Below are 57,671 nucleotides of genomic sequence, written 5' to 3' on the forward strand. Positions count from 1 at the left end.
GCCAATATTGCAACGGCACACACCATATTAATAACAGCTGATAAAGAAAAAAACGAAAGCTTAGCGGATACACAGTCCATTTTAAATATTTTAACTGCAAAAGGGCTCAACCCAAACATTCACTGCATCGCTGAACTTCTTACTTCTGAACAAATACAAAATGCAACGAGAGCTGGCGTGTCAGAAATTATAGAAGGAAATAAATTAACGAGCTATGTATTTACCGCTTCTCTTTTATTCCCTTCCATTTCAGGTGTACTATTTTCACTTTACGACGAAATCTCTGATAATAAATTACAACTGATGGAGCTTCCATCGTCCTGCACCGGACAAACTTTTGCCAATTGTAGCTATACTCTTTTAAAGCAAAACATTCTCTTACTAGGTATAAAGCGCGACGAACAATATATGATTAATCCAGTTCATTCCTTTGTTCTCATTGAAAGCGACATACTCATTGTTATTCACCATTAGTAAAATGACGCTCTAATTCTTGCATGAGCACTTTCCCAATATTGATATATTTTCTTTTCACATCTCCATCTGGATCTTTCGGCTCAGCAAATTGATCCATTCCACTCGTTCCAGCTGTTAAAGTATTCACATTATCATCTAGTTCGTCTTGATATACGTGCGAAAGAATATACGGCGTTCCAAGACGAACTATTACGCCTGGTACATCTAGTTCTCCATCAATGGCTGTAAATGGAACTCGTAAAAATTGATACCCATCTTCTTCATCAATTTTGTAATCGAAGCATCCTTTATCATAATCCCAATTACCACCAATGCTATATCCAAGTGGTTTCATAATCTCTTCTAACTTATATAACGCATATGTACGTCCTTCTAAATTTGATTGAATCGGAATCAAGCCCATCCCTCCTAAACTTTTCCTTTAGCATACCCACTTTAGTTTGAATATACTGATGGACTTTTCGATAAAATAATAAAAAGCGACCGGAATCCGGTCGCTTTTTATTATTTTAAACGCTCTTCTAATTCTGCTTTTAATTCTTCAAATCCTGGTTTACCAAGTAAAGCAAACATGTTTTTCTTGTATGCTTCTACTCCAGGTTGGTCAAATGGATTCACGCCTAATAAGTAGCCGCTCATCGCACATGCTTTTTCGAAGAAGTATACAAGGTAACCGAATGTGTACTCATTTAATTCAGGAATATTTACGATTAAGTTTGGTACTCCCCCGTCGCTATGTGCAAGTAATGTACCTTCGTATGCTTTTGTGTTTACGAAGTCTACAGTTTCACCAGCAAGGTAGTTTAATCCGTCTAAATCGTTTTCTTCTGATTCGATTGTTAGTTCATGTGTAGATTTTCCTACTTTAAGAACTGTTTCAAATAAGTCACGACGCCCTTCTTGAACGTATTGACCTAATGAGTGTAAATCAGTTGAGAAGTTTGCTGAAGATGGGAAAATACCTTTTTGATCTTTTCCTTCACTTTCACCAAATAACTGTTTCCACCACTCAGCGAAGTATTGAAGTGCTGGCTCATAGTTAACAAGCATTTCAATTGTTTTTCCTTTATTGTATAAAGCGTTACGAACTACTGCGTATTGGTAAGCTGGATTTTCTTCTAGTTCTGATGTTCCGAAGTCATCATGACCAGCAGCTGCACCTTTCATCATCTCTTCAATATTTAAGCCACTTACTGCGATTGGTAATAAACCAACTGGCGTTAATACAGAGAAACGACCTCCAACATCATCTGGAATAACAAATGTTTCATAACCTTCGTTATCAGCTAATGTTTTTAATGCACCACGCGCTTTATCTGTAGTTGCATAAATACGTTTGCGCGCTTCTTCTTTTCCATACTTTTCTTCTAATAACTTACGGAAGATACGGAATGCTAGTGCTGGCTCTGTTGTTGTACCTGATTTGGAAATAACGTTAATAGAGAAGTCTTTACCTTCTAATACGTCCATTAAATCTTTCATATAAGTGGAGCTAATGTTTTGTCCAACAAATAGCACTTGTGGAGTTTTACGTTGTTCTTTAGAAAGCGTGTTGTAGAAAGAATGGTTTAACATTTCGATTGCTGCGCGTGCTCCTAGGTAAGAACCACCAATACCTACAACAAGTAAAATGTCAGAGTCATTTTTAATTTTTTCTGCGCATTTTTGAATGCGAGCGAATTCTTCTTTGTCATATTGAAGCGGAAGGTCTACCCACCCAAGGAAATCGTTCCCAGCTCCAGTTTTTTCGTGGATTGCGTGATGTGTTACTTTCACTGCATCACGTAAATAAGTGATTTCATGTTCACCGATGAAGGATAACGCTTTAGAATAGTCGAACGTTACATGTGTACTCATCTTTTTCCCTCCAATTATGGATATGTATTTCTGTATTCACTTTAGCGAAACTGAAGTTGTAAATCAAGCGATTAGGCAATTGTAAACGTAACCAATATATATTTTTTAGAAAAAGTTCATTTTTTGCATAAAAATTCGCGTTTTTCGGTATAGATGTATATACATCCTCTTTCGAACATTTTTTATGTATAAAAACAACATAACTACCCCATTCTATAAAAGAGTTAATTAACTCATCGCTTGCTCATGCTTCACAATTAAGGGGGGCTTTTTCATGAGTACTTTGCAACGTATCGCATTAGTCTTTACTGTAATTGGCGCTGTGAACTGGGGACTAATCGGGTTTTTCCAGTTTGACTTAGTAGCAGCCATTTTCGGTGGACAAAATTCAGCTCTTGCACGTATTATTTACGGCATCGTTGGTATATCTGGGCTTATCAACCTTGGTTTACTGTTTAAACCATCTGAAAATCTTGGTACGCACCCAGAAACAAACGAAATTCGATAATCAGTATGTCCTTTCACCTCCGACATACGAATATGATTGCATGCAATCATATTTGCAAATATATATCATAAGATAAAGTAAAAGAGGAACGCTCATATGCGTTCCTCTTTTACTTTGTTAACTCGGACTCTTCAATCCATTCTGCCAACTTTTCTCGCAGCGTATTAAATCCGTTTTCAGATGGGTTTGGTATAAGAATCCTTCCTTGTTTTCTTTTCGCAGCTTTTAACGATAAACTCATTTTTCTGTGCTCTTCATCAATTGAAAGTACCTTTACTTCTACTGTATCGCCGACCTTTAAAAAGTCATGAATATCCTTTACATATCCATTTGTAATTTCAGATATATGCACAAGTCCTTGTGTTTCTGCATCTAACGCTACAAACGCACCGTAATCTTGAATTCCAGTCACTTTCCCCGTTACAACCACTCCTGTTGTATATTGTTCTGACATATGAAACACTCCCATACGTTTACCATTCTCTCTACAATTATAGAGAGCAAAGCAGATATATTTATTTTAAATATCCGATTGGTTAGTACGCATTCTAGATAACAATATCTAGAATGCGCATACCTTATATTAGTAAATTATACCACTATGACAGAACTCATTCAAAATTCATGAAAAATTTCCCTTAAAGAAGTATAATTCTCCAATATTGGGATAGACTACTAACACATGGCTTTCTAGTATTCCCCCCCTTTTATGGACAAAACGTATTACGTTTTGTCCTTTTTTTATTTTCAACAAACCGTTCCATTCTCTTCATTGCTTCCATAAGTTGTTCAAGCGACGTCGCATAAGAACAACGAATAAACCCTTCACCACTTTCGCCAAATACGCTACCAGGGACAACAGCTACTTTTTCTTCCAGCAATAACTGTTCTGCAAATTCCGCTGAAGATAATCCTGTTGAAGATATAGAAGGGAAAACATAAAATGCTCCGCCCGGCACATGACACGTTAAGCCCATTTCATTGAAAGATGTCGTCATAAAATTACGACGCTTCTTATAACTATCTCTCATCCGAATTACTTCATCATTCCCCGCACGTAACGCTTCAAGTGCTGCGAACTGAGACATCGTCGGTGCACACATCATGGAATATTGGTGAATTTTGAGCATTAATTCTGAAAAATGAACAGGAGCTGCAATCATACCAAGACGCCATCCTGTCATCGCAAATCCTTTTGAAAATCCTGAAATTAAAATCGTATGCTCGCGCATATTTTTAATACTCGCGAAACTTGTATATACTTCGTCGTATACAAGCTCTGCATAAATTTCATCAGATAATACGATTAAATTGTATTTCTCAACAATCACTGCTATTTCTTCAAGCTCGGACTTATTCAACATTGCACCTGTTGGGTTATTTGGTGAACAAAGTAAAATTGCCTTTGTTTTCGCTGTAATAGCTGCTTCAATTTGTTCTGGTTGTACTTTAAACTCGTTTTCTAGCTTAGTCTCCACAGGAACCGGAACTCCTCCAGCTAATGTCACAAGTGGTGCATAAGAAACGAAGCTTGGTTCAACAATGAGCACTTCATCATCAGGATTTATAATGGCACGCATCGCTACATCTAACGCCTGGCTCGCTCCAACTGTAACAATGATTTCATCACTTGGATCATAAGATACTGCAAATTGTTTTTTTAGATACTTTGCTATTTCTTGACGGAGCTCCAATAATCCTGCATTTGCTGTATATGACGTATACCCTTGTTCCAAAGAACGAATACATGCTTGCCTTACATTCCAAGGGGTAACAAAATCCGGCTCTCCTACCCCGAGGGAAATAACACCTTTCATATTTGCTGCTAAATCAAAAAATTTTCGAATACCAGATGGTTTTAAAGATTCTGCTGATCTAGATAGTTCAAATTGCTTCATGGTGTCACCACAATTCGCTTATCATCATCGTCTTTTTCATAAATAACGCCCTCATGTTTATACTTCTTCAAAATGAAATGAGTAGTTGTAGAAACGACAGATTCAATTGTTGCTAATTTCTCAGAAACAAACATCGCTACTTCCCCCATCGTTTTACCTTCTAATGTAATAGAAAGATCATATGTCCCTGACATTAAATAAACGGATTTCACTTCTGAATAACGATAAATTTGCTCAGCAACCGCATCAAACCCAACGCCGTGCTTTGGCGTAACTTTCACATCGATCATTGCCGTTAAACCTGTATGTTCTTTCACTTTCGTCCAATCGATATGTGTTACATAATCCACAATAATCTTTTCATTTTCTAATCTCGCAACCATCTTCTTTACTTCTTCTACTTCTATATTTAACAGCTTCGCTAATGTATCTACAGATAATCGACTACTCTTTTCAAGACAAGCTAATAATTCTAATTCTTTTTCTGTCACCATATAAATCATCCTTCCTTTTCGTTTGTGTCTAAATTATACAAATACCCTTTCCAGTTTGAAAAGAAGATTTTTCTATTGAATTATGTCAAAATAAAGTGAAACTTTAATCAGCGGAAAAATGCGTGATAAAGCGAAAGGGGATGGAACCGTGAAACCAAAAATTTATATTGCTGAACCAGTTCCGACATTTGTAGAAAACTATTTATCAGAACACTGTGATTATGAAAAATGGGATCAAAATGAGAAAGTACCTCGTGATGTTCTATTAGAGAAAATACAAGATAAAGATGGGTTATTAAATTTCGGATCTGCTATTAATGAAGAATTACTGACAGTGGCTCCTAACTTAAAAGTAGTGAGCAACATTTCTGTTGGTTACGATAATTTTGATTTACAAGCGATGAAAAATCGAAAGGTTATCGGAACGAATACACCATACGTATTAGATGATACAGTAGCTGATCTCGTTTTCGCCCTTATGCTATCAGCTGGGCGCCGCGTTTGCGAACTCGATTCTTACGTAAAAAATGGTGAATGGAACGCTGAAATCGGAAAAGAACACTTCGGACTAGATGTACACCATAGCACAATTGGTATTATCGGTATGGGCCGAATTGGAGAAGCCGTTGCAAAACGAGCAAAATTCGGATTTGATATGAATGTTCTTTACTATAACCGCCGTCGTAAAGAAGAAGCTGAACAAAAATTCGATGCTACATATTGTGATTTACAGACGCTACTGAAGCAGTCTGACTTTATTGTTCTTCTTACTCCATTAACAGATGAAACATATCACCTTATCGGAGAAAAGGAATTTTCATTAATGAAAGAAACAGCAATCTTCATTAATGCTTCTCGGGGGAAAACAGTAGATGAAGAAGCGTTAATCCATGCTTTAACAGAAAAGAAAATCTTTGCAGCAGGCATCGATACTTTTACACAAGAGCCAATTCAAAAAGATAATCCACTCTTATCATTACAAAATGTTGTGACTTTACCGCACATCGGATCTGCAACATTAAAAACTCGTCAGCAAATGGCCATGACCGCCGCTGAAAATTTAGTTGCAGGATTACAAGGAAAAACACCGCCTAATATTGTGCGCGGGTAATACTGAATAAACGAAAGGCAAGATGACATCGTCATCTTGCCTTTTTTTGTTAACATATTTTCTTCTTCCTTGGAGATGATATGAACAAAAATCAATGGAGTGACAAAAAATGAATCATAAATATACTTGTCCTTATTTCACTTTTTCCACTCGCGGCACTACTGTTCATTACGAATTGTATGAACATGATAATAAAACAGAACGCCCTACTTTCGTACTCGTTCACGGCTTTTTATCTTCCTCATTCAGTTACCGCCGTCTCATTCCTTTACTAGCGAAGGAAGGAACAGTCATTGCTCTTGATTTACCACCGTTCGGAAAAAGTGATAAGTCTCATCTGTTTAAGTATTCTTATCACAATTTAGCAACGATTATTATTGATTTAATTGAACATTTATCTCTCTCAAACATTGTATTAGTTGGGCATTCTATGGGTGGGCAAATTTCTCTCTATGTAAACCGTATACGTCCTGAACTCATTTCAAAGACGATTTTACTATGTAGCTCGAGCTATTTAGCGCGCGCAACCTTACCTTTACTATACTCTTCTTATTTACCGTTCTTTCATTTATACGTAAAGAACTGGATTATACGGCGCGGCATTGTTCATAACTTAATGAATGTCGTTCATGATCACTCATTAATTGACGATGAAATGAAAAAAGGTTACTCCGCTCCTTTTTATGACAACCGTATATTTCCCGCTTTAACTCGCATGATACGAGACCGTGAAGGTGACTTATCTTCAACTGAATTACAAAAAATCGAAACACCTATCCTACTCATTTGGGGTGAAAAAGACCGCGTCGTCCCTGTACATGTAGGTCATCGTCTACACAAAGATTTACCGAATTCAAAATTTATTTCTTATGAAAATACAGGACATTTACTACCTGAAGAAAAGCCTGAACATGTTTATGAAGAAATTATCGCTTTTTCCGCGCAATAAAATGAAACTTTAATCAGTCCCCACCTAACTTCTTTGCTTCCGCTGAATTTTGAGGTCGGGGTCTTACTGCCCGGAAAATAGCGGGATAATATAAAAAAGGCTGTCGGAAATTCCGACAGCCTATAATGAACAGCTTCCACCTTCTTTTATTACAAGTAATTCCATAGCTAATTTCTCACATTTTTCAAGCGCAGGTACTTCCTCAAAAGACATAAAGTATATATGTTGAATCTTCTTTGCGATGTATTTTGGATCGTCAAACACACTTATGACGTTCACGACATCGCTCGCTTCTGTTTCATAAAACTCCGGTCCCATTTGAAACGGATCCCAATTCTTCACAACCTCTATCATCTTTTCATATGTACCCATTCGCTTCCCGCCTTTTCACTTTTTAATACTTTTCTTTATCCTATCACATCCGCTATTCTATAAGAAGAGAGAGAACTTTCATAACTTATTGGTTTTACAGAAGAAGGGAGCAAACTTATGCAACTATTTCATAAAGCAATCAATCGACGTGGAACGCATAGTATAAAATGGGATACATATAAAAACGAAGAACTTATCCATGCTTGGATTGCTGATATGGATTTTGAAGTACCAAAACCAATTCAAACTGCCTTAAAACAACGAATCGAACATCCGATTTTTGGCTATACACTTCCTCCCGAAAATATTGGGAATATTATTTGTAACTGGACAAAACAACAATACGACTGGGATATTCAAAAAGAATGGATTGTCTTTAGCGCCGGAATCGTTCCAGCTCTTAGTACGAGCATACAGGCTTTCACAAAAGAAAACGAATCCGTTCTCGTACAACCACCTATTTATCCTCCATTTTTCGAAATGGTCACAACAAACAACAGACAGTTATACGTGAGTCCATTACAGAAACAAAATGATACATATGTGATAGACTTCAAGCATTTAGAAAAGCAGTTTCAGCAAGGAATCAAACTCATGCTTCTTTGTAGCCCTCATAACCCAATCGGGCGCGTTTGGACGAAAGAGGAACTTTTGCAGCTCGGATCGTTATGTACTAAATATAACGTAATCGTTGTGGCGGATGAAATTCATTCCGATATTATTTACGCAGATCATAGACATACACCGTTCGCTTCTTTATCTGAAGAATTAGCAGCTCGCACGATTACTTGTATGGCTCCAAGTAAAACATTTAATATCGCTGGATTACAAGCATCGATTATTATCATTCCAAATGAAAAACTCCGTCAAGCCTTTACATCTATCCAATATAGACAAGGCTTCCACGGATTAAATATCTTCGCTTATACAGCGATGCAAAGTGCCTATACAGAATGTAATGATTGGCTAAACGAAATTCGATTATATATAGAAGATAATGCTCAATTTGCTTGTGAATATATTAAAACTCACATACCTGCTCTTTCCGTAACGAAGCCAGAAGGTAGCTTTTTATTATGGATTGATTGTTCTCGTCTAAAGCTTTCTCAAAACGAGCGTACTGTATTACTTGAGGAAAAAGGAAAAATCATTGTTGAACCTGGTGAGAAATACGGGTTAGGTGGCGAAGAACATATTCGAATTAATATCGGCTGTCCACGATCTGTTTTAGAAGAAATTTTAAACAGACTGCGTCATACGTTTTCATAATAAGAAAGGAGTCTGTCCCCCTAATCATTCTTGGACAGACTCCTTTGTAATATTTTGTCGGTAAGTCGATATATTTCAAGTTACGGTCGATATATTCCAATAATCGCCGATATAATTTGAGTTACAGTCGATATATTCCAATAATCGCTGATATATTTTCAATTACATTTCATAAAGAAAGCTACCATTCACGGTAGCTTTTACTTTTTCTTCATATCCGATGCTTTTTTTACAATTACGCCACAAGCAATTCGATCCCCTGATTTACCTGTCGGTTGAGTCATACCATCATCAGGGTTTTCTGTAATAATAATAGACGCTCCATCTTTTCTATGAATCGTCGTTTTTCCTTCTTCAAGTGTGATGTGAGGTGCATCGATTTCCGCTTTAATCTTTCCAGAACCATCTGCAACTACGTTCGGTAAATCACCGTTTTCTGCACCCTTCGGATTAAGAAGACCATGTTTTTTATCATCAGGATTAAAATGATTCCCGGATGATTCAAAACGAGGTGCCTTACACTCTCCGATTTCATGTACATGTAGTCCGTGTGGTCCTGGCGTGAAACCTTCTCCTTTAATCGTAATTTTCACGCCACTTGTTTGCTGCACTACTTTCGCAGTCCCTACTTCATCTCCTGAAGCATTATGTAATTTCACTTCAATTTCTTTCGGCTTTCCTTGGTCACAACCTGCCATCAGAAATAATAAACAACAACTGAAAAAAAGCCGTTTCTTCATTTTATTCCCTCCAAAATATATTCTGCCCTTAGATTGTCCGAGCATAGAGGGAAACATACAAAAATGCATTACTGTTTCTTTTCAGCTAATAGTTTTTCTTCAACTTTCTGCAATCGCTCTGCTTCTCTTTTTGATACACGAATAAACATACGCCACGTGGCAATAGCACCGATAATAAATAGAACGCAAACAATCCCTGGAATAATATATTCTGTTTTATCTTCCGGAAAATATAAAGGCATCATATAGAACACTCCTTATTATAGGATTTATAAAACATCAGAATTTTCTGTTATATCATTTTAAATTATAGTGGAACCTATCCATATTCTCAAGGGGCGTTCTGAAAGCAAATGATTTCTTTGACTCCTTCTCCTACTTTCCTTACTATAAACTTGAGGTGAAAAATATGAGAGAAACATTTGAAATTGGCGAAATCGTTACTGGTATTTATAAAACAGGAAAATACATCGGCGAAGTTACAAATAGCCGCCCTGGCAGTTACGTCGTAAAAGTATTAGCTGTTTTAAAACATCCGGTGCAAGGTGACTTACATAACGTAAAACAAGCTGACGTACCATTTTTCCATGAAAGACGCGCTTTAGCTTTCCGTGAACAGACGAACATTCCAGAGCAAATGGTGAAAAAATATGAAGGAGAAATTCCGGATTATACCGAGTCACTAAAATTAGCATTAGAAACTCAAATGAATTCATTTTCTGAAGATGATTCACCTTTTGCAGAGCGTAGTCTAGAAACATTACAACAGTTAAAGAAAGACTACAAACTCTAAAAAACAAAACGACCAAATTACATAATGTGCAATTTGGTCGTTACTGTGTGCTCACTTTCTTTAACACTTTTGAAAAATCAACAAGTTCTCCTAATGTTGGAGGTGCTGGCTTTACTAAATACTCTTTATCTTTTTCTACTAGTTTAAAAATATTGTACGTCGTCATCGCATCATCAAGCGCACAATGATGCTTCCCTGTCCCTACTTTTCCATACGCCTCAATTGCTTTCCATAATCCTGTTTGATTTCTTTCTCCAAAAAACTTCTTATACTCAAGCGATAAATCACGACACTGTCCGAAGAATGGAAAAGCTATCCCTGCCATTTCACAATTATGTTTCAGCACTTTCATATCCATATTTCCCCACGTTACAATTGTCGGTTTACATTTCGTTTCGTATTCTGCAAGCTTCTTAACGAGTTCAGGAAATGAAATCCCTTTATCCACGACTTCTTGTTTTATTCCTAAAAACTTCTTACATCGATCCGTTAAAGAAGGAAATGTTTTCGGCCTGACATGTGATGAATACGTATCTTCTACCTTACAGCCAGCAACTGAAACGAGTCCTACCTCAATAATCTCTGGAAAAAATCCTTTCGGTTTCTTTCTATGCTGGGGCATCGTAAACTCAAAGTCTAAAAATAAAAATCGTTGTTCATCCATACGATCCCTTCCTTATCATTTTTGTCATTCCTTTCTATTTGACACTCCTACACGAACAAGCTCGAATGCTAATTCCATTTTAAATATTCAGATTGGATGTATCTTATATATATGTCAAATGCCCACAAATATTTTAAAAAATAAGAAAAAATGACCTATGCAGAAAATATGACAAAATCTCTCCTTTCATTTACATCCGCAGTTTTTCTACTTTATAATGACGTTATGTGTGTTTCATCTAGTTAATATTTGACACACTAAGAAAAATGAATGAAAGGAGATGAGATTTTTGCACGAAACAACGCAAGAACTCGCTAACTGGCAGTATTATTTTGCTATCGCAGTCTTTTTAATTACATATGCCATTATTATTTCTGAAAAAATTAATCGCGCTGTCATCGCACTTCTCGGTGCAGCATTCATGGTAATTGTGGGGGTCGTCGATTTACATAACGCCTTTACGAAACATATTGAATGGGGAACGATTACGCTACTCATCGGTATGATGATTTTGGTGAACATTACGAGTAAATCAGGTGTTTTCCAATACGTTGCCATTAAAGCAGCAAAAGGGGCACAAGGAAATCCAATTAAAATTTTAATTTCCCTTTCCCTACTTACCGCGCTTGGCTCCGCATTTTTAGATAACGTTACAACTGTACTTCTTGTTGTTCCAGTTACTTTATCTATTACGCGCATACTGCAAGTAAATCCTGTTCCTTATTTACTTTCTGAAATTATTTTTTCAAATATTGGAGGAACAGCAACATTAATTGGTGATCCACCTAACATTATGATTGGTTCTGCAAATAAGCATTTAGACTTCAATGCTTTCCTATTGAATCTAGCACCAATCGTAATTATTATTATTGCAGTTACAGCAACAATACTTTACTTTATGTACCGTAAACAATTAATTGCCGATCCTGTACAAGTTAAAAAATTAATGAGCTTAGATGAAAAACAATACATTAAAGATCCAGTATTAATGAAAAAATCTTTAACGGTACTTGGACTTACAATTGTAGGTTTCATGACTCATTCTATTTTCCATATTGATGCCGCTATTATCGCCTTAACTGGTGCTACTGTACTTATGTTAATTGGTGTGAAAGAACATGAAATTGAAGAGGTATTCGCAAGTGTAGAATGGGTAACAATCTTCTTCTTCGCAGGGCTATTCGTACTTGTTGGAGGACTTATCGATATCGGTCTTATCAAAATGTTAGCTCAAAAAGTAATTGGTATAACAGGCGGAGATATTTCTTACGCATCCATCCTTATTTTATGGGTATCTGGTATCGCCTCTGCAACAATTGATAACATCCCATTCGTTGCAACAATGATTCCACTTATTAACGATATGGCAGTTGGGCTAGGCTTATCACCATCTGACGCACAAATCGATGTATTATGGTGGGCATTAGCACTAGGTGCTTGTCTGGGCGGAAACGGAACATTAATCGGAGCTTCTGCTAACGTAATCGTTGCAGGTATCGCGAGCCGCGAAGGACATAAATTTAGTTACATGGACTTCCTAAAAGTCGGTTTCCCAATTATGATCGTTTCATTAATCATTTCTCACATTTATATTTATTTACGCTACCTTATGTAGTAAAAAAAGCGCTCTGATAATCAGGGCGCTTTTTTACTTATATCTAAAATATATCGACTTATCAACAAAAAAGAAAAATCTACTCTTTATATCTCACCGGTTCATTTCGAATGATAAATAAATGAATCGGTAAGAACACTGAAAATGTGATTACATGAATAATCGTAAATAATATAGAGTTCGTTCCGTATCTGTCTAAAATAGCGTAGATAAGATAAATGGACAATACAATCGATACAGCTGTTGCTAGTAAACTTATAATTGGTACGAAATTAAAAATAAAACATGCAACGTATATACCGAATACTTTCCACCCTGCTTCTTCTTTCAAAAAATCTGGTAATTTATCTTTCGCTAAGTCACCCCATGTCTTACTATTCAAAAACGGAATAAACGCAAGCACCCCGTCCGTTGCACCATCATTTTTCGCCATCGAATAAAGTGCAAAAGCCGTTAACAAATATGAAATAATTGCCCAAATCAATATAACAAGAATAAACGCAAAACTAAGAGCAAAGAAACCTGCTAATACGCCTTGATCCTCCATCTTATCCTCTCCTCTCTACTTTCAACATATTTCATTACATTGCAAGTTATGTTTTAAAATTTATCCAAACTCTTTGTATAATAAGAGAAGAAAGAGAATAAGAGAGGAGCAACACTTATGCATCCATTTGTAAAAGCATTACAAGAGCATTTCACAGCTCATCAAAATCCTGAAAAAGCAGAACCTATGGCTCGTTATATGAAAAATCACTTCCCATTTCTAGGTATTCAAACACCGGAAAGACGCCAATTATTAAAAGACATCATTCAAATACATACTCTCCCAGATCAAAAAGACTTCCAAATTATCATACGTGAGCTTTGGGACTTACCAGAACGTGAATTCCAAGCGGCCGCACCTGATATTATGCAAAAATATAAAAAGCATATAAACGAAACTCATATCCCCTTCTTAGAAGAACTGATTGTCACAAAATCTTGGTGGGACTCTGTCGATAGCATCGTCCCTACATTTTTAGGCGATATCTTTTTAAAACATCCAGAATTAATTTCTGCCTATATTCCAAAATGGATTGCATCAGATAACATATGGTTACAACGTGCCGCTATTTTATTCCAACTAAAATATAAACAAAAGATGGATGAAGAACTTCTTTTCTGGATTATTGGACAACTACATTCTTCAAAAGAATTTTTCATTCAAAAAGCGATTGGCTGGGTCCTTCGTGAATATGCAAAAACAAACCCGGATGTAGTTTGGGAATACGTTCAAAACAATGAGCTCGCTCCATTAAGTAAGCGTGAAGCAATTAAGCATATTAAGCAAAATTACGGAATAAATAATGAAAAAATAGGCGAGACTCTATCATAGATAGACGCGTTCCTCTATTGAGATTTAAAAAAGAACGTGTTAGAATATGTTCATTATTATTAATATAAGTAGCGATGACGGACTTATAAGTACTTGCATAAAAAGCGATTCAGGGATAGTGAAAGCCTGAAGCCGCAAGGAAACGGCAGTCCCGAGCAATACATGATAAAGTGGATGCACCTTTTGTGTATCAACTAGGGTGGAACCGCGGGCAAACGCTCGTCCCTAGGCAAATAAGCCTTGGGATGAGCGTTTTTTTATGTTCTTTTTAGCATATACTGCTCGTTTCCAAAGTATCAGAGTATGTCATCGCCAATACGTTAACTTTCAAAAGGAGGATTTTCTTATGTATTCAATGGAACAAGTTGTAAACTTAGCGAAACATCGCGGTTTTGTTTTCCCTGGTTCTGAAATTTACGGTGGTCTTGCAAACACTTGGGATTACGGTCCACTTGGAATCGAACTAAAAAATAACGTTAAAAAAGCTTGGTGGAAAAAATTCATTCAAGAATCTCCACACAACGTTGGTTTAGACGCAGCTATTTTAATGAACCCTAAAACTTGGATCGCTTCTGGTCACGTTGGTAACTTCAACGATCCAATGATTGACTGTAAAAAATGTAAAGCTCGTCACCGTGCTGACAAATTAATTGAGGATGCTTTAGATGCAAAAGGCATCGAAATGGTTGTTGACGGTCTTACTTTCGACCAAATGGCTGACTTAATGAAAGAACATGAAGTAAAATGTCCTGATTGCGGTAGTGAAGAATTCACTGAAATCCGTCAGTTCAACTTAATGTTCAAAACATTCCAAGGTGTTACAGAGTCTAGCACAAACGAAATCTTCCTTCGTCCTGAAACAGCACAAGGTATTTTCGTAAACTTCAAAAACGTTCAACGCTCTATGCGTAAAAAGCTTCCATTTGGTATCGGCCAAATCGGTAAGAGTTTCCGTAACGAAATCACGCCTGGTAACTTCACATTCCGTACACGTGAATTCGAACAAATGGAACTTGAATTCTTCTGTAAGCCTGGTGAAGATTTAGAGTGGTTTGCATTCTGGCGTGAAACTTGTAAAAACTGGTTACTTTCACTTGGTATGTCTGAAGAGAGCATGCGTCTTCGTGACCACGGTGAAGAAGAGTTATCTCACTACAGTAATGCAACAACTGACATTGAATTCAAATTCCCATTCGGTTGGGGCGAACTTTGGGGCGTTGCATCTCGTACAGACTTCGACTTAAAACGTCACATGGAACATTCAAACGAAGACTTTAACTATATTGATCCACAAACGAATGAGCGTTACGTGCCATACTGCATCGAGCCATCTTTAGGCGCAGACCGCGTAACATTAGCATTCTTATGTGATGCATATGAAGAAGAGCAATTAGAAAACGATTCTCGTACAGTTCTTCGTTTCCACCCTGCTTTAGCACCGTACAAAGCAGCTATCTTACCATTATCTAAGAAGCTATCTGAAGGTGCTACTGAAGTATTCGCAGAATTAGCTAAAGACTTCATGGTAGACTTTGATGAAACTGGTTCTATCGGTAAACGTTACCGTCGTCAAGACGAAATCGGTACACCATTCTGTATCACATACGACTTCGACTCAGTTGAAGACAAAGCTGTTACAGTACGTGACCGTGACACAATGGAACAAGTTCGTATGCCAATTAGCGAACTAAAAGGTTTCTTAGAGAAGAAAATCCAGTTCTAATTATAAGAAAAAGAGGCTGCTCGTAAGAGCGCCTCTTTTTTACTTTTCACGTTTTTCTTTAATTGCTACTGTACATCTTGATATACATAGTAAATCATCATTTTCATCAATAATACGAACATCCCAAACCATTGTCGATTGTCCTCTATGTATCGGTGTTCCGATCGCTGTTACAATTCCATCTTTCTTTGAGCGAATGTGGTTTGCATTAATTTCTAATCCGAAACAAATACATTTTTCTTGATCAATTAAATTATATGAACCAACACTTGCCACTGTTTCCGCTAATGCAACCGATGCACCTCCATGTAAAAATCCAAACGGTTGATGCGTACGCTCATCAACAGGCATCGTAGCAACTACCTTATCTTCTGTCATCTCTAACAACTCAATTCCAAGTGAATCCATTAAAGTTTTTGCCATATCGCTTCCCCCTTCTCTTACTTTAATTAAATGTATAATTTTACCTATTTATTTTCAAACTACTTATAACACTTATATAAGGAGGCTTCACCTAAATGAAACAGAAATTTTGTATATTACTGCTTATGTTCTCCTTGCTGACTATTGTACCAAATTGTGCAATAACAGCCAAAGCATCTAACCTGACAATCGATGTTAAGACTGTAACGCAAAAAGGTAAGAAACCTTATATAGAATATCAAATAAATAGGCCTTCTTTTCACAACTTTTCTGATTCTAAATTTCAAAATAAACTCAATTTATACTACAAAAAATCCACTGACAAATTTAAAAACAAATTAGAAAAAGAAGCAAAAAAATATTATAAAGAGACAGAAGGATCTAGTACACCCTTTCATCCGTACGTAGCAAATGTTGATTATAAAGTCTCTTTAAACAAACCACCTTTTCTTAGCCTATATGTGAATTACTATCAATATACTGGCGGAGCACACGGTCTTTATACGTGGAAGGCAAATACATTTGATTTAAACGAAAAAAAGGTGCTGCACTTAGACGATTTATTTCAACAAAAGGATAAATATAAAGATGTAATCCGTGCAGAGATTGTACGACAAATTAAACAAAATGAAAGCATTTATTTTCCTGATGCAACTGAAAAAGTAATGAGTATGAAAAAATTTCACTTCTTTTTAGAGCCAGACAATCTCGTCATTTATTTCCCTTTATATGAGATTGCTCCCTATTCAAGTGGAATTCCGCAATTTCGTATTCCATATACGTTGCTAAGAGACTATTTAAAGCCTTCTTATCAAAATATTTTGATTGACAACAAGTAAATATTTTCGCTACGATAATGTTAACCTAAAAACAACAGGAGGTTAACATTATGAGAAGATTTCATGTTTTAGATTTAGCATTAGCTGCCATGTTCGTTGCTCTTATGGCCATCGGTGCAAATATTGTATCTTGGGCACCTTTCTTACAAGTAGCAGGCATCCCATTATCTATGCAACCATTTTTCGCAATTTTAGCAGGTCTTCTTCTTGGAAGTAGACTTGGTGCCTTATCCATGACTGTATATATGCTCGTTGGCTTAGCCGGCGCACCAATCTTCGCTAACTTCAAAGCTGGATTTGGAGCACTTTTAGATCCTACTGGTGGTTTTATTATCGCCTTTATTATCGTTGCTTATGTATCAGGAAAACTAGTAGAACAAAAAGAAAGACCAACTTTCATTACATTTGCAATTGCCTCTTTCACTGGAATTATTTTAACTTATATAATCGGTACTACTTACATGTACGGAGCAGTCAATCTCTTTATGGGCGGTAATATGAGCTATAAAGCTGCTTGGATGGTTATGATGTGGTTTGCAGTAAAAGATATTGCATTTACAATTATCGGTGCTATTATCGCACCTCGCATATACTATGCTGTGCGTCGTTCTGCTTATCAGCATTCTCATTCGACGATTTCATAATAAAAAAGAGTTATTGCAGATTGCTGCAATAACTCTTTTTTTATATTAAGACTCTTGATTCGCTTGTTCTTCTAAAATTTTCTTCATCATTGCAACCATGTCATCACGCAATTCTGGGTGTTGCAGGGCCATTTCAATTGTCGTTTGAACGAATCCTAGCTTTTCACCTACGTCGTAGCGCTTTCCTTCGAAATCGTAAGCAAATACACGTTGGATTTCATTTAAGCTTTGGATTGCATCTGTTAATTGAATTTCACCACCAGCACCGACATGTTGCTGTTCTAAGAACATAAAGATTTCAGGCGTTAAAATGTAACGGCCCATAATTGCTAAGTTTGAAGGAGCTGTACCTTGTGCTGGTTTCTCAACGAAATTGCGAACTTGGTAACGACGACCTTCTTGTTCTAATGGATCGATAATTCCATAGCGATGTGTTTCCGACTCTGGAACAGTTTGTACACCAATAACAGAAGAAAGTGTTTTTTCATACTCATCCATTAATTGACGTAAACACGGTTTCTCAGCTTGGACAATATCATCACCTAGTAACACTGCAAACGGCTCATCACCAATGAATTTACGCGCACACCAAACAGCATGTCCTAGTCCCTTCGGCTCTTTTTGACGGATATAATGAATATCTACCATTTTTGAAGAAGCTTGTACTTTTTCAAGCAACTCATATTTTTTCTTCTCTAATAAGTTTTGTTCTAGTTCAAATGCATTATCAAAATGATCTTCAATAGAACGCTTTGTTTTACCAGTAACGATAATAATATCTTCGATACCCGATTTCACTGCTTCTTCTACAATGTATTGGATCGTTGGTTTATCTACTATCGGTAACATTTCTTTCGGCATTGCTTTCGTTGCTGGTAAAAAACGTGTTCCTAATCCAGCTGCTGGGATTATCGCTTTTCTTACTTTTTTCATCACAAAATACCCTCTCTCCTGTCGGAATCAATAGCAATTATTTCCTACATAAAACAAAAGGGAGATTTCGCTCCCTTTTGTTCCTTACTACTTAAAATTACTTTGTATTATAAACGATTCATAATGTCTTCTTTAATAGTAAGTAACTTTTGTTCACTATTTTGTAAAGAACTATCTTTTACACCAAAGTAAAACTTAATCTTCGGCTCAGTTCCAGATGGACGTAGGCAGAACCATGAACCATCCTCTAATTGATATTTTAACACATTTGATTTCGGTAAGTGAATCTCTTCTTTATGTCCATCTTGTAAAGATGTAACGATGCTTGCTTTATAGTCTTCCACTGCTACGACTGTTAAGCCTGCTACTTCTTTCGGCGGATTCTCACGGAACGTTGCCATCATCTCTTGGATTTTTTCAGCTCCATCTTTTCCTTTTAACGTTAACGATACAAGGTCTTCACGGAAGAAACCGTACTTCTCAAATACTTCTAATAGACCGTCATATAACGTTTTCCCTTGTGATTTGTAGTATGCAGCTACTTCACATGCAAATAGGACAGATTGTACTGCATCTTTATCACGGCAGAATGGGCGGATTAAATAACCATAGCTTTCCTCATAACCGAATTGGAATTCATATTGTCCGCTTTCTTCATACTGCCTAATTTTCTCACCGATAAATTTAAATCCAGTTAACGTATCAACTGTATCTAAACCGTATGCTTTCGCAATTGTACGGCCAATCTCAGACGTTACGATTGTTTTTAATACGACACCGTTCTCCGGAAGCGTTCCGTTTTCTTTCTTTTGAGATAGTAAGTAATCAAGCATTAATGCACCTGTTTGGTTTCCTGTTAATACTTGGAACTCACCATTATGATTACGCACTGCTACACCAAGGCGGTCTGCGTCAGGATCAGTTGCGATTAATACATCTGCGCCTACCTTTTCACCGTCACGAATGGCATACTCAAACGCTGCGTGCTCTTCTGGGTTCGGTGATTTTACTGTAGAGAAGTTTGGATCTGGTAACTCTTGCTCTTTTACAACTGTCACATCTGTAAATCCAACTTCTTTTAAACCACGGCGTACAGAAATATTTGATGTTCCGTGTAATGGTGTAAAGACGATTTTTAAGTCTTTGCCGACCTTTTGCACCATTTCTTTATTAATGATGACATTGTTCAATTCTGCAGCATATGCATCATCTACTTCTTGTCCAATAATATGTAATAAACCGTCAGCTTTTAATCGCTCTACATCAGCGACTTCAACTGTTAATTCATCTTCTACTGCATTTACGTAGCTAATTAACTCATCTGCTTCTTTTGGAGGTAACTGTCCACCATCTTCACCGTATACTTTGTATCCGTTATATTCAGGTGGATTATGGCTTGCCGTAAGAACGATTCCACTTACTGTATGTAAATGACGAACTGCGAAAGAAAGTACTGGCGTTGGACGTAAGCTTTCAAACACATATGTTGTGATACCGCGTGCCCCAAGTGTAGCAGCAACTTCCATTGCGAACTCAGGTGATTTATGACGAGAATCATAGGCTACAACAACACCGCGTTTTTTCGCTTCCTCACCTAATTTTTCAATAAAGCTTGCTAATCCTTTTGTTGCTTTACGAACTGTATATACGTTTAAACGGTTCGTACCAGCACCAAGTTCACCACGCATACCACCTGTGCCAAACTCTAGATTTTTATAAAAGCTATCCTCGATTTTCTTCTCATCTTGCTTCATATTTTCTAGCTGTTCTTTTAATTCTGCATCTAATTGTGCGTAAGAAAGCCAGCGACTAAATTCTTGTTTCCAATTCATTCTTCTCTCTCCTCTCGCTCGTCATACCTTTATTATATGAAAAAAACATGCTGTATCTCAATATTTTATAAAATCTAACAGGATTTTACTAGGAATATTTGTATACACTATTGTTAAATACTCCACTAAAGGGAATGAGGATTATGCACGAATGGGGCTTGTCAGAAGAGCTCAAAATACAAACAAAGCAAATGATTGAAATTGCTGAAAAAGAACTATCGATTATGAGGAACGCAATCGATAAAGAAGACGAATGTATTTTATGCAAAATGGAAGATATTCATCATATGTTAGCAAATGTACAAACATTGGCAGCTACATACTACATTCAGGCATATTTATCACCTTATACGGAAAGTTCATCTTTTATTACGACAGCTATCCAACATTTAAGCGCCAGAAAACATGGTGCTCTTATCGTTGTGGAACGAAACGAGACGCTTGAAGCTCTCATTCAAACTGGAACGACATTAAACGCTCATTTAACTGCACCATTACTCGAATCAATATTTTATCCAGGTAACCCTCTTCATGACGGTGCCGTTCTCGTAAAAAATAATCATATTGTCTCAGCTGCTAATATTCTTCCTTTAACGAAAAGTACAGAAGTTGATCCTGAGCTAGGAACACGTCACAGAGCTGCAATTGGCTTATCAGAAAAGAGTGATGCACTTATATTAGTTGTCTCTGAAGAAACGGGCCGTACTTCTTTTGCTTTAAATGGGGTTTTGTATACGATTTCTTTATAAACACTTTTTTGAACAGCGCGGTAGTAAATGAAGTTATATCGAATTACCAACAAATATACCTACTATATCAATAAAAAAGGCTGTCTCCAAAATTTGAGACAGCTTTTTCTTCAAAAAATTATTCTTCTACAAAATGCTCGAAAAGTATACGAATTACCTACCCATTGCTGGAACTGCCCCATAAATTATGTGCACACAGCGATATCTAAGTACAATAATTATCACTTCATGTCTTGCTAACTCTTTTTGTACTCAAAACATGTTTAGAGTTCTTTCATAACAACTATATTTTTTCTAAAATGCTACACTTCCGGCTATTATTTTGTATCTATTTTTAAGAAATAGTAAAAAAGGGTACTTTAGACATCCTATCTAAAGTACCCTTTTATTAAAAATCTATTTTATTATAAAGAATAATTGGAGACTGCAAAATGGTAAAAATATAGCATACTTTCAAAATTATTTATAATTATTAATATTAATATTAAACATAAAGCAACTACTTTTACACGTCTCATCACTTTAAAACCATATGCCAATAATAACGGTATTGTAAACAGCATATGTGCACCATAAATAAATGCTTCAGATGCTCCAAAGCCAACAATTCCATGTAAAACAATATTAAATAGTAAACAGAAACTTAAAAACCTTACAAAAGGTTCTTTTCTAAAGTTTTTCCATACAGCTACTATTATAAAAGCATATACAGATACAATCACAATCCATCCGATCATAGTATGCGATGGAAGCATATTTAATTGTGCGAATTGCTCACCTTGTCTTAAAGTAACTTCCGAGAATGGTCCAAAGATGAATGAAGATCCTAATACTAAATGAAATGCTAGTATATACTTAGACCCTACATATTCCTCTGAAAAACCTTGTTTCTCTGTAAATTTAATATTAGTATTGATCACATCAATAAGTGATATGTTATTTTCTATAATCACTAATACGAAAAGAAGAACGACCACAATGATAGAAATACCAGTCCAAATGATTCTTTTCTTTAATGTTTTATAACTCATTACACTACCTAAAAACCACATAAACGAATTTGTTAATGTAACTCCCGTTATTCCTATTGCCAATAACATATTAGCAACGCTGAATCCTGCTTTCGCTTCTTTTTCTCCTGTAATAAACGGATAACATACAAAGCACATCAGTACCAATGTGAAATTGGCATAAACAAAAGATTCCGGTGTCCACGTAATAACTAACATAGTAGCTGAAAATCCGTACATAACCGCTAATAGGAAAGAAACAATTACATTCTTACAAATTTTACAACATAACATGTAAATCATGACTACACTTATCGTACTTAAGAATGCTTGGAAAAATATAATACCTTGCACTACATTTTTTACACCTAGTGATGATACCACTGTTGCTATTTCCTCAGTTAAAAAATTTAAAAATGGATGTCGAAACAACACTTCATCTGCAATTGGTATTTTAGCCAAGAAAAAACTTAAAATGTAATAACCCTGATCAAAAGAAAAATACATGTCATACCAGGAAGCTGTTAAAATCTTAGAGTCGTTTTCCATTTTCCAACCGATAAAAAAATAAAATGACCAATAAAAAATGAAAAGGACAAGGGCTAATATCCCCTTTCCTTTATAACCATTCCAAATACTCAATACTTCTTCTCCTCTCTAAGGTAGAAATACCATAATTAGATGTGCTACATACCCAATAACTGTTCCTAACACAAGTCCACCAAAAATCTCATACCAATGATGTCCTTGGCGCTCTCTTAATTTTTCTTCTTCCGAACTTATATGTTTATTCAACATTCTTGCATGTTTACCAACTGTACGGCGAAGTCCTGTGGCATCAATGATAACAATTGTTAAAATTGCCATCCCGATTCCAAACATCGGGGTATTAAAACCTTCATGAAACCCTATTGTCATGACCATACTTGATAAAATCGTTGTATGCGTACTAGGAAATCCACCATTTCCTACTAAACGAAAAGCATCTTTTCCAGAACGAAGATAATTCACTAAAAATTTCAATACTCCCGAAGCTACCCAAGCTATAAATGGAAGTACACAATATAAATATGTTCCCATTGCTTTACCTCCTATGATTTTGCAATAAATAAAATGCCAGCTACTATACATACCATTCCAGCAATTTTCATGAAATTGATTGTTTCACCAAATAATAATGCTGATGCAATAATAACAAACACATATCCGAAACTCACCATTGGGTATGCATAACTTAAATCAACCTTTCTCAGCACAATCATCCATAATAATGCACTTAAACCGTAAAAAGCTAGTCCGAAAAAGTTCGGTACGTTAATGAAATTCATAATACCTACAGCCGCTGAACTTTGTGATTTCATTGCGCCAAACTTTAATAAAATTTGCCCTACAACTCCCATACCAACTGATAAAATAATCATCAAAAATTGTTGCATCTCTATACTCCTTAACTGTTTATATTCAAAAAATGTTTTATTCCAAATAAAAAACGTTTAAGACACTCCTCTTAAACGTTTTAACAAACCCGAATAGAGTAATTAAAAGTTCAATAGTATAATAATAACTGTTATCGCATATAACAACACTGTTATTAAAATATGCTGATCCTCTAATAAAACTTTATCTGGTTCTCCACCTTTATCTTCCATGTGAACTAAATATAAATAACGAAAAATCCCGTAAATTACAAATGGGATTGTCCACATTAAATAGATACTTTTCCCTGCATTAAAAGTAAAGATAGCATAAGTTACAATAGTTGCCGACGTAACAATTGTACTTAATTGGTCTAACAAAGCAGGAGAATAACTTTCTAATACTTTTCTATGAGAACCTTTATTATTCTGTAACAATACTAATTCATGTCTTCTTTTATTAATGGCCAAGAATAGTGACAGTAATAATGTACATAATAAAAACCACGGTGTAAATGGCACTTGAATAACTAATCCACCGGCCAATGCTCGTAAAACAAATCCAGATGCAATAATTAAAATATCAATGATTACAACATGCTTTAAACGAATTGAATACGCTACATTTAAAATAAAATAGGCTGCTAATACTAAGCACAATAACGGATTTAGTATATATGAAACTACTAAAGACGCTACTAAAATAACACAACCTGCCGTAATAGCAAAGTACGGATTTAATGCCCCCGATGCCATCGGTCGATATCGCTTAACAGGGTGCTGTCGATCTGCCTCAATATCCATAAAATCATTTAAAATATAGACACAGCCAGATATTGCACAAAATAGTGCAAAACAAATTGCAGCTTGTGCCACCATAGTTAAAGATACTTGTTTTATCGAAAAGACTAACGCTGCAAATACAAGCAAGTTTTTAGTCCACTGTTTCGGGCGTAACTGTTTAAAAAACAATACAACTATATTTTGTTGAGATAAAGTTCCTTCCCTCATAATAATAAGAGTGCTTCTATTTTGTCACTCTCTTCTTTCCCTCCCTATTCAATTGTTATTTACTTCTAATACAGGAAAGATTATATCACATAAGTATAACATTGAAAATCAACTATTAAATACCAATAAAAAAGGCTGCCTCAAAAATTTGAGACAGCCTTTTCTTCAAAAAATTATTCTTCTCCAAAACGCTCCACAAGTGTTGCAAGTGTACGTACCATTGCACCAGTTGCTCCAGCTGGACCTAAGTCGTGCGCGCCTTTTGTTTCTGATGTTCCAGCGATATCTAAGTGTACCCACGGTGTATCTTCAGCGAATTCGCCTAAGAATGTACCTGCCATAACCGCATGTCCTTCACGGCCTGGTGAGTTATTTAAATCAGCAAACTTGCTGTTTCGAACGCGTTCTTTATCACGATCAAAAATCGGTAGTTGCCAAATTGGCTCATCTGTTTCCATAGAAGCCTCTAGCACTTGCTCAAATAACTCTTCATTATTTGTCATTGCGCCTGTCGTATAGTTTCCAAGTGCAACAATTACACCGCCTGTTAATGTTGCAACATCAACAAGGTAGTTTGCACCAAGTTTTTTCGCATACGTAATACCGTCAGCTAAAGCTAGACGACCTTCTGCATCCGTATTTAATACTTCAATTGTTTTTCCGCTCATAGATGTGATTACATCGTCTGGCTTAAATGCCGTACCACTTACAACGTTATCAGTTGAAGGAATAACAGCGATCACATTTTGTTCTGGGCGAAGTTCACCGATAATTTCCACCGCACCTAATACAGCAGCTGCACCGCCCATATCACCTTTCATACCAACCATGCCTTCACGTGGTTTTAAAGAATAACCACCTGTATCGTATGTAATACCTTTTCCAACGAACCCAATGACATCTGTCCACTCTTCTTTTCCTTTATAAATAAGAGCGATCATTTTTGGTGGCTCTACACTACCTTGGTTTACTGCAAGTAACGCACCCATACCAAGGTCTTCCATTTCTTCTTTCTCAAGAACTTTATAGTCCATATCATACTTCTCCGCTAATTCAACAGCATACTCAGCAAGCTTTGTCGCTGTTAATACGTTTGGCGGCATATTTACAAGTGTACGAGCTGAATTTGTTGCACGTCCATGTACGTAGCCAACTGTTAATGCGGCTTCAATTTCTTGTGCATCTTCCGCTGTAATAGCCGTGAACTTCTCTAACTCTACACGATCCTTTTTATCTGATTTATACGTTTGTAATTCATATGTACCAAGGCCTTGTACCTCTGCTGCAATATGAGCGACATCAATCGCGTCTAATTTCTCTGTTACGAAAGAATCAAGTAAGATTGCTGCATCTTGTACTTTTGCTGCTTGCAGTGTTTTAAACGCCTTACCAAGAGCCGCACGTAACGTTTCTGTCGTGTAAGATTCCTTCTTTCCTAAACCAACAAAGTAATAACGTTTCACATTTGTTTTCCCTAAGCTATGTACTTTTGAAATGGCCTTTTTCTTCGTAGATAATTCTTTCTCTTCTAGTAAAACTTGTAATTGCCCTTCAAACGCTTTGTCCAGTTCTTGTACAAAACTACTCATTTTCTCTTCTTCAAATAAAGCAACAATTACCGCTTCATGACCTGCTAATTCTTTTTGTACTTGAAACATGTTCAGACCCCCTAAATTTCTCTATTTTTATTATAACTATATTTTTTCTAAAATGCGATAATTCGGACTTTTATTTTGTATCTATTTTTAAGGAATAATAAAAGGGTACTTTAGACATCCTATCTAAAGTACCCTTTTATTAAAAATCTATTTTATTATAAAGAGTAGTTCGAGACTGCAAAATGATAGAAATATAACATACTCTCAAAATTATTTATTAATATTAATAGTAATATTATACATAAACCGACTACTTTTATACGTCTCATCACTTTAAAGCCATATGCCAATAATAAAGGTATTGTAAATACCATATGTGCCCCATAAATAAATGCTTCAGATGCTCCAAAGCCAACAATTCCATGTAAAACAATATTAAATAGTAAACATAAACTTAAAAACCTTACAAAAGGTTCTTTTAAAAAGTTTTTCCATACAACTACCAATATAAAAGCATACACGGATACAACTACAATCCAACCGATTATAGTATGTGAAGGAAGAAGGTTCAAATGTGCAACTTCACTTCCTACTCGCAATGGTACTTCTGAAAATTTACCAAAGATAAAGGAAGATCCTAATAATAGATGAAACATCAATATACCTACTGGTTTGACGTATTCTGGTGAAAAACTCTGTTCTTGCGTAAAGCCCATACTAGACTTCACTGCCTCGATAAGAACTACATTATTTGCGTTCATTACTAAAACAAACGTAATCACGACAATAACAATAGAAATACTAGTCCAAATAATTTTTTTCTGCAATTTTTTATAACTCATTACACTACCTAAAAACCACAGAAACGAATTAGTTAAAGTGACCCCAGTTATTCCTAATGCCAATAATATATTGGTAATATTGAACCCCATTTTTGCTTCTTTTTCCCCATTAATAAATGGATAACACACAAAACACATCAGTACCAATGTGAAATTTGCATAAATAAAAGATTCCGGTGTCCACGTAATAACTAACATAGTAGCTGAAAATCCGTACATAACCGCTAATAGGAAAGAAACAATTACATTCTTACAAATTTTACAGCATAATGCATAGATCATCACTACACTAATTGCACTTAAGAATGCTTGAATGAATATAATACCGTGTACTATATTCCCTACTTTTACTGTTTCAAGTATCCACATGAATCCTTGAACAAAATAATAAAGGAATGGATGTCGGAACCAGCTCATCCCTACTATCTCTCCTCTCTCAAGGAAAAAACCAAAAATGTAATATCCTTGATCAAAAGAAAAATAGGTATCACTCCACTCCCCACTCAAAATTTTGGAGTGAGTATCCATTTTCCAACCAATGAAAAAATAAAACGAACAATAAAAAATGAAAAGGACAAGGGCTAATATCCCCTTTCCTTTATAATTATTCCAAATACTCAATGCTTCTTCTCCTCTCTAAGGTAGAAATACCATAATTAGATGTGCCACGTACCCAATAACTGTTCCTAACACAAGTCCACCAAAAATTTCATGCCAATGATGTCCTTGACGCTCTCTTAATTTCTCTTCTTTCGAACTAATATGTTTATTCAACATTTTTGCATGTTTACCAACTGTACGGCGAAGTCCTGTGGCATCAATGATAACAATTGTTAAAATTGCCATCCCGATTCCAAACATCGGCGTATTAAAACCTTCATGAAACCCTATTGTCATGACCATACTTGATAAAATCGTTGTATGCGTACTAGGAAATCCACCGTTTCCAACTAAACGAAAAGCATCTTTTCCAGAACGAAGATAATTCACTAAAAATTTCAATACTCCCGAAGCTACCCAAGCTATAAATGGAAGTATACAATATAAATATGTTCCCATTGCTTTACCTCCTATGATTTTGCAATAAATAAAATGCCAGCTACTATACATACCATTCCAGTAATTTTCATGAAATTGATTGTTTCACCAAATAATAATGCTGACGCAATAATAACAAATACATATCCGAAACTCACCATTGGGTATGCATAACTTAAATCAACCTTTCTCAGCACAATCATCCATAATAATGCACTTAAACCGTAAAAAGCTAGTCCGAAAAAGTTCGGTACGTTAATGAAATTCATAATACCTACAGCCGCTGAACTTTGTGATTTCATTGCGCCAAACTTTAATAAAATTTGCCCTACAACTCCCATACCAACTGATAAAATAATCATCAAAAATTGTTGCATCTCTATACTCCTTAACTGTTTTATTCCAAATAAAAAACGTTTAAGACTCTCCTCTTAAACGTTTTAGTAAACCCGAATAGAGTAATTAAAAGTTCAATAGTATAATAATAACTGTTATCGCATATAACAACACTGTTATTAAAATATGCTGATCCTCTAATAAAACTTTATCTGGTTCTCCACCCTTATCTTCCATGTGAACTAAATATAAATAACGAAAGATCCCGTAAATTACAAATGGGATTGTCCACATTAAATAGATACTTTTCCCTGCATTAAAAGTAAAGATAGCATAAGTTACAATAGTTGCCGATGTAACAATTGTACTTAATTGGTCTAACAAAGCAGGGGAATAACTTTCTAATACTTTTCTATGAGAACCTTTATTATTCTGTAACAATACTAATTCATGTCTTCTTTTATTAATAGCCAAGAATAGTGACAGTAATAATGTACATAATAAAAACCACGGTGTAAATGGCACTTGAATAACTAATCCACCGGCCAATGCTCGTAAAACAAATCCAGATGCAATAATTAAAATATCAATGATTACAACGTGCTTTAAACGAATTGAATACGCTACATTTAAAATAAAATAGGTTGCTAATACTAAGCACAATAACGGATTTAGTATATATGAAACTACTAAAGACGCTACTAAAATAACACAACCTGCCGTAATAGCAAAGTACGGATTTAATGCCCCCGATGCCATCGGTCGATATCGCTTAACAGGGTGCTGTCGATCTGCCTCGATATCCATAAAATCATTTAAAATATAGACACAGCCAGATATTGCACAAAATAGTGCAAAACAAATTGCAGCTTGTGCCACCATAGTTAAAGATACTTGTTTTATTGAAAAGACTAACGCTGCAAATACAAGCAAGTTTTTAGTCCATTGTTTCGGGCGTAACTGTTTAAAAAACAATACAACTATATTTTGTTGAGATAAAGTTCCTTCCCTCATAATAATAAGAGTGCTTCTATTTTGTCACTCTCTTCTTTCCCTCCCTATTCAATTGTAATTTCCTTCTAATACAGGAAAAATTATAACACATAAATTAAACATTGAAAATCAGTTATTAAATACCAATAATAAAGGGCTCTCCTCTATATTAATGTTTCTAAAAAATACAGAAGGAAGCCCTATCAACTATATATTCTATTTCAAATATTGACCCCGAAACACCTGCATCGTTTCGTCTTGATTTAACATCGTTAATTCTTCTTCTGAAAACTTACCGTTTCCAACTTTCACTACATACACATTTACTTTTTTCTTACCCCATTGGCTATAAACATCTTTCACCGTATCATAGTACAAATCAAGACGGTTTCCTTTTATTGCACCGCCCTTATCTGCTACTACACCATACCCATAACCTGGTACGAATAAAATTGTTCCAATTGGGAATACGCGTAAGTCCGCAGCGATTGTGGAATATAAATCCCTTTTCGCCTTAACACCTGAATATGTAATACCATACTCCGGATGTCCCGGCCTCTTACCAGTTGACTCAATTCCCGACGTATAACCTGTTGCCGTCATTTCAATTGAACGATATTTAGACCAGTCGTTTGCCTGCTCTAAAGCATTTATCACTTCTTTACTCGGAGCAACATTTCTCTTAACTTCTGCTGCATGTACTTCTTTTGCACTCGTTCCCTCATACTTCTTTACAATCTCTAATAAAGAAACTCCTGTGAAAGCATTCCATGTTACGCATAATGCAATTGCAAGTAAACAAGTCATCATAATGCGAATACAATATCGTTTTAACATTTTTATATTCCACACTCCTTCATCGTTAATCATTCCCTATACCATGAAGGAATATGCAAAAAAATAATCTCCAACTTAATTGGAGATTAAAACATTTGATATCCGCTTTTCCGAAGTTTCTTGATTACGACTCCTGCTAAAGCAGCCCCTACCAATCCAGTAGATAGAATAAATACGTCTGCTTGTCCTAAGTGCGATACACTTGTCCCAAATGAAGAAAATGTTTCTTTCGGTTTTGAAAAATAATCCCACATACTCGCTTTATTAATAATAAGCATACAAACAATCGGATACACAATAACCATCACCCAAGTAGCTCGCAAAATCATGTTGAGTAAAAATCCAATTCCAAAGAACAAAATAAAAAATAACATCATTGAAATAAGTAGTACCGGTATACTCACTCTTTCTCCCTCTCCTTCGCATGCGCCGTAAATACGTGATAGGCTGTATAACCAAATTGCTCTCCTGGATTTAATGTTTTATCCATTTCAAGATGTAATTCTGATTTTCTTTCTAACAAATACTTAATAAGCACAGACGTATTTGGATCGTCCGCAATCGTATCTGGATGTAGAAACGCCACTTCAGACAATTCTTTCTCCTGTATAATAATATTTTCTCCTTCAGGCTCCAAAAGGAAAATAATCATATTATCACTAATCTCATTACGAATAACACCCGATCGAACACCAATGATCCCCTTCACATGAGCGACAATGCCTGTCTCTTCTAATACTTCGCGTTTCACAGCTTCATCAACCGTCTCACCTTCATTTACAAAACCAGCCGGTAAAGACCATTTCCCTTTTAATCCACTGTATTTTTTCTTAACGAATAGCCACCTGCCATCTTTTGTAGCTACTAGGCCACTAACAGCTAGCCATACCTTCCCTCGTTTCTCCATGATGTAATAACCTCCTCTTTCAGAACGGACAGAATATTCTTTCTTTTTATATTATACTATATTTTTAATATGAAAAAAGCAGAAACAGCTCTTAGCCGTTTCTGCTTTTTCTACTATATATTAAAAGAACTTTAATTTACCTTTTTTAAGAACTAATAAAGGTCCACCTAATAAGAATAGGTAACGGTTATCGATTACTTTCTTCATGAAGGAAGCTTTCCAACCTGTTAACTTTTTACCCATAACAACGCCCATTGCATCGTCATGACCTAAAGAACATACAGATCCTTTATTATCAAATGCGAATTTTTTCATTTCACCTTTACCACGAACTAATACAGTTAAGTTGTGTGCAATATTGTAACCTTGTTGAATTGCGATTTGTGCTGTTGGTGGGTATGGACGGTTAATTTCTTCATTAATGATTAACGCTGCGTCACCAACCATGAATACATCTTCGTATCCTGGAGCATGCATGTACTCATCAACTTTTACACGTCCGCGCATTGCTTCAAATCCAGACTCTTCCACAATACCGTTACCACGAACACCTGCAGCCCAAACTACTGTTTCAGACTTAATTAATTCAGTGTCATCGCCATTCGCAACGATAATACCTTCTTCAGTTGCTTCTTTAATTGCTGTACCGATGCGGAATTCTACACCTTTTTTCTCAAGTTGTTTTACAGCGTATTCTACTAACGCTGGATCGAAACCTGGAAGTGCTGTTGGAGCAGCTTCTACACAGATGATACGTGCTTTTTCACGTGGTACATTGTACTCTTTGCAAAGTTCAGGAACACGGTTTGCAAGCTCACCTACGTACTCGATACCAGTAAATCCAGCACCACCAACAACGATTGTTACTAACTCATCGCGTTGTTCAGTTGCATATTTAGAGAAACTAGCTTCCATATGCTCACGAATTTCACGAGTTGCATTAATGTTAGCGATTGAGAATGCATGCTCTTTTAATCCTGTAATTCCGAATGTTTCTGATTCGAAACCAAGACCAATTACTAAGTAGTCATACTCTAACTCGCCGTCTTTTAAGATAATGCGTTTTTCAGCAGCTTTAATTTCTACTACTGTGTCTTGTACAAAGTTCACTTTATTTGTATCAATAACGTCTTGAATATCTAGACAGATTTTTTCATCTTGTAATGTACCAGCTGCGCTCTCGTGTAACCAAGTCGCTTGGTAGTGATAGCTGTTGTTGTTTACTAGCGTAATTTCAGCTTCATTTACAGATAATGCTTTTTGCAGACGAACAGTCGTAATCATCCCGCCATAACCTGCACCTAAAACTACGATTTTTGGAGTCTTCACCAAATCACAACCCTTTTCTTTATATAATAGTAATGAGAAATAATACCAAGTACTAAAAACTCTATTTGTCAAGAATGTGGAATTTATCACATTCTATATCATAACAAAACGCAGTCAAAAAATCGTACGAATTTTGTCATAGAAATTTAACATAATACTTCCCTATATTAGTCGGTTTTATTCCAGAATTCAAGCGTCTGGAGAATTATCAATATTTTAAAATAACATAGCGTTTTCAAGGGTTTTTTAGACTTTTTTTCATGTATTTTCCTTTCTGTATATTTTATACAATAAAAAAGAACCTATGCGAAAACTTACACACAATTCAGTCGTTTTCAGAAGTATTATGAACTCAAATATGCTATCATTTATTTGAAAGTGTCATCATTTGCAGGATTTTCGTGTACATATGAACAATATATGAAATCAATATCAAAATTCCATCTATAGGGGGAATGAAAGTGGCAGAAAATCAAAAAGTTTACGACATAACAATTATTGGTGGTGGTCCAACAGGGCTGTTCACAGCATTTTATGGCGGTATGAGACAAGCAAGTGTAAAAATCATTGAAAGCTTACCTCAACTTGGAGGACAATTATCCGCACTCTACCCTGAAAAATACATTTATGATGTAGCTGGATTCCCAAAAGTGCGCGCACAAGAATTAGTTGATAACTTAAAAGAGCAAATGAAGAAATTTGACCCAACCGTTTGTTTAGAAGAAGCTGTCGATACGCTTGAGAAACAAGCTGACGGTATATTTAAACTTGTTACGAATAAGCAAACTCACTATTCTAAATCAGTTATTATTACTGCTGGCAATGGTGCTTTCCAACCACGCCGCTTAGAATTAGAAGGTACAGCAAAGTATGAAAAGAAAAACTTACATTATTTCGTTGATGATATGAATAAATTTGCCGGTAAGCGCGTCGTAGTATTTGGCGGCGGCGATTCAGCTGTTGATTGGACAATGATGTTAGAACCGATCGCTGAAAAAGTTACAATCGTTCATCGCCGCGATAAATTCCGTGCGCATGAACATAGCGTCGAAAACTTAATGAATTCTCGTGCAGAAGTAAGTACACCGTATGTTCCAGTTGAACTCATTGGTGATGACAAAATTGAACAAGTCGTTCTTCAGCACGTAAAAACGGAAGAAAAAGTTATCATCGATGTTGATGACGTAATTATAAACTATGGCTTCGTTTCTTCTCTTGGCCCAATTAAAAACTGGGGCTTAGATATACAAAAAAACAGCATCCTTGTAAATTCAAAAATGGAAACAAATATTCCTGGTATTTACGCTGCTGGTGACATTTGTACATATGAAGGAAAAGTAAAACTCATTGCTTGCGGCTTCGGTGAAGCACCAACAGCAGTAAACAATGCAAAAGCTTACTTCGATCCAAATGCAAAACTTCAACCAATGCATAGCTCAAGCATGTTTTAATATGTAAAAATAAAAGCTCCTTCCATACGTGGAAGGAGCTTTTATTTTATATACCACGAAAGCACACTGAATTCGATAAACTATCGAACTCAGTGTGCTTTTCGTCTGAAAAAATTATTGTTTTCTTCTTCTACCTAATACGAATAATACTCCGCCAACTAAGAATGAAATTCCAGCACCAACTGACATCATCCATGGAGACGCTGCCCCTGTTTTCGGTAATTCTCTTTCTGTTTTTACTTGCGGCTCTTTAATTAATTTTTCCAATCTTACTTCCGGTTTCACTTCTGGCTCCTTCGGTTCTTTCGGTTCTTCTGGTTTCACTTCTGGCTCCTTCGGTTCTTTCGGATCTTCCGGTTTCACTTCTGGCTCCTTCGGTTCTTTCGGATCTTCCGGTTTCACTTCTGGCTCCTTCGGTTCTTTCGGTTCTTCCGGTTTCACTTCTGGCTCCTTCGGTTCTTTCGGTTCTTCCGGTTTCACTTCTGGCTCCTTCGGCTCTTTCGGATCTTCTGGTTTCACTTCTGGCTCCTTCGGTTCTTTCGGATCCTCCGGTTTCACTTCTGGCTCCTTCGGCTCTTTCGGATCTTCCGGTTTCACTTCTGGCTCCTTCGGTTCTTTCGGATCTTCTGGTATCTTAAAATCTTCTTTTGTTTTCGGTAAAATTGTAACTGTAGGCTCAAGTGGCGGATTTATTTTATCGTCCACTACTGCTTTATTTGTTATCCCTTTACTCGGCGCTTCTTTTACCTTCGCTTTAAAAATAATACTACGTTCTTTCGTATCTGTAATTTCTAGATACTTGGCGATTACTTTTCCAAACTCCATTTTTAACTCTATTGGATTTGGCTCAGCCCCTTCAAATCTAATACTACCTTGCACGTATTCTAAACCGGCTGGAATTTCATCTTCTATTGTAACTACATCTAGTTTTCCGTTTTCCACCGTATTTTTGAAGCTAATTCGGTATTCTACTTCTTCTCCTAGCTTTGGCTCTTTATTACTTACTGTCTTCGCTGCTGTTAACTTACCATCTTTATATTCTGGCTTTATTTTCGCTGTCGGTTCTATAACTGGATGTTTCGGATCATCCACTTCAATAATCGCTTTATTTGTTATTTCTCCTCCAACTTTTGCTGTTTCTTTTACCTTTACTTTAAAGATGACACTTCTTTCTTTCGTATCCGTAATTTCTGGATACTTCACTGTTACTTTTCCATTCTCTACTTTAAGTTCTGTAGGCACAGGCTTATCACCTACGGCCTCCAGACTATCTTTCACATACTCTAAACCAGACGGAATTTCATCTTCAATCTTTACATCAACTAACTTCCCGCCATCTACTGTGCCGTTAAAAGTAATTCGATATTCAATTTCTTCCCCTAGCTTTGGTTCATGATTACTTACTTCTTTCCTTGCCTCTAGTTTCCCATCTTTATATTGCGGTGTGATTGGTATAAGTGACTCAACTGGCGGAGTCGTCGGATTATTATCATCAACAATCGCCTTGTTTACAATCTCTTTTCCTACTTGTACCGTCTCTTGTACTCTCACTTTAAAGATGATACTTCTTTTTTTCGTATCCGTAATTTCTGGATACTTTGCTGTTACTTTTCCATTCTCTACTTTAAGTTCCACCGGATATGGTTCCGGCCCATCAGACTTTATACTATCTTTTACGTATTCTAAACCGGCTGGAATTTCATCTTCTACCTTTACCTCAGTTAGTTTTCCGTTCTCTACCGTATTTTCAAAGCTAATTCGATATTCTACTTCTTCTCCTAACTTTGGTTCATGATTACTTACTGTTTTTTCTGCTTGTAATGCACCATCTTTATATTGAGGCTGAATAGAGATATTCGGTTGCTCTGGTGGATTTATTGTATCTTCCACAATCGCCTTGTTCACAATCTCTTCGCCTACTTTAGCTTTTTCTTTCACTTTCACTTTAAAGACGATACTTCTTTCTTTCATATCCGTAATTTCTGGATATTCCGCAAGGACGATTCCGTTTTTCACTTTCACATACAACGGTTTCGGATTCTCTCCCTCGGCTCTTTCACTACCTTCTACAAACTCTAAGCCAGTTGGTAATTCATCCTTAATCTTCACCTTCGCTACTTTTCCATGCTCTACTACGTTACGGAAAGTAATTCGATACTCTACTTCTTCTCCTAATTTTGGAGCTGGATTATTTACTGTTTTCTCAGCTTTTAGTTTTCCGTCCTTATACTCCGGCGTAATAATCGCTTCTGGTTTTTGCGGCGGATTCTTCGGATTGTCATCATCCACAATTGCCGTATTCACGATTTTCTTACCGACTTTTGCTACTTCCGTTACTTTCACTTTAAAGATAATACTACGCTCAGCTGTATCAATAATATTTTCATACTTCGCTGTAATTTTCCCAGCTTCTTCTTTTAACTCTACTGGCGCTGGCTCATTACCTTCTGATTTTAAACTATCCTTCACATACTCTAAACCAGTTGGTAATTGATCCTCAATTTTCACTTCTGCTAGTTTTCCGTTTTCTACCGTATTTTTAAAACTAATTCGGTACTCTACTTCTTCTCCTAGCTTTGGATCTTTTTTATTTACCTTTTTATCAGCTTTAACTTTACCGTCTTTATGCTGCGGGGTAATTTCTACTTCTGGTCGCTCTGGTGGATTTTTTGTATCATCAACAATTGCTTTATTTACAATTGCTTTGTCCACTTCAACAGAATCTTTCACCTTCACTTTAAAGATAATGCTTCTTTCTTTCATGTCAGTGATATTTTCATACTTCGCACTAACCTTACCAGCTTCTTCTTTCAACTCTACTGGTGCTGGCTTATCACCTTCTGCTTTTAGACTATCTTTCACATACTCTAAACCAGACGGAATTTCATCCTCAATTTTCACCTCTGCCAGTTTTCCATCTTTCACCGTATTATTAAATGAAATTCGGTATTCGATTTCTTCCCCTAGCTTCGGTTTATGATTATTCACCTTTTTATGAGTAGCAATTTTACCGTCTTTATATTGCGGTGTAATTTTTGCTGTCGGATCAATTACTGGATGGTTCGGATCATCAACATGGATAATCGCTTTATTTGTGATGTCTTTACCTATTGCAACTGAATCTTTCACCTTCACTTTAAAGACGATACTTCTTTCTTTCGTATCCATAATCTCTGAATACTTTGCCATTACCTTACCATTTTCTACTTTCAACTCCACTGGTTTTGGCTCTTCACCTTCAGCCTTTTCGCTTCCTTCTACAAACTCTAATCCAGCTGGAATTTCATCTTCTATTTTTACCTCTGCTAGTTTTCCATCTTTCACCGTATTATTAAAAATAATTCGATATTCGATTTCCTCACCTAACTTCGGTTCATGATTACTTACTTCTTTTCTTGCCTCAATTTTCCCATCTTTATATTGTGGTGTAATCGTTACATAAGGCTCTTCTGGCAGATTCTTTGTATCATCTATAATTGCCTCATTTACGATTTCTTCTCCCACTTTTACGCTTTCTTTTACCTTCGCTTTAAAGACAATACTTCTTTCCTCTGTATCTGTAATTTCTGGATACTTTGCCATTACCTTATTATTTTTCACCTGTAGCTCTACTGGTTTCGGTTTAGAACCTTCTGCTGTGATGCTGCCTTCTACATACTCTAAACCATTTGGTAATGTATCCTTTATATTTACCTCTACTAGTTTTCCGTTTTCTACCGTGTTTTTAAAACTAATTCGGTATTCTACTTCTTCTCCTAGTTTCGGTTTATGATTATTTGCTACTTTCTGCGCAGCAATTTTACCATCTTTATATTGCGGAGTAATTTCCACACGAGGCTCTTCTGGCTCATTTTTTGTATCTACTACGATTGCTTTATTAACAATCTCCTTGCCTATTTCTGCCTCTTCTTTTACTTTCACTTTAAAAATAATACTTCTTTCTTTTGTATCCGCAATTTCTAGATACTTTGCCATTACCTTGCCGTTTTCAAATTTCAATTCTACTGGATCCGGCTTAGAACCTTCTGCTTTCACACTGTTTTCTACGTACTCTAAACCTTCGGGTAAAGTATCTTCTATTTTCACCTCTGCTAGTTTTCCGTCTTCTACCGTGTTTTTAAAACTAATTCGGTATTCTACTTCTTCTCCTAACTTCGGCGTTTCATTATTTACCGTCTTCTTCGCTTTCACTTTTCCGTCTTTATGTTGCGGAATAATTTCTGCTGTCGGTGTTTCTGGCGGATGTTTCGTATCGCTCACAATCGCTTCATTAACAATTGAATCGCTCACTTTACCTTTTACTTTCACTTTAAAGGTAATACTTCTCTCTTTTGTATCTGTAATCTCAGGATACTTTGCCATTACCTTACCGTTTTCAAATTTCAATTCCACTGGATCTGGCTTAGAACCTTCTACTTTTACACTATCTTTCACATACTCTAATCCATTTGGTAAATCATCTTCTATCTTTACCTCTGTTAGCTTTCCATGTTCTACCGTATTTTTAAAGCTGATTCGGTATTCCACTTCTTCTCCTAACTTCGGCGTTTCATTATTTACCATCTTTTTCGCTTCAAGTTTTCCATCTTTATACTGAGGAATAATTTCCGCAGTCGGATTAACTGGCTTATTTTGCGAATCATCAATAGTTGCTTTATTAATGATTTTTTTACCGACTGTTACTCCTTCTTTTACTTTCACTTTAAAAACGATACTTCTTTCTTCTGTATCCATAATTTCTGGATATTTTGCCATTACCTTACCGTTTTCAAATTTCAGCTCTACTGAATCTGTTCCGATACCTTCTGCTTTCAAACTATTTTCTACATACTCTAAACCTTCTGGTAAAGTATCCTCTATTATCACGTCTGTTAGCTTTCCGTACTTAACCGTGTTTTTCATACTAATTCGGTATTCTACTTCTTCTCCTAACTTCGGTGTTTCATTATTTACGCTTTTCTTCGCTTTAATTTTTCCATCTTTGTGTAATGGTGTGATTTTTGCTTCTGGTTCTTTCGGATGTTTCATATCATCCACAATTGCCTTATTGATGATTTCCTTACCTACTTCCGCTTCTTCCTTCACCTTTACCTTAAAGACAATACTTCTTTCTTTCATATCCGTAATATTTTCGTATTCAGCAATGACTTTTCCATCTTTCACACTTAACTTTAATGGAGCTGGTTTATCACCTTCAGCCTTTTCACTGCCTTTTACATACTCTAAACCGTTAGGAATTGTATCCTCTATTATTACCTTTTCTAGTTCTCCGTTTTCTACCGTGTTCTTAAAGCTAATTCGGTATTCTACTTCTTCTCCTAGTTTTGGTGATGGATTATCTACTGTCTTCTTCGAATCAATTATTCCATCCTTATGTTGCGGAGTAATTCTTTCCTCCGGCTCAATCGGTGGATTTTTCGTATCATCAACAATTGCTTTATTGACAATCTCTTTATCTACTTTTGCTTCTTCCTTCACCTTTACTTTAAAGACGATACTTCTTTCTTTCATATCCATAATATCGATATACTTAGCTTTGACTATCCCATTTTCAACAGCTAATTCTACTGGTCCAGGTGCTTCTCCTTCGGCCTTGATGCTATTTTCTACATATTCAAGACCTTTTGGAATTGTATCTTCTACTCGCACCTCTTCAAGTTTTCCGTTCTCAACCGTATTATGAAAACTAATACGGTACTCGATTTCTTCGCCTAACTTTGGCTTCTTATTATTAACTACCTTTGTAGCAGCAATTTCACCTTTTTTACTTTGCGGTGTAATAACAACCTTTGATTCAACAGGCTCATTTTTCGGATCTTTTGCAATTGCTTTATTTACGATTGCCTCCCCTACTTTTGCCGAATCTTTTACTTTCACTTTAAAAACAATACTTCTTTTTTCTGTATCCGTAATTTCTGGATACTTTGCCATTACTTTGCCGTCTTCCACTTTTAGTTCTACTGGCTCTGGTTTTATACCTTCAGCTTTCAAACTATCTTTCACGTATTCAACACCTTTAGGTAGTGTATCTTCTACTAGCACCTTTTCTAGTTTTCCGTTTTCTACCGTATTATAAAATGTAATTCGGTATTCCACTTCTTCTCCTAGTTTTGGTGTTTGATTCGTTACGCTTTTTTCAACATCCACTTTACCGTATTTATAATCCGGCGTAATCTTTTCTTCTGGATGCTCAGTTTGTCCATTCGGCTCACTCACAACCGCTTTATTAACGATCGTTTCTCCGGCTTTTGCCTCTTCTTTTACTTTCACTTTAAAGGCAATGCTTCGCTCTTTTGTATCCGTAATCTCTGGATATTTTGCGATTACCTTACCATTTTCTACTTTTAACTCTACTGGATTTGGTTCAGCACCTTCAGCTCTCTCACTGCCTTGAACAAATTCTAAGTTAGCTGGAATTTCATCTTCTATTGTAACTGCATCTAGTTTTCCGTTTTCCACCGTATTTTGGAAGCTAATTTGATATTCAATTTCTTCTCCTAGCTTCGGCTTTTTATTTGTTGCTTTTTTCTTTGCAGCAATTTTACCGGACTTATGCTGTGGTGTAATCTTCTCTTCTAAATCCTTTGGTGGATTTGTTTTATCACTAACGGTTGCTTTATTAACAATTTCTTCACCAATTTTTGCAGTTTCTTTTACTTTTGTTTTAAAGACGATACTTCTTTCTTCCATATCCATAATTTCTGGATACTTTGCAATTACTTTACCATTTTCAAACTTCAGCTCTACTGGCTCTGGTTTTGCACCTTCTGCTTTCAAGCTATCTTTCACGTATTCAAGACTACTTGGTAATTCGTCTTCAATTGTCAATACATCTAGACGTCCATCTTTTACCGTATTTTTAAATGTAATACGATACTCTACTTCATCACCTAACTTCGGTGTTTTATTAGAAGCTATTTTTCTCGCCTCTATTTCTCCCGGAACTTCTTTTGGAAGCGTAACCGTAACATTTGCATCATCTGCAGTTTCATAATTTACCTCGGTACTATCTTTTCCCTTTACCGCAACGATATTTTTTATTGTTGTATCTGATTGTACAGAAGCTTTCACTTTTACTTTAAATGTAATAATAGCACTCTCACCAGGTTTTAAAACACCGCCGTCTTTAGCATCTGCCCCTTCACCCATACGGAAATCAATTTGATTATTTACAAACTCTGCTTCATCATCGCTTGCATTATCTGTTTTATTTCCTTTATTACTTCCAGAAATATATTGTATAGATTCCGGAACATACTCTAAACGATCATCTAATTTATCAAAACCTTTTACATTAGATACAGGTGCTTGGTTATTTTTCGTATCATTTTTCACTTCAATTTGATACGTAAACTCTTCACCAGCTTTAATGTCCTTAATTTCTTTTCCGGCACTATCTAACGCCTTTTTATCAACTTGTAAGTTTGGAGCATTATGTTCTGTAACAAATGTAGCGTTATTTAATACGTAAATATCACCATAGCCACTATTTGCTCTAAAACGCATTTTTGCTTCTTTTAAATCATTTTTTACTTGATTCGGTCCTTCAAGATGATACGTATGAATGTCAGTACTGAATGAATTCGTCCAATCCGGATTATATCCTGGATATTTTTTCGTAACAAACTCGTTAGTACCGTCTACTTGTACTTCTGTCATAGACGAATCATTCGCATCATTATCTTTACCGTTAATATTTTTTATCTTTATATATCCAGCACCAAAATCATATTCTCCATAATCATATGCATATCCATCTTTCTCAGCTGGATCACCTTGCGATGAAAAATAACTAAATTTCGCCTTAAAAGTACCTTCTTTGGGTGTATTTATTTTATTAACACTAATATCTGTCCAGGCTGTACTTTTTTGAGAGACTAGCCCTTCCCAAATCTTCATGTCTTTTACTGTTTCTTTATAGTTTTCATAAACTAATATAAGATTCCAGTTACCCCAGTAATAGCCGCCACCTGTTACATCTTTAATTTGTGGCACATTTGCAACTGTCAAAGTTTGAGAAATCCCTTGCTGCGCAATTACATTTGTTACATCCGCATATGCAACATAACCAGCACCAGCACCCGAGTAATTAGAAATAAAAGGTAAGCTATCCGCTTTTCGTATGCTATCAGCAGTTACATCTGCATATTCTTTATTTCCCATTTTCATTTTGACTGGTTGCCTTACTTGATCCTCGGTAACCTTTCTATCAGCAATATTTCCTGGTAACCCCATTGCTGCTGTCCAGAATAAGTAAGCCTTTTTCACTTTACTTCCGGCAGGAATATTAGGAAATGCACCTGTTGACGAATTAAAAGTACTATCATCGTTATCAACGTCCACAGTCATTTTATTCGTTTTATAACCCATACTTTGTCTGCCATAATGATCGGTCGTCAAACCAAGTGTTACATTACCAGTCTGTACTAAATTACCAGCAGTAATTGTAGAATACAGTGGATCTCCAAATCCTTGCTTATCCCCTGTTTGCATTTGAACCTTCGAAGCATTCTCTGATGCAGCTTGTACTTTTGCATCGCTCTGATTTTCCGCTTCTTTTTCTAGTTTCTCAGCTTCGGTTACTGGTTGTTTTGGTGGTTCTGTTTTTGATGTAGGGTTATTTTTATCTTCTACAGATACTTTTAGCTTTTCATCAACTTTTTTAATTGTATTATTAGCTGATGGGCCAACTTCTTTCTTACTACTGTCAGCCTCCTCATCGGCATTAGCTGCTACCTTTTCTTCAGAAGGGATTCCCTCAACATCTACAGACATGTTCCCTATTTGTAGTTGATCCTTTTGCACACTAATTTTTTGCTTATACTCATTATTAAAATGTTGTGCACGACGAGCTTTTATTAACACAGTCATTTTTTCATGTGATTTTAAATCTTTAATTTTAAGATTAGAAGAAAGAACCTTTCCTCCCTTATCTTTTTCCTCTACATAGAAATCCGCTACCTTATTTTCAGGTAACTTCTCTCCGTTTACTTTCACAGATTGCGAAGGGAACGTAATTTCATTTTCATTATTTTGTTTAAGCACCAATTCTTGAATTGGTGTAGCTCCCGTATTTTCAATCGTATATTGAAATACGTGCTCCCTCTCTGCTACTTCTCCCTTATATATTTCAGCATTTACTTGCTCTGCCTTAATTTTCACATCATTTCCTTGTAGCTCATCCCAGCTTTTTTTATTTATCTCTGTAGCAAAAGCACTGGGTGAAGGCAATATGATGGATAGGAGAAGTGTGATCATCGTTACGACATTAAAACACTTCAATACTTGCTTCATATTTTCTACCTTTCTCCTTTCTATATACTTGCTATCCGTCTACTTAATTTCGTAGCCGTATACATAGCAATATATATCCACTCGCAACAATCCGACCTACGAAAATGTATCGTTGAAATCCCAATGTCAACAATATAAATCTCATAGAATATTACTATTTTAATTTATCAAAAATAGCATATATATATATCGGACACTTATACAAACCTTCACCATTTTTTAACATAGTAAAAAATGCCCTATTGTATAGGTTTATATAACAGTTTAAGGATACATAAAAAGCTTAACATATCTCTTAATCTATTCATACATACAATAGAAATTTTACCATTTTTAGTCATTTCAGTTTGTTATTTATGATTAAAATTTTCAAAAAACAATAACCGTTACATGTAAAAATATGTTATATTATAAGAGAATATATGTTCTTATTTTAAAAGAGGAATTTGTAATGATAAACGAACCCATTATCGTAAAAAAAGAAGCTTTCCAAGCAATCGGCGTTTCGATTACGACGACTAACGAAATAGAGGCATCTACTGAAGGGAAAATTCCCGAGCTCTGGAACCGATACTTTCAAGAACAAATGATGCATCACATCCCAAATCAAAAAACGAAAGAAACATTCGCATTCTACTCCAACTATGAATCAGATGAAACTGGTACATATACATTTACAATCGGTACGACCGTTTCTTCATTAGAAGACGTTCCTGAAAATATGACAACTTTAACAATACCTGCTGCTACATATGCGGTATTTACAACGAGAAAGGGACCAGTTGCTGAAGTCGTTTGCGAAGCTTGGGAATATATTTGGCAATGGTCGAAAGAAAATAAACGTGCCTTCACAACAGACTTCGAGCTTTACGACGAAAGAGCATTAGACCCAAATCATGCACAATTGGATATTTATATTGCGTTAGCCTAAAAAAAGATGCCCATTCGGCATCTTTTTTTGTCGTTAAATAGCTACTGGGCAAATTCATTATTATTGTCTACAATGAGAAAGTGCAGTATAGAAATATTAGAAACTGTATAAAGTGAAACTATAATCAGTGGGGGCATCTCCCATTAAGTATTAGCCCTCACCAATCGGGCGTTTACTTGTTTTTTAGTTTAAATTTGTCACATAGAAAGGAAGCAATATGGAGGAACTACAACAAAATAAAACTGCTTTAGAAGGAAGCGGAAAACCGTTATTAAAAAATACGAATTTCCTTTTTCTTTGGGCAGCTACTCTTTTTTCAAGCTTTGCTTTAGCCTTTTTTACTTTTTCACAAACGTGGTACATAGCAAAAACATTAAACCTTGAAGCTTCACTCGGTGTTGTTTTCGTAGCCCTTAGTGTTCCAAGGCTTATTTTTATGATTGTCGGCGGCGCTGTAGCTGATAAATTCCCGAAAAAAAATATTATGTTTTACTCCAATATCATTCGAGCGATTCTTGTCGCAACCATTCTCACATGGTTTATCGTTGGTGATGTAACGCTATATACATTTGCTTTATTCGCTTTATTCTTTGGACTTGCTGATGCTTTCTTCTGGTCAGCAGATGGATCTATCTTACCGGAATTGGTAGAAAAAAGCCGGTTAACACAAGCGAATTCACTTACACAAATGACGAACCAAGCATCGGTCATCTTAGGCCCTGTACTTGGCGGAATTCTCATTAAATTTACGAACTATGAGACAATCTTTTCCATTACGATTTTATTACTGATTGTCGCGGCCATACTCGTTCAAAAAATACAATTTACGATGCCAGAACAAAAAGATACAGATAAAGGTATGTTCACTTCCATTAAAGAAGGAATCTTATATGTAAAGGAATCGCCATTCCTTTCAACTTTCCTTATTTGTAGCGCCTTTTTAAACTTATTTTTAATCGGCCCGATGCAAGTTGGTTTCCCGCTTTTTGTTAAAAACGTGCTGCATGGTGATTCGCTCCAGTTTAGTTACTTAGAAGCATCTGTAGGCGGCGGAATGGCAATCGGTGCTGTCATTGTCGGTTTAAAAAATATTAATCGTAGACGCGGTCTATTTTGTATTATCATGATGCTATTGTCTGGTATATTCTTCTTAGCCATCAACTTTAGTACCGTACTTTGGCAAGCACTATTAGCTGGCATGTTTTACGGTATTACAATCGCAATGGCGATTGTACCGCTTATGGCAATGATTCAATCGACAGTCAAAGAAGAAATGATGGGACGCGTAATGAGTTTACTTATGCTATCATCAATGGGCTTTATCCCGCTCTCTTATGCATTCACATCCATTGCACTTGCAATAGGAATTCCAATCGTAACCGTTATGAAAAGTGGTGCAATAGCTGTTATCGTCTTCGTACTATTTGTAGCGATTCGTGTTCCAGTTGTAAGAAAGTTCGACTAGCTACTTGGAGTCATGTATTATACGCATGGCTCTTTTTTAAATGGATCAAATAACGCTATCCCCTTACTTCTTCTCACAGCTGCTCCCCATTCTAATCCAATCTCTAAAAATAAATCTCGCACTGTACTATATAAAAGTGCCTTCACATTTTTACGGATTTCCCCGTATTTATACGCCCTCACAACACTTTTCACGCGCCAAATGAAATTCCCATACACTTCTTCATCAGCTAATATTTGCTCCAGTAAAACACCTTGCTCTAGTAATCCACTCTTTTTATATGCAAGTTCCACCTTACTCCAAAATATATTAATCTTCTTCGGATTACTCGTCATCGGCAGAAGTGCGTATATAAAAGGCTTCGGTATATCATGACGGCAATACGTCTCATCAAGCTCGTACGTTATTTTTCTTTTCTCTTTTATTTGTAGAATGTTTTTAGAAAGAATTGTTTCCCTTTCGCTTTTTTGCTCCTTTCCGCTACAGCCAGCTGTATAATCCTCACTTTCACATGCGGACATTTTCATACGGTCATCCATGCGGTCAATTGCAGATATAAGAAATACATATAAGTTCGCACTATATCCGCCGCGCCTATGTCTTTCTTTTGTCGCAACACGCTTTATAATTCCTAGTTCCTCTAACTTTGCAATAGAGCGGCGTACTGTACGAATACTCTTTCCAACATTTGTAGCAATCGTCTCCATTAATGGACAAGCAACCCCCACTGTTTTCTGTTTCTCATTCACTGCATACTTTCCTAAAAAATGAATAATGGTAGCATCCGTTTTATTTAATTGAAATCGATAATGTTTCAAAACTTGTTTTTGATATGTATTAAACTCTTCTTTACTTCGAAATTCACTGTATGGTTTCATTAAATTATATAAGCTTCCCATTTATATCACCTCATTTATAAGTAAGAGGCAGGAAGAGAATTTGGCGTGGAATTTAATATTTTTTTAATGGAGATGAAAATATGATCGTAATTAGCGCTTGTTTAGGTGGTATAGCTTGTCGATATGACGGAAATGACAATCTCGTTTCAAAAATAGAGGAGCTACTACAAAAAGAAGATACAGTCCTCATTTGTCCTGAAGTATTAGGAGGACTGCCAACACCTCGTCCTTCTGCTGAAATTATTGGCGGGAATGGCGACGACGTTTTGGACGGAAAAGCGAAAGTGATGACCAAAGATGGTGAAGATGTCACAGAAGCTTTCGTAAATGGTGCTTATAAAGCATTAGAACAAATTAAAAATTTACACCCAGAATATATTATTTTAAAGGAACGTAGTCCATCTTGTGGCAGTTCTACGATTTACACTGGTGAATTTAATGGCAATAAGCAAACTGGTTACGGGGTAACTACTGCTTTATTTAAAAGACACGGATTTAAAGTCATTTCAGAAGAAGAATTTGAAAACAAAAAAAGGAATTGACCCTGTTCGTCAATTCCTTTTCTATCTGTCTTATTTCACGCCTAATTTTTCTTTCACTTTCGCTGGAAGCTCGTCTTTCTTTACTTCTTCCCAAGCTGATACACCTTTTTTATCTGAGTGATATACGCGTAGGAATGCTTCTTTACGAAGATTTTTTTGAGCTGTAAATTCTAATTCTTTCTCTTTACCGTCTTTATCAAAGCCAGTTAGCTTATACTCATAATCTTTAAATTTTTGACCATTATCAGCTTTACTATGAACTTCTTTTCCATCTACTGTAATTTGAACGTAGTACTCATCTTTACCCATACGGTTTAAATCACAACCAACTAACAAGCTTGCGAATACAACTAAAATACTAAATAGTGCAATGTATCTTTTCATTTCCTTCACCTCATATGTTTTTTCTTATATTCTTATCTTAAAGCCCAGAGCTTAAAGAAGAAATTCAAAAACATGACATGAACATTACACTTTTGTAAGATAATAATTATTTCTTCACTTTAGAAATTGTCATTCCATCACCAATTGGAACGAGTACAGATTCTAAATGCGGGTCGATTTCTATCATTTCATTAAACTTCTGTATAACGTTTTTGTTTCGCACGCTTCTCAGCTACACTACCGCCAATAACGTCTTTCACGCCAATTTCGCCACTTATCACGTAATTTCCTTATACCGTTTATTACGCCTTCTATTATACCCTCAATTATAATCTCTATTACAAGGTATCTTATTAAACTAATAATAGGTTTAATTACGTATTTCCTTATGAATTCAAGAATATCCTCCATCATATTTCCCTCCTTTTTTCAAAAGGAAGCTGCTACTCCTCCGCGTCCTTTTACGTCCAATTACAATTGCTGCCCTACTGCGGCATATATCAACAAAACTAATACGTCAACAACATCCACAATAACGCTATTGAATTTGGAAGAAACTTCGGTAAATACTAATACTATAACATGGCTAAAAGAATTATTTTTTCATCTATATTTGGGGATGCTCCCAAAAACTTTATAAAATCAAAGACAACTTTACTACAACTCTTCCCGTAACTAATTTATTATCGTGGTAAACCGTCTTCCACTACATCCGTAACAGTTCCATTCGGTTCAAAGATTACACGTAATGATCCTTCTCCACCATAACCAGTATAGTCATATACTGAATAAGATTTATATTTCTCAATCACATGTGGCTGTCCAATTGCAGCTTTTACCTGATTCGCGGGCATACCTTTTTTGATTTTCAAATAGTGATTGTAACTTACTGCTGCCGAATTGTTATTTACATCTTTATACCACGGTACACGATCGTTTTTTTCTTCATATTCCTTTACAGGCTCTTCAATACGTTTCATAGATACCTCATTCTCATTCTCTTTATCTGTACCCTTTATAGCAGTACGTTCAATATTCACAACGTAACCATATGTATTTAATTCAACCATAATTTCATATGTACCATCCGTATCTTTTTCAGTATAAAATACGCGTTTTTCATTATTATTATAATGTTTTATATTCTCACCACCGTAGTCAATCGTATTAAGAATATCCGTATACGTCATACCTTCCTCAATCTTTTGAGATTCGTCATGAGAAATATAACGCTTCTTTGATGATGGAGCATCCTCATTTTTAATACTTTCACGTTTACTCGTGGTCATAGGTGTTTTCTTCTGATCTTTTAATACTTCTTCACCTTCGGCCTTCGCTGGTTGCTTTGCTCCTACTTTTGTTAATACGTCTGTATCGCTAGAACAAGCCCCCAAAATCGATACTGTAGTCAACGCCACCCCTACTATAAGTACTTTCTTAAATAACTTCATTCTAATCCCCCCGGTGTTTTTTAATATCTAGTAATCAACGTATTTTAATGAATACGGAACTATTCAGTTCTATACAATTTGCTATAGCCTTCTCCCTCATACACCTTTTTTATATAAAGTGAAACTTTAATCAGCCCTCACCAATCGGGCTTTTATGGGATAAATCTACCTATTAGTAATAACCGGTGAAACTACAGCTAGTCCGAACACGATCGCCAATCATCTTCGTTACAAATATTAACATTAAATACAACTAATAAATAGTATATTTCTTCTATTTTTTTACATTTCCGTTACGAAATCTTATCTTAAAACGAGCAATATGAAACTGGAATTCACAATATAAATCACATATCCTATATATAATAACATTTAAATTAAATTCCAAAGTAACTTTACATGCATTTTCTGTTTTAATGCCAAAAGAAAAGACCTTTCTAACGATTTTATTCCATCGCTAAAAAGGCCTTTTCTATTTCGTCTAAAAACTTAGCACTCTTCTGGTTTACCAGCATTCGTCGCTGTACGGAAAGATGATCCACATCCGCATGATGCGATTGCGTTTGGATTGTCGATTGTGAATCCACCGCCAAGCATAGATTGTTTATAGTCAATTTTTACTCCTTTAACAATTGGAGCACTTTCTTTATCGATAACAAATTCAACACCGAAAAACTCAAGAACTGTGTCGTCTTCTTTTGGTTCTACTTCAAATCCTAAGCCGTAAGAAAGACCGCTACATCCGCCGCCGTGTACAGCAAGGCGCACATACTTCTCTCCATCTTCAGCATCTTTTAACATATCTTTAATTTGAAAAGCTGCTTGTTCTGTTACTTTAATCATGAAATACACCTTCCTTTCTGTTCTTAGTCCATTATACATCTTTACGCTTCTATCTTGTACTCATACACTCCGCGGCAAATTACTTCCGCAGGTCCTTTCATCAACACGTTTCCTTCTTCAGTCCACGCAATCATTAAATCGCCACCAGCTAAATGAACAGTAATTTCCTTACCGCGTTCCATCTTTCCATTTAAAATAGCAGCTACAACTGCAGCGCACGCTCCTGTTCCGCAAGCTTGCGTTACACCAGATCCACGTTCCCAAACGCGGAAGTTCATCTCGTCATCATTCAAAATTTCGATAAACTCAACATTTACTCGCTCTGGAAACATTTCATGTGTCTCGAGGACTGGTCCAAGTGTTGTAAGAGGTGCTTTTTCTACATCATCAACCAAAATAACCGCATGCGGATTTCCCATTGAAACAGCTGTAAATGCATAACGATGATTATTATATAAGAAGTTTTCACGAATAAATGGCGTTTCACCTTCACCAAGCATCGGTATTTCTGCACGTGTTAGACGCGGTGCCCCCATATCAATTTTCGCTAATGTCACGACACCATCTTCTACTGTTACTTCAGCCGTTACAATACCAGCTAACGTTTCAATTGTGAAAACTGTTTCTTCTACTAGTTTATGCTCATACGCATATTTCGCTACGCAGCGCAAACCATTACCACAGCTCTTTCCTTCAGAACCATCATTATTAAACATGCGCATTTTCACCGGAGCTACGTCTGAAGAGCAAATTAAAATCATCCCGTCTGCTCCAATACCAGTATTAATATTTGAAACCTTTCCCGCCACAAGAGCTAAATCTTCTTCAGGAATTTGCTCTTCAAACATATTTACATATATATAACTATTGCCAAGACCATGCATTTTTGTAAAAGAAAATTGGCTCATTTGTATTCACTCCAAAAATAATTTGTTATTTTAAGTATAGAATGCATGCTTTTAGAACACAATATGAATGTCCCCCGTTTCTCATATTTGACAACGTTTGGCGATGAGCCACTCTTACACAATTTGTGTAAGAAAAAAGCCCTTCTAAAAAGGGCCTTTTTTTATTTATCCCACTATTTTCAATTGGGGAAGGCTAATAATCAGCATTAGCCTTCCCCACAAAATAAAGTTTTATCTAATGGAAAAGGTGCTGCTAATTCGCAACACCTTAAAACATTGGATTTTCATCCAAATACTCATATACATTATTAACAAGCTCTTCTACTGTTGCACCTTGTACAACTTCACCATTTACAAGTGCAAACGGTCCTTCAAAACAAATACCACAATACCCTAGACAACCGTACTCCATTACATCTAAATTCGGATCTTTTTCTAATTTTTCTAGAGCTGCTTGTGAACCACTTGCAAGGTTACCTACACAAAATTCAATTAATGGTTTAATCAAAATTCTCCCCCCTGTACTACAAAACAAATTACCTTTTCACTTTATCTATAAGAAGAAAACTAAGCTGTTTCTTGTTGTTTTCGTTACACAGTCTAAACTATTTAGTTACTTCATTACTTCACTTCAAAGTAGATGACTTCTTCTATATAACATGCTACTTCCAATGAAATAGTAACTACAAAGGAAAAACAGTTTATTTTACTTTTCTTCTTATTGTACAACAGAGTATTCATTCATGCATTGTTATTTGTTCACAAATTCGATATAATTTGATTGAGTAAAGTCAAAATATTTTATTAATATAAAATTTTATGATTAGGGGATATTTCAACAGAAAAGGGGTAATCCATCATGAAACACCTCGTAATACTAGGTGGCGGCTACGGTGGAATGAGAATTCTGCAAAGGCTACTTCCAAGCAACCAACTTCCAGATGATGTACAAGTGACATTAATCGACAAAGTACCATATCATTGCTTCAAAACTGAATATTATGCATTAGTTGCGGGTACTATTTCAGAAACGCATATTCGTATACCGTTTCCTGAACACCCACGCCTCAATATTCAATACGGCACAATAACAAATATTGACCTCGAAGAAAAAGCTGTTCATCTCGATGGCGGCGAAGCAATCCAATATGATGACTTAATTATCGGACTTGGCTGTGAAGATAAATATCATAACGTTCCTGGGGCTAGGGAATATACACATAGTCTACAATCAATTGAACAAACACGTAAAACCTATGAACAATTAAATAGTCTAGAACCAAATGCAACAGTAGCTGTTGTTGGTGCTGGCTTAAGTGGCGTTGAAGTAGCAAGTGAACTTCGTGAAAGCCGTTCTGATTTAAAAATCTATTTATTTGATCGAAAAGATAGAATTTTATTCCCGTATCCAGAGAAATTAAGTAGATACGTAGAAGAATGGTTTGTAAAGCATAAAGTTAACATTATACGAAACTCTAACATTACAAAAGTAGAACCAAATATTGTGTACAACCACGATGAACCACTTGAATGTGATGCAATCGTCTGGACAGCTGGTATTCAAGCAAATGAAGTTGTTCGAAACCTTCCAGTTGAACAAGATGGTAGCGGACGGGTTGTTTTAACAAAATATCACAATATTCCAAACAACGAGCACGTGTATGTTGTAGGAGATTGCGCAGCACTTCCACATGCACCATCTGCCCAACTTGCTGAAGGTCAAGGAGAACAAATTGTCCAAATATTATTAAAACGTTGGAATAATGAACCACTCCCGGATGAACTACCTGTTATTAAATTAAAAGGTGTTCTAGGATCTCTTGGTAAGAAACATGGATTCGGTTTACTCGCAAACCAACCATTAATGGGACGTGTACCGAGATTATTAAAATCTGGTCTTCTTTGGATGTACAAATATCATAAAGGTTAATACTTTACAGGCTGTCTACTATGTAGGCAGCCTCTTTGCATCAGTTTTTAAAAATTATCAGACACATCTTTCTCAATATTTATAATGATTTATTTTTCATTTTTATATTAAAAAATATTGATAAACATTGTATGCTATTTGTAAGTTGTTTTATTATTTCCTTGAAGACCGAATTCATTCGGTCTTATTTTTTATGTGATAAATACTTTTGTAGGAGGCATTACATTCCACTTATGAACTTATCGAAACTAAACAATCGAATAGAAGCGAAAAAGAAAGAGTTAATCTATCTCGTTGAACGATACGGATTCACTCATGATAAAGTGATTTCTTTCAGCCAAGAATTAGATCGTTTACTTAACTTATTAATAAAACTCAAGACGCAGAAAAAACGTTGCTCTTTATAACCGTTATCTTCTCTTTTTTGATACGATATAACTAGAATCAGAAAGGAGCGATTTATGTTTATATTAAAAAACGTTATATATAAAGATATACTACACATTCCTTATTTACAGATTCAAAAAGAAAAGATTACTTGCATTATCGGTGAAAGCGGAAGCGGAAAAAGCACGTTGCTTCGCATGTTAAACGATTTACAATCTCCAACATCCGGCACAATTGAATATAACGGAAAATTAATTTCTGATTATCATCCTATTCAATTACGTCGTGACGTAGTTATGCTTGGGCAAACTCCACCTATTTTTGATGGAACCGTTAAAGACAACTTATTAATGGGACTTCGTCTTTCTGAAAAACCATTTCCAAATGATGATGCCCTGCGGAGTGCATTACAAACCGTTAGCTTAGACAAGCAATTAGAAGATAGCGCCTCCTCACTATCTGGCGGTGAAAAACAAAGACTTGCCTTTGCACGTATCGTACTTATGGATCCGCCTGTCTATTTATTAGATGAACCTACTTCAGCATTAGACAGTGATACAGAACGCCGCGTTATGAAACAATTTACTGAACTAGCACGAAAAAAGAAAAAAACAATTATCTTCATCACACACTCACAACAACTTCCAGAAGAAATTGCAGACGACATTATTGAGATTAGTAAAGCAAACGGTGCAACTAGAAAGGAAGTGCTCTCTGTTGAAGGGCGTTATTGAACTCCAAATTTGGCAACTTGCAGCTGCCTATATTTTCATTCTTATTTTAATTGGACTTGTAAAATTAAAAGGAATACCTCGCGAAAAACAAATCGCGCTCGCAACATTCCGTATGACGATTCAGCTCGTACTTGTTGCATATGTCCTTACATACGTATTTGAAAACAGTAATCCATTTTATACAATTGCTCTCATTACTTCTATTACTACCTTTGCAATTTTTAATATTTATAAACGAGTTAACATCCCAATGTCTAAAGAATTAAAACGAGTAGCCGCCCTTTCCATGGTCGCCGGATCAATTGGGCCACTTCTACTATTTATCTTTGTTATTATCGGACATGATCCGTGGTATGCTCCGCAATATATCGTCCCTATTACAGGAATGTTAGTTGGGAATGCCATGACTGGTGTTTCTCTCGGCGCAAATACGTTCTTAAACAATATGAAATCGCAAAGAGGTCAAATTGAAGGTGCACTTATGCTCGGCGCAACACCGAAAGAAGCAGCTGCTCCGCTCATTCGAGACGCTTTTGACTCTGCTATTTTACCAACAATTAATTCTATGGTCGGAATGGGAATTATAAGCTTACCAGGCATGATGACTGGTCAAATATTATCCGGTATATCACCATTCACAGCCATTCAATATCAAATCGCCATCATACTCGGTATTTCTGGAAGTACTGCCTTTGCTGTCATTATCTTTTTACAGCTTGGATATAAAACGTTCTTTAATAAGCGATGTCAATTGAAAGAAATTGACTATGGTGCACGGTGAATCGTGCGTAGTTCACGATGAATGAAATTATATTAACGATTTTTTCAATATATCTATCATAACTTGCAATATATCAACGATTTTTCAAATATATCTATCATAACTTGCAATATATCAACGATTTTTCAAATATATCTATCATAACTTGCAATATATCAACGATTTTTCAAATATATCTATCATAACTCAGAATATATCAACGATTTTGTACGAAATATCGATTTACCGACAAAAAGTGACATAATAAAAAGAGGAGGCTATTCGCCTCCTCTTCTATTTACTTACGCCTTCTTAACGAACTGTGATTTTAACTTCATAGCTCCGAAGCCGTCGATTTTGCAATCGATATCGTGATCGCCATCAACTAGACGGATACTCTTTACTTTCGTACCGATCTTCACAACTGAAGAAGTTCCTTTTACTTTTAAATCTTTAATAACAGTAACTGCATCGCCGTCTTGAAGAACGTTTCCGTTCGCATCTTTTACAACTTTCGCACCATCATTATTTTCAGCTTCTGCTTCTTGGCCCCACTCATGAGCACATTCTGGACATACGAAAAGAACGCCATCCTCATACGTATATTCTGAATTACATTTTGGACAATTTGGTAAAGTAGCCATAAATTCATTTCCTCCGTTCATTATTTATACGTAAAAATCAAAATTGATGTTTACATCTCGATAAATAAAATTTGTATAGCATTTCTTTATAGTGCCATAGTCTCACGTTATTGACAAGCCTACCTCAAATTCTCATTTTTTATTGTATTTTACAAAATTTCAATTTGTCTGCCGTTTTTCTATTTGCTCTTCTACTAATTTTAAAAATCTTCGTTGTGCATTTTTATTTTTTACAAGCAATCGAACTCTTAGCTTACTTTTTAAATATGAGCGAACTTTGTAGTTCGTAATAAATAACTTTCGATACTTTTCGTCTTCATATATGATTCGAAACCATTCATACTGCTGCAAGTAAAGTATGTTAGCATCAATCTTTTTCGTGTGTAAACCCGTACTTAAACTAATCGATCCTATTAGAGCTTCTATTAATACTGAAATCATTTCTCTCCCCCTAATAAACAAAAGAAGAACCTTCACAAGATTCTTCTTTTCAAAATGAACGAGTTCCCTCTAGAAACCCCAATTATTTTCTTCAATGTAAATTTGATATTCTTCTACTTCTTCTTCACTTAACTTCTTATTATTTTCATATACCTCTTGCCACTCGAAATAATCTTCATCGAAATAAACAGCAAATTTAATTTTCACGTTTTTCTTCTCTGTATAATCATAACCAGTAAACTCTACTACGTCATAATCTTTTTCTTTCTTCACAAACTTCCAAGTTGGATTATCATTCATAATCTCTAAAGTAACCCCTTCACCAGTTGAACGAACAACGTTTTTAATATTCGGCTCAGTTGGTAAAAGAGAAAGTCCGAGCATAGCTCCGCCAAACACAATCCCGACTATAACTTGTAAACCAATCATACCAGCAATACTCACGCCACCCTTTGATTGTAAGAAATACGCCTTCTCATGATCAGACGCATCTTCTCCCTTACGAAAAACACGAACACCATGCTTATAATATAAACGGTTTCCTTGCCATCCAGTAAATATCATCATTCCTAATTGAAGAGCTAAACTAAATGTTACATAAATCCCCTCTGGAATATCTATAAAAGGGGTTATAACTATACTAGGTATAGCCAATAACGCAAATATAATAGATAACTTATACATTTTGCGATAAGCTAACCAAAAGGTTGGAAAGAAAAAGGCTACCCAATTCCATGTATTCCCTTGCGCAGGGTTTTCTACTTTACCCCACTTAAAATCATAATAAGCTGTATTCTTTTGAACAACTTTATGTAATTCTTGTGGAGAAATCGTTTCTTGTAAAACAGTGTCCTTCACGTACATCATCCTTTTCTTATTTCTATATACATTTATTGTATATGGACAAAATGAAGGAATCTAACAAAAAGTACACATATTTCATAAAAATGAACGGAAATCGAATATATTCCGACAATTATCCGTTTCTTATTTCATTTTACTTTTAAATATATTAGAATACTTATGAATGATACGTTTAATACACTAAGTTAATCATTTTGTATATTTGATAATAAAAATGTTTCACATGAAACTATTTATATTTTGTATTACCTTGCCTCTACACAATGCGTATAAAGCCCTTTCTACTTACTACAAAATACGAAAGACGCCCTTTTCAAAAAGGCGCCTTTTTATGGTTGAAAATTCAATAATAAATAAAACGAATTATTTAATAAATGAATCCCAATTGGAGCGAGTAAATTCTTCGTTTTCTTATATGTGTATGCTAAACATATACCCATACCCAAAATATATAAAATACTACCTACTGTAAGGGGATGGCCAAAACTAAATATGAAAGCACTTATAACGGCACTAGTAAGTGTAGAGAAGCGCTGAGATAATTTCATAAAAAACATACCTCGAAATACAATTTCCTCCCAAATAGGCGCAAAAATTGTGAGCACAACTACGTATAAAATGATTTCACTTGTAGTAGGTTCTATTACTATATTAGATTCATCCACACCAAGCCCATGTGGTAAAACTAAATTTAATACCGCAAGATACATAAGCATTACAATCGTTGTCATTACTATCGTTACATAATGTTTAAAATTATTGAATTGTAATGATTTTATTAAATGTAAGCAGCAATTTCTTGCCGGTGCATACATTACGATAATCATACAAAACGTGAAAGATGGAATAAGATGATCTACATACCATGGGTATAAGGAAGAATCATATAAAAGGTTCAAAAAACCAATTCCATGCATGCCCCCAAAAATAATTACTAGAATGCTAATTACTTGGCGCATACTCATTTGTTCATTCTTTTCTTCATATGTAACTAATTCTATATTCATCCTATCTCCCCAGTATAATTAAACCTTTTTAACCATTATATACCAAATAAAATATAAAAAAGACAATACCCCCCACTGTATTGTCCATTTTCTTCCCTACCATTTCTCTCTACACGTCTCAATTAAATGCAGTAAGTACCTCTTCGTCATAT

58 protein-coding genes and 1 pseudogene (2 of these 59 running past the window's edge) are annotated in these 57,671 nt (G+C 35.8%); 20 read left to right on the forward strand and 39 right to left on the reverse strand.

All coding sequences use genetic code 11. From position 1 onward, the window contains the following. On the forward strand, positions 1-474 hold the 3' end of the coding sequence (locus C3Y97_RS24785) for a potassium channel family protein (protein WP_000842320.1). Its footprint begins 522 nt before the window's first position; only the last 474 of its 996 coding nucleotides appear in the window; the start codon falls outside the window, past its left edge; it ends in the stop codon at positions 472-474. Here the strand turns inward: C3Y97_RS24785 and C3Y97_RS24790 are convergent. Together C3Y97_RS24790 and C3Y97_RS24795 are read right to left on the reverse strand one after the other, a co-directional pair. Next, positions 461-874 carry a YugN-like family protein gene (locus tag C3Y97_RS24790; protein ID WP_000612334.1) on the reverse strand — a complete coding sequence of 138 codons (414 nt, stop codon included), beginning with the start codon at positions 872-874 and terminating at the stop codon, positions 461-463. The genes C3Y97_RS24785 and C3Y97_RS24790 overlap by 14 nt on opposite strands. 107 nt (positions 875-981) lie before the next feature. Further along, positions 982-2,334: a glucose-6-phosphate isomerase gene (locus C3Y97_RS24795; protein WP_000103654.1), complete on the reverse strand. Its 1,353-nt coding sequence runs from the start codon at positions 2,332-2,334 to the stop codon at positions 982-984. A gap of 274 nt (positions 2,335-2,608) precedes the next feature. Between C3Y97_RS24795 and C3Y97_RS24805 the strand changes: the two genes are divergently transcribed. After that, a complete protein-coding gene (locus C3Y97_RS24805) occupies positions 2,609-2,842 on the forward strand; it encodes a DUF378 domain-containing protein (protein WP_000105788.1) in 234 nt (77 codons plus the stop codon). Between the two features lie 109 nt (positions 2,843-2,951). Here C3Y97_RS24805 and yugI read toward each other — a convergent pair whose 3' ends face one another. The 3 genes from yugI to C3Y97_RS24820 all read right to left on the reverse strand — a co-directional run bounded on the left by yugI (position 2,952) and on the right by C3Y97_RS24820 (position 5,234). Continuing rightward, positions 2,952-3,296, reverse strand: a complete 345-nt coding sequence (yugI, locus tag C3Y97_RS24810) for a S1 domain-containing post-transcriptional regulator GSP13 (protein ID WP_000003764.1) — start codon at positions 3,294-3,296, stop codon at positions 2,952-2,954. Positions 3,297-3,549: 253 nt separating this feature from the next. Further along, positions 3,550-4,740, reverse strand: coding sequence for an aminotransferase (locus C3Y97_RS24815; RefSeq protein WP_075676431.1), 1,191 nt, complete (start codon positions 4,738-4,740; stop codon positions 3,550-3,552). Further along, on the reverse strand, positions 4,737-5,234 hold the full coding sequence (locus C3Y97_RS24820; RefSeq protein ID WP_000255696.1) for an Lrp/AsnC family transcriptional regulator: 498 nt from the start codon (positions 5,232-5,234) through the stop codon (positions 4,737-4,739). Before C3Y97_RS24820 ends, C3Y97_RS24815 begins: the two co-directional genes overlap by 4 nt. Before the next feature lie 118 nt (positions 5,235-5,352). Here C3Y97_RS24820 and C3Y97_RS24825 point away from each other — a divergent pair, with 118 nt between their 5' ends. Together C3Y97_RS24825 and C3Y97_RS24830 are read left to right on the forward strand one after the other, a co-directional pair. After that, positions 5,353-6,345, forward strand: coding sequence for a 2-hydroxyacid dehydrogenase (locus tag C3Y97_RS24825; RefSeq protein WP_002041993.1), 993 nt, complete (start codon positions 5,353-5,355; stop codon positions 6,343-6,345). A 109-nt stretch (positions 6,346-6,454) separates the two neighbouring features. After that, positions 6,455-7,294 (forward strand): alpha/beta fold hydrolase, encoded by an 840-nt coding sequence (locus C3Y97_RS24830; RefSeq protein WP_001015860.1) that lies wholly within the window; start codon positions 6,455-6,457, stop codon positions 7,292-7,294. A gap of 120 nt (positions 7,295-7,414) precedes the next feature. Here C3Y97_RS24830 and C3Y97_RS24835 read toward each other — a convergent pair whose 3' ends face one another. Then, positions 7,415-7,666, reverse strand: a complete 252-nt coding sequence (locus tag C3Y97_RS24835; protein WP_000537638.1) for a YugE family protein — start codon at positions 7,664-7,666, stop codon at positions 7,415-7,417. A gap of 117 nt (positions 7,667-7,783) precedes the next feature. Here C3Y97_RS24835 and C3Y97_RS24840 point away from each other — a divergent pair, with 117 nt between their 5' ends. Beyond that, positions 7,784-8,935 carry a MalY/PatB family protein gene (locus tag C3Y97_RS24840; RefSeq protein WP_098212828.1) on the forward strand — a complete coding sequence of 384 codons (1,152 nt, stop codon included), beginning with the start codon at positions 7,784-7,786 and terminating at the stop codon, positions 8,933-8,935. Between the two features lie 200 nt (positions 8,936-9,135). On the opposite strand, the gene sodC is transcribed toward C3Y97_RS24840, so the two are convergent. Together sodC and C3Y97_RS27950 are read right to left on the reverse strand one after the other, a co-directional pair. Further along, complete coding sequence (gene sodC / locus C3Y97_RS24845; protein WP_000746520.1) at positions 9,136-9,675, reverse strand: superoxide dismutase [Cu-Zn]; 540 nt, start codon at positions 9,673-9,675, stop codon at positions 9,136-9,138. A gap of 68 nt (positions 9,676-9,743) precedes the next feature. Then, on the reverse strand, positions 9,744-9,920 hold the full coding sequence (locus C3Y97_RS27950) for a hypothetical protein (protein WP_000982757.1): 177 nt from the start codon (positions 9,918-9,920) through the stop codon (positions 9,744-9,746). 164 nt (positions 9,921-10,084) lie between these two features. On the opposite strand from C3Y97_RS27950, the gene kapB reads away from it, so the two are divergent. Continuing rightward, a complete protein-coding gene (gene kapB / locus C3Y97_RS24850) occupies positions 10,085-10,468 on the forward strand; it encodes a kinase-associated lipoprotein KapB (RefSeq protein ID WP_001209344.1) in 384 nt (127 codons plus the stop codon). Positions 10,469-10,508: 40 nt separating this feature from the next. On the opposite strand, the gene kapD is transcribed toward kapB, so the two are convergent. Next, entirely contained in the window at positions 10,509-11,132 is a 624-nt protein-coding gene (kapD, locus tag C3Y97_RS24855) for a 3'-5' exonuclease KapD (protein WP_000344356.1), read from the reverse strand. Positions 11,133-11,421: 289 nt separating this feature from the next. Here kapD and C3Y97_RS24860 point away from each other — a divergent pair, with 289 nt between their 5' ends. Continuing rightward, positions 11,422-12,747, forward strand: coding sequence for an ArsB/NhaD family transporter (locus tag C3Y97_RS24860; RefSeq protein ID WP_000545209.1), 1,326 nt, complete (start codon positions 11,422-11,424; stop codon positions 12,745-12,747). 79 nt (positions 12,748-12,826) lie between these two features. Here C3Y97_RS24860 and C3Y97_RS24865 read toward each other — a convergent pair whose 3' ends face one another. Then, positions 12,827-13,294, reverse strand: coding sequence for a hypothetical protein (locus C3Y97_RS24865; RefSeq protein WP_000390061.1), 468 nt, complete (start codon positions 13,292-13,294; stop codon positions 12,827-12,829). Positions 13,295-13,411: 117 nt separating this feature from the next. Here C3Y97_RS24865 and C3Y97_RS24870 point away from each other — a divergent pair, with 117 nt between their 5' ends. Continuing rightward, complete coding sequence (locus C3Y97_RS24870) at positions 13,412-14,125, forward strand: DNA alkylation repair protein (RefSeq protein WP_136363688.1); 714 nt, start codon at positions 13,412-13,414, stop codon at positions 14,123-14,125. Between the two features lie 346 nt (positions 14,126-14,471). Next, a complete protein-coding gene (locus C3Y97_RS24875) occupies positions 14,472-15,848 on the forward strand; it encodes a glycine--tRNA ligase (protein ID WP_000287147.1) in 1,377 nt (458 codons plus the stop codon). Between the two features lie 39 nt (positions 15,849-15,887). Here the strand turns inward: C3Y97_RS24875 and C3Y97_RS24880 are convergent, their stop codons facing one another. Then, entirely contained in the window at positions 15,888-16,271 is a 384-nt protein-coding gene (locus tag C3Y97_RS24880; protein ID WP_001140612.1) for a hotdog fold thioesterase, read from the reverse strand. A 95-nt stretch (positions 16,272-16,366) separates the two neighbouring features. On the opposite strand from C3Y97_RS24880, the gene C3Y97_RS24885 reads away from it, so the two are divergent. Continuing rightward, positions 16,367-17,110 carry a DUF3298 and DUF4163 domain-containing protein gene (locus tag C3Y97_RS24885; protein WP_000810329.1) on the forward strand — a complete coding sequence of 248 codons (744 nt, stop codon included), beginning with the start codon at positions 16,367-16,369 and terminating at the stop codon, positions 17,108-17,110. A 50-nt stretch (positions 17,111-17,160) separates the two neighbouring features. Next, positions 17,161-17,754: a biotin transporter BioY gene (locus tag C3Y97_RS24890; protein ID WP_086407891.1), complete on the forward strand. Its 594-nt coding sequence runs from the start codon at positions 17,161-17,163 to the stop codon at positions 17,752-17,754. Positions 17,755-17,799: 45 nt separating this feature from the next. Here C3Y97_RS24890 and galU read toward each other — a convergent pair whose 3' ends face one another. Both galU and C3Y97_RS24900 read right to left on the reverse strand, forming a co-directional pair. Next, positions 17,800-18,687 (reverse strand): UTP--glucose-1-phosphate uridylyltransferase GalU, encoded by an 888-nt coding sequence (gene galU / locus C3Y97_RS24895; protein ID WP_002097988.1) that lies wholly within the window; start codon positions 18,685-18,687, stop codon positions 17,800-17,802. A gap of 107 nt (positions 18,688-18,794) precedes the next feature. Further along, a complete protein-coding gene (locus C3Y97_RS24900) occupies positions 18,795-20,519 on the reverse strand; it encodes a phospho-sugar mutase (protein ID WP_001104225.1) in 1,725 nt (574 codons plus the stop codon). A gap of 143 nt (positions 20,520-20,662) precedes the next feature. Between C3Y97_RS24900 and cdaS the strand changes: the two genes are divergently transcribed. Next, complete coding sequence (cdaS, locus tag C3Y97_RS24905) at positions 20,663-21,268, forward strand: sporulation-specific diadenylate cyclase CdaS (RefSeq protein ID WP_000545253.1); 606 nt, start codon at positions 20,663-20,665, stop codon at positions 21,266-21,268. Positions 21,269-21,672: 404 nt separating this feature from the next. On the opposite strand, the gene C3Y97_RS24910 is transcribed toward cdaS, so the two are convergent. From C3Y97_RS24910 to C3Y97_RS24970, 13 genes are all read right to left on the reverse strand, one after another. Further along, positions 21,673-22,920, reverse strand: a complete 1,248-nt coding sequence (locus C3Y97_RS24910) for a DUF6080 domain-containing protein (RefSeq protein ID WP_086401785.1) — start codon at positions 22,918-22,920, stop codon at positions 21,673-21,675. 15 nt (positions 22,921-22,935) lie between these two features. After that, a complete protein-coding gene (locus C3Y97_RS24915; RefSeq protein ID WP_136363689.1) occupies positions 22,936-23,358 on the reverse strand; it encodes a divergent PAP2 family protein in 423 nt (140 codons plus the stop codon). Between the two features lie 11 nt (positions 23,359-23,369). Then, positions 23,370-23,714 carry an EamA family transporter gene (locus tag C3Y97_RS24920; RefSeq protein WP_001183889.1) on the reverse strand — a complete coding sequence of 115 codons (345 nt, stop codon included), beginning with the start codon at positions 23,712-23,714 and terminating at the stop codon, positions 23,370-23,372. Positions 23,715-23,816: 102 nt separating this feature from the next. After that, a complete protein-coding gene (locus tag C3Y97_RS24925) occupies positions 23,817-24,704 on the reverse strand; it encodes a decaprenyl-phosphate phosphoribosyltransferase (RefSeq protein ID WP_086404596.1) in 888 nt (295 codons plus the stop codon). A 173-nt stretch (positions 24,705-24,877) separates the two neighbouring features. After that, positions 24,878-26,362: a cytosol aminopeptidase gene (gene pepA / locus C3Y97_RS24930; RefSeq protein ID WP_136363690.1), complete on the reverse strand. Its 1,485-nt coding sequence runs from the start codon at positions 26,360-26,362 to the stop codon at positions 24,878-24,880. A gap of 155 nt (positions 26,363-26,517) precedes the next feature. Next, the gene (locus C3Y97_RS24935) at positions 26,518-27,765 is read right to left on the reverse strand and encodes a DUF6080 domain-containing protein (RefSeq protein ID WP_071740797.1); all 1,248 of its coding nucleotides are present in this window, start codon (positions 27,763-27,765) and stop codon (positions 26,518-26,520) included. 15 nt (positions 27,766-27,780) lie between these two features. Beyond that, positions 27,781-28,203 carry a divergent PAP2 family protein gene (locus C3Y97_RS24940; protein ID WP_086385262.1) on the reverse strand — a complete coding sequence of 141 codons (423 nt, stop codon included), beginning with the start codon at positions 28,201-28,203 and terminating at the stop codon, positions 27,781-27,783. Positions 28,204-28,214: 11 nt separating this feature from the next. Then, positions 28,215-28,559, reverse strand: a complete 345-nt coding sequence (locus tag C3Y97_RS24945) for an EamA family transporter (RefSeq protein ID WP_086691816.1) — start codon at positions 28,557-28,559, stop codon at positions 28,215-28,217. A gap of 85 nt (positions 28,560-28,644) precedes the next feature. After that, a complete protein-coding gene (locus C3Y97_RS24950; RefSeq protein WP_121868784.1) occupies positions 28,645-29,532 on the reverse strand; it encodes a decaprenyl-phosphate phosphoribosyltransferase in 888 nt (295 codons plus the stop codon). A gap of 195 nt (positions 29,533-29,727) precedes the next feature. Further along, positions 29,728-30,348, reverse strand: coding sequence for a 3D domain-containing protein (locus tag C3Y97_RS24955; RefSeq protein ID WP_002204854.1), 621 nt, complete (start codon positions 30,346-30,348; stop codon positions 29,728-29,730). A gap of 86 nt (positions 30,349-30,434) precedes the next feature. Further along, a complete protein-coding gene (locus C3Y97_RS24960; RefSeq protein WP_000027016.1) occupies positions 30,435-30,752 on the reverse strand; it encodes a YuiB family protein in 318 nt (105 codons plus the stop codon). Continuing rightward, complete coding sequence (locus C3Y97_RS24965) at positions 30,749-31,255, reverse strand: NUDIX hydrolase (protein ID WP_071740905.1); 507 nt, start codon at positions 31,253-31,255, stop codon at positions 30,749-30,751. The genes C3Y97_RS24960 and C3Y97_RS24965 overlap by 4 nt, the downstream gene beginning before the upstream one ends. Positions 31,256-31,375: 120 nt before the next feature. Continuing rightward, entirely contained in the window at positions 31,376-32,584 is a 1,209-nt protein-coding gene (locus tag C3Y97_RS24970; protein WP_000856612.1) for an NAD(P)/FAD-dependent oxidoreductase, read from the reverse strand. A gap of 461 nt (positions 32,585-33,045) precedes the next feature. Between C3Y97_RS24970 and C3Y97_RS24975 the strand changes: the two genes are divergently transcribed. Beyond that, the gene (locus C3Y97_RS24975; RefSeq protein WP_000829784.1) at positions 33,046-34,035 is read left to right on the forward strand and encodes an NAD(P)/FAD-dependent oxidoreductase; all 990 of its coding nucleotides are present in this window, start codon (positions 33,046-33,048) and stop codon (positions 34,033-34,035) included. Positions 34,036-34,149: 114 nt separating this feature from the next. On the opposite strand, the gene C3Y97_RS24980 is transcribed toward C3Y97_RS24975, so the two are convergent. Further along, on the reverse strand, positions 34,150-43,329 hold the full coding sequence (locus C3Y97_RS24980) for an isopeptide-forming domain-containing fimbrial protein (RefSeq protein ID WP_136363691.1): 9,180 nt from the start codon (positions 43,327-43,329) through the stop codon (positions 34,150-34,152). Between the two features lie 451 nt (positions 43,330-43,780). On the opposite strand from C3Y97_RS24980, the gene C3Y97_RS24985 reads away from it, so the two are divergent. Continuing rightward, positions 43,781-44,260 carry a GyrI-like domain-containing protein gene (locus tag C3Y97_RS24985; protein WP_000606657.1) on the forward strand — a complete coding sequence of 160 codons (480 nt, stop codon included), beginning with the start codon at positions 43,781-43,783 and terminating at the stop codon, positions 44,258-44,260. A 217-nt stretch (positions 44,261-44,477) separates the two neighbouring features. Further along, positions 44,478-45,725 (forward strand): MFS transporter, encoded by a 1,248-nt coding sequence (locus C3Y97_RS24990; protein ID WP_000391944.1) that lies wholly within the window; start codon positions 44,478-44,480, stop codon positions 45,723-45,725. 17 nt (positions 45,726-45,742) lie between these two features. On the opposite strand, the gene C3Y97_RS24995 is transcribed toward C3Y97_RS24990, so the two are convergent. Next, on the reverse strand, positions 45,743-46,624 hold the full coding sequence (locus C3Y97_RS24995; protein WP_000535271.1) for a helix-turn-helix domain-containing protein: 882 nt from the start codon (positions 46,622-46,624) through the stop codon (positions 45,743-45,745). Between the two features lie 80 nt (positions 46,625-46,704). Here C3Y97_RS24995 and C3Y97_RS25000 point away from each other — a divergent pair, with 80 nt between their 5' ends. Beyond that, the gene (locus C3Y97_RS25000) at positions 46,705-47,166 is read left to right on the forward strand and encodes a 2-thiouracil desulfurase family protein (protein WP_000635488.1); all 462 of its coding nucleotides are present in this window, start codon (positions 46,705-46,707) and stop codon (positions 47,164-47,166) included. A 30-nt stretch (positions 47,167-47,196) separates the two neighbouring features. Here C3Y97_RS25000 and C3Y97_RS25005 read toward each other — a convergent pair whose 3' ends face one another. The 6 genes and pseudogenes from C3Y97_RS25005 to C3Y97_RS25030 all read right to left on the reverse strand — a co-directional run bounded on the left by C3Y97_RS25005 (position 47,197) and on the right by C3Y97_RS25030 (position 51,260). Next, on the reverse strand, positions 47,197-47,550 hold the full coding sequence (locus C3Y97_RS25005) for a YxeA family protein (RefSeq protein ID WP_000833148.1): 354 nt from the start codon (positions 47,548-47,550) through the stop codon (positions 47,197-47,199). Positions 47,551-47,656: 106 nt separating this feature from the next. Next, positions 47,657-47,831 (reverse strand): annotated as a pseudogene (locus C3Y97_RS25010) (methyltransferase). Positions 47,832-48,233: 402 nt separating this feature from the next. After that, a complete protein-coding gene (locus tag C3Y97_RS25015) occupies positions 48,234-49,001 on the reverse strand; it encodes a hypothetical protein (protein WP_000765217.1) in 768 nt (255 codons plus the stop codon). Positions 49,002-49,490: 489 nt separating this feature from the next. Then, positions 49,491-49,844 (reverse strand): HesB/IscA family protein, encoded by a 354-nt coding sequence (locus C3Y97_RS25020; protein WP_000598775.1) that lies wholly within the window; start codon positions 49,842-49,844, stop codon positions 49,491-49,493. Positions 49,845-49,885: 41 nt separating this feature from the next. Then, a complete protein-coding gene (gene dapF / locus C3Y97_RS25025) occupies positions 49,886-50,752 on the reverse strand; it encodes a diaminopimelate epimerase (protein WP_136363692.1) in 867 nt (288 codons plus the stop codon). Positions 50,753-51,020: 268 nt separating this feature from the next. Further along, positions 51,021-51,260 (reverse strand): YuzB family protein, encoded by a 240-nt coding sequence (locus tag C3Y97_RS25030; protein ID WP_000595026.1) that lies wholly within the window; start codon positions 51,258-51,260, stop codon positions 51,021-51,023. A 351-nt stretch (positions 51,261-51,611) separates the two neighbouring features. Here C3Y97_RS25030 and C3Y97_RS25035 point away from each other — a divergent pair, with 351 nt between their 5' ends. The 4 genes from C3Y97_RS25035 (at position 51,612) to C3Y97_RS25050 (ending at position 54,584) form a co-directional block, all read left to right on the forward strand. Further along, on the forward strand, positions 51,612-52,682 hold the full coding sequence (locus tag C3Y97_RS25035) for an NAD(P)/FAD-dependent oxidoreductase (protein WP_000682068.1): 1,071 nt from the start codon (positions 51,612-51,614) through the stop codon (positions 52,680-52,682). 233 nt (positions 52,683-52,915) lie between these two features. After that, a complete protein-coding gene (locus C3Y97_RS25040; protein ID WP_001054090.1) occupies positions 52,916-53,089 on the forward strand; it encodes an aspartyl-phosphate phosphatase Spo0E family protein in 174 nt (57 codons plus the stop codon). Between the two features lie 54 nt (positions 53,090-53,143). Continuing rightward, positions 53,144-53,803, forward strand: coding sequence for an ABC transporter ATP-binding protein (locus C3Y97_RS25045; protein ID WP_000470312.1), 660 nt, complete (start codon positions 53,144-53,146; stop codon positions 53,801-53,803). Then, positions 53,787-54,584, forward strand: a complete 798-nt coding sequence (locus tag C3Y97_RS25050) for an ABC transporter permease (protein WP_000679249.1) — start codon at positions 53,787-53,789, stop codon at positions 54,582-54,584. Before C3Y97_RS25045 ends, C3Y97_RS25050 begins: the two co-directional genes overlap by 17 nt. A gap of 281 nt (positions 54,585-54,865) precedes the next feature. Here the strand turns inward: C3Y97_RS25050 and phnA are convergent, their stop codons facing one another. From phnA to C3Y97_RS25080, 5 genes are all read right to left on the reverse strand, one after another. Then, on the reverse strand, positions 54,866-55,207 hold the full coding sequence (gene phnA / locus C3Y97_RS25060) for an alkylphosphonate utilization operon protein PhnA (protein WP_000212737.1): 342 nt from the start codon (positions 55,205-55,207) through the stop codon (positions 54,866-54,868). A 159-nt stretch (positions 55,208-55,366) separates the two neighbouring features. After that, positions 55,367-55,648 carry a hypothetical protein gene (locus tag C3Y97_RS25065; protein ID WP_000626486.1) on the reverse strand — a complete coding sequence of 94 codons (282 nt, stop codon included), beginning with the start codon at positions 55,646-55,648 and terminating at the stop codon, positions 55,367-55,369. Between the two features lie 69 nt (positions 55,649-55,717). After that, the gene (locus C3Y97_RS25070) at positions 55,718-56,515 is read right to left on the reverse strand and encodes a DUF2628 domain-containing protein (RefSeq protein ID WP_127064164.1); all 798 of its coding nucleotides are present in this window, start codon (positions 56,513-56,515) and stop codon (positions 55,718-55,720) included. Between the two features lie 326 nt (positions 56,516-56,841). Further along, positions 56,842-57,519, reverse strand: coding sequence for a CPBP family intramembrane glutamic endopeptidase (locus C3Y97_RS25075; protein WP_136363693.1), 678 nt, complete (start codon positions 57,517-57,519; stop codon positions 56,842-56,844). A 96-nt stretch (positions 57,520-57,615) separates the two neighbouring features. Beyond that, positions 57,616-57,671: the final stretch of a nucleotidyltransferase domain-containing protein gene (locus C3Y97_RS25080; RefSeq protein ID WP_000788485.1), read on the reverse strand. It continues 739 nt past the right edge of the window; only the last 56 of its 795 coding nucleotides appear in the window; its start codon lies beyond the right edge, outside the window — the gene reads right to left on this strand; the stop codon is at positions 57,616-57,618.

This window comes from Bacillus sp. DU-106, assembly GCF_004799705.1.
In the GTDB taxonomy this organism is placed as follows: domain Bacteria; phylum Bacillota; class Bacilli; order Bacillales; family Bacillaceae_G; genus Bacillus_A; species Bacillus_A cereus.

Coding starts and splice junctions, on each gene's coding strand:
- C3Y97_RS24820 (WP_000255696.1), bottom strand. CDS start 5,234: ATGGTGACAGAAAAAGAATTAGAATTATTAGCTTGTCTTGAAAAGAGT.
- C3Y97_RS25040 (WP_001054090.1), top strand. CDS start 52,916: ATGAACTTATCGAAACTAAACAATCGAATAGAAGCGAAAAAGAAAGAG.
- yugI (WP_000003764.1), bottom strand. CDS start 3,296: ATGTCAGAACAATATACAACAGGAGTGGTTGTAACGGGGAAAGTGACT.
- kapB (WP_001209344.1), top strand. CDS start 10,085: ATGAGAGAAACATTTGAAATTGGCGAAATCGTTACTGGTATTTATAAA.
- C3Y97_RS24865 (WP_000390061.1), bottom strand. CDS start 13,294: ATGGAGGATCAAGGCGTATTAGCAGGTTTCTTTGCTCTTAGTTTTGCG.
- C3Y97_RS24825 (WP_002041993.1), top strand. CDS start 5,353: ATGCGTGATAAAGCGAAAGGGGATGGAACCGTGAAACCAAAAATTTAT.
- C3Y97_RS25065 (WP_000626486.1), bottom strand. CDS start 55,648: ATGATTTCAGTATTAATAGAAGCTCTAATAGGATCGATTAGTTTAAGT.
- C3Y97_RS24940 (WP_086385262.1), bottom strand. CDS start 28,203: ATGGGAACATATTTATATTGTATACTTCCATTTATAGCTTGGGTAGCT.
- C3Y97_RS24925 (WP_086404596.1), bottom strand. CDS start 24,704: ATGAGGGAAGGAACTTTATCTCAACAAAATATAGTTGTATTGTTTTTT.
- C3Y97_RS24830 (WP_001015860.1), top strand. CDS start 6,455: ATGAATCATAAATATACTTGTCCTTATTTCACTTTTTCCACTCGCGGC.
- C3Y97_RS25035 (WP_000682068.1), top strand. CDS start 51,612: ATGAAACACCTCGTAATACTAGGTGGCGGCTACGGTGGAATGAGAATT.
- C3Y97_RS25020 (WP_000598775.1), bottom strand. CDS start 49,844: ATGATTAAAGTAACAGAACAAGCAGCTTTTCAAATTAAAGATATGTTA.
- C3Y97_RS24870 (WP_136363688.1), top strand. CDS start 13,412: ATGCATCCATTTGTAAAAGCATTACAAGAGCATTTCACAGCTCATCAA.
- C3Y97_RS24920 (WP_001183889.1), bottom strand. CDS start 23,714: ATGCAACAATTTTTGATGATTATTTTATCAGTTGGTATGGGAGTTGTA.
- galU (WP_002097988.1), bottom strand. CDS start 18,687: ATGAAAAAAGTAAGAAAAGCGATAATCCCAGCAGCTGGATTAGGAACA.
- dapF (WP_136363692.1), bottom strand. CDS start 50,752: ATGAGCCAATTTTCTTTTACAAAAATGCATGGTCTTGGCAATAGTTAT.
- C3Y97_RS24980 (WP_136363691.1), bottom strand. CDS start 43,329: ATGAAGCAAGTATTGAAGTGTTTTAATGTCGTAACGATGATCACACTT.
- C3Y97_RS24795 (WP_000103654.1), bottom strand. CDS start 2,334: ATGAGTACACATGTAACGTTCGACTATTCTAAAGCGTTATCCTTCATC.
- C3Y97_RS24835 (WP_000537638.1), bottom strand. CDS start 7,666: ATGGGTACATATGAAAAGATGATAGAGGTTGTGAAGAATTGGGATCCG.
- C3Y97_RS24885 (WP_000810329.1), top strand. CDS start 16,367: ATGAAACAGAAATTTTGTATATTACTGCTTATGTTCTCCTTGCTGACT.
- C3Y97_RS24965 (WP_071740905.1), bottom strand. CDS start 31,255: ATGGAGAAACGAGGGAAGGTATGGCTAGCTGTTAGTGGCCTAGTAGCT.
- kapD (WP_000344356.1), bottom strand. CDS start 11,132: ATGGATGAACAACGATTTTTATTTTTAGACTTTGAGTTTACGATGCCC.
- C3Y97_RS25075 (WP_136363693.1), bottom strand. CDS start 57,519: ATGAATATAGAATTAGTTACATATGAAGAAAAGAATGAACAAATGAGT.
- C3Y97_RS24900 (WP_001104225.1), bottom strand. CDS start 20,519: ATGAATTGGAAACAAGAATTTAGTCGCTGGCTTTCTTACGCACAATTA.
- C3Y97_RS24955 (WP_002204854.1), bottom strand. CDS start 30,348: ATGTTAAAACGATATTGTATTCGCATTATGATGACTTGTTTACTTGCA.
- C3Y97_RS24985 (WP_000606657.1), top strand. CDS start 43,781: ATGATAAACGAACCCATTATCGTAAAAAAAGAAGCTTTCCAAGCAATC.
- C3Y97_RS24995 (WP_000535271.1), bottom strand. CDS start 46,624: ATGGGAAGCTTATATAATTTAATGAAACCATACAGTGAATTTCGAAGT.
- C3Y97_RS24840 (WP_098212828.1), top strand. CDS start 7,784: ATGCAACTATTTCATAAAGCAATCAATCGACGTGGAACGCATAGTATA.
- phnA (WP_000212737.1), bottom strand. CDS start 55,207: ATGGCTACTTTACCAAATTGTCCAAAATGTAATTCAGAATATACGTAT.
- C3Y97_RS24875 (WP_000287147.1), top strand. CDS start 14,472: ATGTATTCAATGGAACAAGTTGTAAACTTAGCGAAACATCGCGGTTTT.
- pepA (WP_136363690.1), bottom strand. CDS start 26,362: ATGTTTCAAGTACAAAAAGAATTAGCAGGTCATGAAGCGGTAATTGTT.
- C3Y97_RS24880 (WP_001140612.1), bottom strand. CDS start 16,271: ATGGCAAAAACTTTAATGGATTCACTTGGAATTGAGTTGTTAGAGATG.
- C3Y97_RS27950 (WP_000982757.1), bottom strand. CDS start 9,920: ATGATGCCTTTATATTTTCCGGAAGATAAAACAGAATATATTATTCCA.
- C3Y97_RS25070 (WP_127064164.1), bottom strand. CDS start 56,515: ATGATGTACGTGAAGGACACTGTTTTACAAGAAACGATTTCTCCACAA.
- C3Y97_RS24945 (WP_086691816.1), bottom strand. CDS start 28,559: ATGCAACAATTTTTGATGATTATTTTATCAGTTGGTATGGGAGTTGTA.
- C3Y97_RS25005 (WP_000833148.1), bottom strand. CDS start 47,550: ATGAAAAGATACATTGCACTATTTAGTATTTTAGTTGTATTCGCAAGC.
- C3Y97_RS24815 (WP_075676431.1), bottom strand. CDS start 4,740: ATGAAGCAATTTGAACTATCTAGATCAGCAGAATCTTTAAAACCATCT.
- C3Y97_RS24915 (WP_136363689.1), bottom strand. CDS start 23,358: ATGGGAACATATTTATATTGTGTACTTCCATTTATAGCTTGGGTAGCT.
- C3Y97_RS24990 (WP_000391944.1), top strand. CDS start 44,478: ATGGAGGAACTACAACAAAATAAAACTGCTTTAGAAGGAAGCGGAAAA.
- cdaS (WP_000545253.1), top strand. CDS start 20,663: ATGCACGAATGGGGCTTGTCAGAAGAGCTCAAAATACAAACAAAGCAA.
- C3Y97_RS24950 (WP_121868784.1), bottom strand. CDS start 29,532: ATGAGGGAAGGAACTTTATCTCAACAAAATATAGTTGTATTGTTTTTT.
- C3Y97_RS25000 (WP_000635488.1), top strand. CDS start 46,705: ATGATCGTAATTAGCGCTTGTTTAGGTGGTATAGCTTGTCGATATGAC.
- C3Y97_RS25015 (WP_000765217.1), bottom strand. CDS start 49,001: ATGAAGTTATTTAAGAAAGTACTTATAGTAGGGGTGGCGTTGACTACA.
- sodC (WP_000746520.1), bottom strand. CDS start 9,675: ATGAAGAAACGGCTTTTTTTCAGTTGTTGTTTATTATTTCTGATGGCA.
- C3Y97_RS24890 (WP_086407891.1), top strand. CDS start 17,161: ATGAGAAGATTTCATGTTTTAGATTTAGCATTAGCTGCCATGTTCGTT.
- C3Y97_RS24805 (WP_000105788.1), top strand. CDS start 2,609: ATGAGTACTTTGCAACGTATCGCATTAGTCTTTACTGTAATTGGCGCT.
- C3Y97_RS25045 (WP_000470312.1), top strand. CDS start 53,144: ATGTTTATATTAAAAAACGTTATATATAAAGATATACTACACATTCCT.